The sequence below is a fragment of the Propionimicrobium lymphophilum DSM 4903 genome, assembly GCF_000423485.1.
GTDB lineage: Bacteria > Actinomycetota > Actinomycetes > Propionibacteriales > Propionibacteriaceae > Propionimicrobium > Propionimicrobium lymphophilum.
Genome location: NZ_AUIB01000006.1, coordinates 56,161 through 113,831, shown reverse-complemented (window position 1 = coordinate 113,831; position 57,671 = coordinate 56,161). Strand labels below are relative to the sequence as shown.

The 57,671-nt window shown below is 56.8% G+C and carries 53 protein-coding genes, 2 tRNA genes and 2 pseudogenes (2 of these 57 only partly in view); 24 read left to right on the top strand and 33 right to left on the bottom strand.

Annotated features, from left to right (window positions below; all coding sequences use genetic code 11):
- Positions 1-409 carry the beginning of a ribonuclease J gene (locus G556_RS0104630; protein ID WP_028821942.1) on the bottom strand. It extends 1,271 nt beyond the left edge of the window, so 409 of the gene's 1,680 nt are visible here — the first part of the coding sequence; it begins with the start codon at positions 407-409; the stop codon falls past the left edge of the window.
- Between the two features lie 79 nt (positions 410-488).
- Here G556_RS0104630 and G556_RS0104625 point away from each other — a divergent pair, with 79 nt between their 5' ends.
- Positions 489-1,010, top strand: a complete 522-nt coding sequence (locus tag G556_RS0104625; RefSeq protein WP_028821941.1) for a GNAT family N-acetyltransferase — start codon at positions 489-491, stop codon at positions 1,008-1,010.
- A gap of 90 nt (positions 1,011-1,100) precedes the next feature.
- Positions 1,101-2,522, top strand: a complete 1,422-nt coding sequence (gene glnA, locus G556_RS0104620) for a type I glutamate--ammonia ligase (RefSeq protein WP_028821940.1) — start codon at positions 1,101-1,103, stop codon at positions 2,520-2,522.
- 87 nt (positions 2,523-2,609) lie between these two features.
- Here glnA and G556_RS0104615 read toward each other — a convergent pair whose 3' ends face one another.
- Together G556_RS0104615 and G556_RS0104610 are read right to left on the bottom strand one after the other, a co-directional pair.
- Complete coding sequence (locus G556_RS0104615) at positions 2,610-3,350, bottom strand: decaprenylphospho-beta-D-erythro-pentofuranosid-2-ulose 2-reductase (RefSeq protein WP_028821939.1); 741 nt, start codon at positions 3,348-3,350, stop codon at positions 2,610-2,612.
- Positions 3,347-6,259 (bottom strand): bifunctional [glutamine synthetase] adenylyltransferase/[glutamine synthetase]-adenylyl-L-tyrosine phosphorylase, encoded by a 2,913-nt coding sequence (locus tag G556_RS0104610; RefSeq protein ID WP_028821938.1) that lies wholly within the window; start codon positions 6,257-6,259, stop codon positions 3,347-3,349. Before G556_RS0104610 ends, G556_RS0104615 begins: the two co-directional genes overlap by 4 nt.
- A 165-nt stretch (positions 6,260-6,424) precedes the next feature.
- Here G556_RS0104610 and G556_RS11695 point away from each other — a divergent pair, with 165 nt between their 5' ends.
- Positions 6,425-7,162 carry a sterol carrier family protein gene (locus tag G556_RS11695; protein WP_233418185.1) on the top strand — a complete coding sequence of 246 codons (738 nt, stop codon included), beginning with the start codon at positions 6,425-6,427 and terminating at the stop codon, positions 7,160-7,162.
- Here G556_RS11695 and G556_RS0104600 read toward each other — a convergent pair.
- Complete coding sequence (locus G556_RS0104600) at positions 7,159-8,493, bottom strand: glutamine synthetase family protein (RefSeq protein ID WP_028821936.1); 1,335 nt, start codon at positions 8,491-8,493, stop codon at positions 7,159-7,161. The genes G556_RS11695 and G556_RS0104600 overlap by 4 nt on opposite strands.
- A gap of 48 nt (positions 8,494-8,541) precedes the next feature.
- Between G556_RS0104600 and G556_RS0104595 the strand changes: the two genes are divergently transcribed.
- Both G556_RS0104595 and map read left to right on the top strand, forming a co-directional pair.
- Positions 8,542-9,387, top strand: coding sequence for a DUF2510 domain-containing protein (locus tag G556_RS0104595; RefSeq protein WP_028821935.1), 846 nt, complete (start codon positions 8,542-8,544; stop codon positions 9,385-9,387).
- 7 nt (positions 9,388-9,394) lie between these two features.
- Entirely contained in the window at positions 9,395-10,315 is a 921-nt protein-coding gene (gene map, locus G556_RS0104590) for a type I methionyl aminopeptidase (protein ID WP_028821934.1), read from the top strand.
- Positions 10,316-10,366: 51 nt separating this feature from the next.
- On the opposite strand, the gene G556_RS10255 is transcribed toward map, so the two are convergent.
- Entirely contained in the window at positions 10,367-10,762 is a 396-nt protein-coding gene (locus tag G556_RS10255; protein ID WP_162139754.1) for a hypothetical protein, read from the bottom strand.
- A gap of 266 nt (positions 10,763-11,028) precedes the next feature.
- On the opposite strand from G556_RS10255, the gene G556_RS0104580 reads away from it, so the two are divergent.
- Entirely contained in the window at positions 11,029-12,453 is a 1,425-nt protein-coding gene (locus G556_RS0104580; protein WP_233418189.1) for an amino acid permease, read from the top strand.
- On the opposite strand, the gene G556_RS0104575 is transcribed toward G556_RS0104580, so the two are convergent.
- The 10 genes and pseudogenes from G556_RS0104575 to G556_RS0104530 all read right to left on the bottom strand — a co-directional run bounded on the left by G556_RS0104575 (position 12,450) and on the right by G556_RS0104530 (position 22,311).
- Positions 12,450-12,779, bottom strand: coding sequence for a branched-chain amino acid transporter permease (locus G556_RS0104575; RefSeq protein ID WP_016455507.1), 330 nt, complete (start codon positions 12,777-12,779; stop codon positions 12,450-12,452). The two genes, G556_RS0104580 and G556_RS0104575, sit on opposite strands and share 4 nt — an antisense overlap.
- The gene (locus tag G556_RS0104570) at positions 12,776-13,444 is read right to left on the bottom strand and encodes an AzlC family ABC transporter permease (RefSeq protein WP_036915979.1); all 669 of its coding nucleotides are present in this window, start codon (positions 13,442-13,444) and stop codon (positions 12,776-12,778) included. Before G556_RS0104570 ends, G556_RS0104575 begins: the two co-directional genes overlap by 4 nt.
- 57 nt (positions 13,445-13,501) lie before the next feature.
- A complete protein-coding gene (locus tag G556_RS0104565; protein WP_024110497.1) occupies positions 13,502-13,825 on the bottom strand; it encodes a DUF3017 domain-containing protein in 324 nt (107 codons plus the stop codon).
- Positions 13,822-14,681, bottom strand: a pseudogene (locus G556_RS0104560) (bifunctional methylenetetrahydrofolate dehydrogenase/methenyltetrahydrofolate cyclohydrolase). The gene G556_RS0104565 and the pseudogene G556_RS0104560 overlap by 4 nt, the downstream one beginning before the upstream one ends.
- Before the next feature lie 17 nt (positions 14,682-14,698).
- Positions 14,699-16,255, bottom strand: a complete 1,557-nt coding sequence (purH, locus tag G556_RS0104555) for a bifunctional phosphoribosylaminoimidazolecarboxamide formyltransferase/IMP cyclohydrolase (protein ID WP_028821928.1) — start codon at positions 16,253-16,255, stop codon at positions 14,699-14,701.
- Positions 16,256-16,274: 19 nt separating this feature from the next.
- On the bottom strand, positions 16,275-16,859 hold the full coding sequence (gene purN, locus G556_RS0104550; RefSeq protein ID WP_016455502.1) for a phosphoribosylglycinamide formyltransferase: 585 nt from the start codon (positions 16,857-16,859) through the stop codon (positions 16,275-16,277).
- Positions 16,852-18,201, bottom strand: a complete 1,350-nt coding sequence (locus G556_RS0104545; RefSeq protein ID WP_028821927.1) for a cell division protein PerM — start codon at positions 18,199-18,201, stop codon at positions 16,852-16,854. The genes purN and G556_RS0104545 overlap by 8 nt, the downstream gene beginning before the upstream one ends.
- A gap of 14 nt (positions 18,202-18,215) precedes the next feature.
- Complete coding sequence (pcrA, locus tag G556_RS0104540; RefSeq protein WP_036916032.1) at positions 18,216-20,615, bottom strand: DNA helicase PcrA; 2,400 nt, start codon at positions 20,613-20,615, stop codon at positions 18,216-18,218.
- Between the two features lie 65 nt (positions 20,616-20,680).
- Positions 20,681-21,763: an anthranilate phosphoribosyltransferase gene (trpD, locus tag G556_RS0104535; RefSeq protein WP_028821925.1), complete on the bottom strand. Its 1,083-nt coding sequence runs from the start codon at positions 21,761-21,763 to the stop codon at positions 20,681-20,683.
- 59 nt (positions 21,764-21,822) lie between these two features.
- Complete coding sequence (locus tag G556_RS0104530; protein ID WP_028821924.1) at positions 21,823-22,311, bottom strand: transcriptional regulator; 489 nt, start codon at positions 22,309-22,311, stop codon at positions 21,823-21,825.
- A gap of 134 nt (positions 22,312-22,445) precedes the next feature.
- On the opposite strand from G556_RS0104530, the gene G556_RS0104525 reads away from it, so the two are divergent.
- Positions 22,446-23,909 (top strand): GuaB1 family IMP dehydrogenase-related protein, encoded by a 1,464-nt coding sequence (locus G556_RS0104525; RefSeq protein WP_028821923.1) that lies wholly within the window; start codon positions 22,446-22,448, stop codon positions 23,907-23,909.
- Between the two features lies 1 nt (position 23,910).
- Here G556_RS0104525 and G556_RS0104520 read toward each other — a convergent pair whose 3' ends face one another.
- Positions 23,911-24,261, bottom strand: a complete 351-nt coding sequence (locus G556_RS0104520; protein WP_016455496.1) for a HesB/IscA family protein — start codon at positions 24,259-24,261, stop codon at positions 23,911-23,913.
- 171 nt (positions 24,262-24,432) lie between these two features.
- On the opposite strand from G556_RS0104520, the gene G556_RS11045 reads away from it, so the two are divergent.
- From G556_RS11045 to G556_RS0104505, 3 genes are read left to right on the top strand one after another with little or no spacing between them, the layout of a single operon-like run.
- A complete protein-coding gene (locus G556_RS11045; RefSeq protein WP_051176676.1) occupies positions 24,433-24,987 on the top strand; it encodes a DUF3043 domain-containing protein in 555 nt (184 codons plus the stop codon).
- 52 nt (positions 24,988-25,039) lie between these two features.
- Positions 25,040-25,252: a hypothetical protein gene (locus G556_RS0104510; protein WP_024110499.1), complete on the top strand. Its 213-nt coding sequence runs from the start codon at positions 25,040-25,042 to the stop codon at positions 25,250-25,252.
- Positions 25,253-25,265: 13 nt separating this feature from the next.
- Positions 25,266-26,777: a leucyl aminopeptidase gene (locus G556_RS0104505; RefSeq protein WP_028821922.1), complete on the top strand. Its 1,512-nt coding sequence runs from the start codon at positions 25,266-25,268 to the stop codon at positions 26,775-26,777.
- On the opposite strand, the gene G556_RS0104500 is transcribed toward G556_RS0104505, so the two are convergent.
- Complete coding sequence (locus tag G556_RS0104500; RefSeq protein ID WP_036915975.1) at positions 26,774-27,112, bottom strand: hypothetical protein; 339 nt, start codon at positions 27,110-27,112, stop codon at positions 26,774-26,776. The genes G556_RS0104505 and G556_RS0104500 overlap by 4 nt on opposite strands.
- 94 nt (positions 27,113-27,206) lie before the next feature.
- On the opposite strand from G556_RS0104500, the gene sucB reads away from it, so the two are divergent.
- The 3 genes from sucB (at position 27,207) to G556_RS0104485 (ending at position 31,562) form a co-directional block, all read left to right on the top strand.
- Positions 27,207-28,874, top strand: coding sequence for a 2-oxoglutarate dehydrogenase, E2 component, dihydrolipoamide succinyltransferase (gene sucB, locus G556_RS0104495; protein WP_016455491.1), 1,668 nt, complete (start codon positions 27,207-27,209; stop codon positions 28,872-28,874).
- 126 nt (positions 28,875-29,000) lie between these two features.
- Positions 29,001-29,786, top strand: a complete 786-nt coding sequence (locus tag G556_RS0104490; RefSeq protein ID WP_169337625.1) for a DUF4191 domain-containing protein — start codon at positions 29,001-29,003, stop codon at positions 29,784-29,786.
- Positions 29,787-31,562: an ABC-F family ATP-binding cassette domain-containing protein gene (locus G556_RS0104485; protein WP_028821919.1), complete on the top strand. Its 1,776-nt coding sequence runs from the start codon at positions 29,787-29,789 to the stop codon at positions 31,560-31,562.
- Between the two features lie 60 nt (positions 31,563-31,622).
- Here the strand turns inward: G556_RS0104485 and G556_RS0104480 are convergent, their stop codons facing one another.
- Positions 31,623-32,192 (bottom strand): NADPH-dependent FMN reductase, encoded by a 570-nt coding sequence (locus G556_RS0104480; protein WP_233418183.1) that lies wholly within the window; start codon positions 32,190-32,192, stop codon positions 31,623-31,625.
- 210 nt (positions 32,193-32,402) lie between these two features.
- Between G556_RS0104480 and G556_RS0104470 the strand changes: the two genes are divergently transcribed.
- On the top strand, positions 32,403-32,747 hold the full coding sequence (locus tag G556_RS0104470; protein WP_028821917.1) for an ArsR/SmtB family transcription factor: 345 nt from the start codon (positions 32,403-32,405) through the stop codon (positions 32,745-32,747).
- Position 32,748: 1 nt separating this feature from the next.
- Positions 32,749-33,999, top strand: coding sequence for an MFS transporter (locus G556_RS0104465; protein WP_028821916.1), 1,251 nt, complete (start codon positions 32,749-32,751; stop codon positions 33,997-33,999).
- A gap of 175 nt (positions 34,000-34,174) precedes the next feature.
- Here the strand turns inward: G556_RS0104465 and G556_RS0104460 are convergent.
- Positions 34,175-34,250 (bottom strand) — tRNA-Arg (locus G556_RS0104460).
- Between the two features lie 91 nt (positions 34,251-34,341).
- Here G556_RS0104460 and G556_RS0104455 point away from each other — a divergent pair.
- The gene (locus tag G556_RS0104455) at positions 34,342-35,721 is read left to right on the top strand and encodes a UTP--glucose-1-phosphate uridylyltransferase (protein WP_028821915.1); all 1,380 of its coding nucleotides are present in this window, start codon (positions 34,342-34,344) and stop codon (positions 35,719-35,721) included.
- Positions 35,718-36,080 carry a hypothetical protein gene (locus G556_RS0104450; protein WP_028821914.1) on the top strand — a complete coding sequence of 121 codons (363 nt, stop codon included), beginning with the start codon at positions 35,718-35,720 and terminating at the stop codon, positions 36,078-36,080. The genes G556_RS0104455 and G556_RS0104450 overlap by 4 nt, the downstream gene beginning before the upstream one ends.
- Positions 36,081-36,101: 21 nt before the next feature.
- On the opposite strand, the gene mscL is transcribed toward G556_RS0104450, so the two are convergent.
- From mscL to G556_RS11040, 4 genes are all read right to left on the bottom strand, one after another.
- A complete protein-coding gene (gene mscL / locus G556_RS0104445) occupies positions 36,102-36,473 on the bottom strand; it encodes a large conductance mechanosensitive channel protein MscL (protein WP_028821913.1) in 372 nt (123 codons plus the stop codon).
- A gap of 72 nt (positions 36,474-36,545) precedes the next feature.
- The gene (locus G556_RS0104440) at positions 36,546-37,082 is read right to left on the bottom strand and encodes an SAF domain-containing protein (RefSeq protein ID WP_028821912.1); all 537 of its coding nucleotides are present in this window, start codon (positions 37,080-37,082) and stop codon (positions 36,546-36,548) included.
- A 132-nt stretch (positions 37,083-37,214) separates the two neighbouring features.
- Positions 37,215-37,469, bottom strand: a complete 255-nt coding sequence (locus tag G556_RS0104435) for an FmdB family zinc ribbon protein (protein ID WP_028821911.1) — start codon at positions 37,467-37,469, stop codon at positions 37,215-37,217.
- Positions 37,470-37,492: 23 nt separating this feature from the next.
- Entirely contained in the window at positions 37,493-38,089 is a 597-nt protein-coding gene (locus G556_RS11040; protein ID WP_162139752.1) for a 5-formyltetrahydrofolate cyclo-ligase, read from the bottom strand.
- Positions 38,090-38,106: 17 nt separating this feature from the next.
- Between G556_RS11040 and G556_RS0104425 the strand changes: the two genes are divergently transcribed.
- The 4 genes from G556_RS0104425 to G556_RS0104410 all read left to right on the top strand — a co-directional run bounded on the left by G556_RS0104425 (position 38,107) and on the right by G556_RS0104410 (position 40,805).
- On the top strand, positions 38,107-39,327 hold the full coding sequence (locus G556_RS0104425) for a MoeA family protein (protein WP_028821910.1): 1,221 nt from the start codon (positions 38,107-38,109) through the stop codon (positions 39,325-39,327).
- 76 nt (positions 39,328-39,403) lie between these two features.
- On the top strand, positions 39,404-40,150 hold the full coding sequence (locus G556_RS0104420) for a hypothetical protein (RefSeq protein ID WP_028821909.1): 747 nt from the start codon (positions 39,404-39,406) through the stop codon (positions 40,148-40,150).
- A 59-nt stretch (positions 40,151-40,209) separates the two neighbouring features.
- Positions 40,210-40,282 (top strand) — tRNA-Ala (locus G556_RS0104415).
- Between the two features lie 199 nt (positions 40,283-40,481).
- Complete coding sequence (locus G556_RS0104410; RefSeq protein WP_028821908.1) at positions 40,482-40,805, top strand: hypothetical protein; 324 nt, start codon at positions 40,482-40,484, stop codon at positions 40,803-40,805.
- Positions 40,806-40,928: 123 nt separating this feature from the next.
- On the opposite strand, the gene G556_RS11400 is transcribed toward G556_RS0104410, so the two are convergent.
- From G556_RS11400 to hsdR, 4 genes and pseudogenes are all read right to left on the bottom strand, one after another.
- A complete protein-coding gene (locus tag G556_RS11400) occupies positions 40,929-41,435 on the bottom strand; it encodes a restriction endonuclease subunit S domain-containing protein (RefSeq protein WP_155941742.1) in 507 nt (168 codons plus the stop codon).
- Between the two features lie 199 nt (positions 41,436-41,634).
- Entirely contained in the window at positions 41,635-42,429 is a 795-nt protein-coding gene (locus G556_RS0104405) for a restriction endonuclease subunit S (protein WP_028821907.1), read from the bottom strand.
- Entirely contained in the window at positions 42,426-43,904 is a 1,479-nt protein-coding gene (locus G556_RS0104400; protein WP_028821906.1) for a class I SAM-dependent DNA methyltransferase, read from the bottom strand. The genes G556_RS0104405 and G556_RS0104400 overlap by 4 nt, the downstream gene beginning before the upstream one ends.
- Before the next feature lie 25 nt (positions 43,905-43,929).
- A pseudogene (gene hsdR, locus G556_RS11855) lies at positions 43,930-45,954 on the bottom strand (EcoAI/FtnUII family type I restriction enzme subunit R).
- Positions 45,955-47,152: 1,198 nt separating this feature from the next.
- Between hsdR and G556_RS0104390 the strand changes: the two are divergent.
- Entirely contained in the window at positions 47,153-48,019 is an 867-nt protein-coding gene (locus G556_RS0104390; protein ID WP_028821905.1) for a hypothetical protein, read from the top strand.
- Positions 48,020-48,261: 242 nt separating this feature from the next.
- On the opposite strand, the gene G556_RS0104385 is transcribed toward G556_RS0104390, so the two are convergent.
- The gene (locus G556_RS0104385; protein WP_028821904.1) at positions 48,262-48,843 is read right to left on the bottom strand and encodes a cadmium resistance transporter; all 582 of its coding nucleotides are present in this window, start codon (positions 48,841-48,843) and stop codon (positions 48,262-48,264) included.
- 257 nt (positions 48,844-49,100) lie between these two features.
- Between G556_RS0104385 and G556_RS0104380 the strand changes: the two genes are divergently transcribed.
- Positions 49,101-50,486: a sn-glycerol-1-phosphate dehydrogenase gene (locus G556_RS0104380; RefSeq protein ID WP_028821903.1), complete on the top strand. Its 1,386-nt coding sequence runs from the start codon at positions 49,101-49,103 to the stop codon at positions 50,484-50,486.
- 93 nt (positions 50,487-50,579) lie between these two features.
- Here the strand turns inward: G556_RS0104380 and G556_RS0104375 are convergent, their stop codons facing one another.
- The 3 genes from G556_RS0104375 to G556_RS0104365 all read right to left on the bottom strand — a co-directional run bounded on the left by G556_RS0104375 (position 50,580) and on the right by G556_RS0104365 (position 53,996).
- A complete protein-coding gene (locus G556_RS0104375) occupies positions 50,580-52,103 on the bottom strand; it encodes a xylulokinase (protein ID WP_028821902.1) in 1,524 nt (507 codons plus the stop codon).
- Between the two features lie 68 nt (positions 52,104-52,171).
- A complete protein-coding gene (locus G556_RS0104370; protein WP_081675513.1) occupies positions 52,172-53,323 on the bottom strand; it encodes a CapA family protein in 1,152 nt (383 codons plus the stop codon).
- 61 nt (positions 53,324-53,384) lie between these two features.
- Positions 53,385-53,996 (bottom strand): hypothetical protein, encoded by a 612-nt coding sequence (locus G556_RS0104365; RefSeq protein WP_155941741.1) that lies wholly within the window; start codon positions 53,994-53,996, stop codon positions 53,385-53,387.
- Positions 53,997-54,115: 119 nt separating this feature from the next.
- On the opposite strand from G556_RS0104365, the gene pknB reads away from it, so the two are divergent.
- Positions 54,116-56,080 carry a Stk1 family PASTA domain-containing Ser/Thr kinase gene (gene pknB, locus G556_RS0104360; protein ID WP_028821899.1) on the top strand — a complete coding sequence of 655 codons (1,965 nt, stop codon included), beginning with the start codon at positions 54,116-54,118 and terminating at the stop codon, positions 56,078-56,080.
- Here pknB and G556_RS0104355 read toward each other — a convergent pair whose 3' ends face one another.
- Positions 56,081-57,484, bottom strand: a complete 1,404-nt coding sequence (locus tag G556_RS0104355) for a class II 3-deoxy-7-phosphoheptulonate synthase (protein WP_233418182.1) — start codon at positions 57,482-57,484, stop codon at positions 56,081-56,083. It lies immediately after the preceding gene.
- Between the two features lie 31 nt (positions 57,485-57,515).
- A protein-coding gene (locus tag G556_RS0104350; RefSeq protein ID WP_028821897.1) for a lysophospholipid acyltransferase family protein crosses the window boundary here: on the bottom strand, positions 57,516-57,671 show its end. It continues 627 nt past the right edge of the window; 156 of the gene's 783 nt are visible here — the last part of the coding sequence; its start codon lies beyond the right edge, outside the window; it ends in the stop codon at positions 57,516-57,518.

The window sequence follows — 57,671 nt, the reverse complement described above, 5'->3', positions numbered from 1 at the left end:
CGACATGCACGGTGTCGCCCTCACGGATGGTGTGCGGGCGGGCCCCTTTGATCCGGTGTTCACGCAGTTTGGAATCGACCAGAGCCAGCGTCAGCTTGGAGCCATAAAGGGGGATGTCAGGACGCCTGCGCAGCAAGTACGGCACGCCACCGATGTGATCCTCGTGGCCGTGAGTGAGGACGATCGCAACGATGTCCTCCATGCGTTCATTCAGATAGTCGATTCCCGGCAAGATCAAATCAACGCCTGGCTGCCGATCTTCGGGGAAGAGGACACCACAATCGACGATCAAAATTTTGCCGTTGATTTCGAAACAAGTGCAGTTGCGACCGACATCACCGAGGCCGCCCAACGGAATAATCCGAAGTTGATTATCTTCAAGCTTGGGAGGAAGTTTTAGAGCATTCATCAACACTCATTCTACGAACATTCAGAAAAGACGCATCTTAAATCGACACTTAGCTAGCTAGCCCACCTAGACTGGCGGGGTGAGAGACAATGAATCAGCTTTCCGCGTCCGTCTCGCGCTGCCCTCAGAGGCCGCGGCGATCGCCGATCTCCAACTCGCGCAAATGCGCTCCGATTCCCGGCTAGCTGCGGCATCTGCAAATTTGAACCTAGAAGAGATGCAGGAGGCCTGGCGAAAGGCGATCTCCACTCCCCCGCTTGCCACCTACAGGGTGCTGGTGGCTCTCGCAGGCGAAGTCGTAGCAGGTTTCGCGGCCATCGGCCCCGCCGACGATCCTGATTCCGAGGACTCCGACGCTGTTGTCACAGAATTTCGAGTCATCGAGGAAGACGGCCACGCAGACCGGCTGCTGCACGCCGTCGTCGACACCCTACGAATTGACGGCTTCGAACGTGCAACCTGGTGGATTCCGAGCACAGACGACGAGTTGCGCACCTGGCTGACGGAAACCGGCTGGGCACCCGATGGCGCACACGAAGAGGTTGGAGATCAAAAAGGCAACCACCTGCGTCTGATCAGGATGCACACCGCTCTCGACTAGCCAGGTCGCAACCAAAACTGCAACATTCATGTGGCGTTAGCCGGTATTAGGCGACTATCGTTACCCCTAGCAACCAGCAATGGAGGGTTTATGTTCAAAAATGCCGACGAACTACAGGCATATCTGAAGGAAGAGAACATCGAAAACGTCGATGTCCGTTTCTGTGATCTACCCGGAGTAATGCAGCACTTCACGGTGCCCGCCAGCGAGATCGACCAGAAAGTTTTCGAGCAGGGATTAGCCTTCGACGGTTCGTCGGTGGAGGGCTTCGCGACCATCGACAAGTCCGACATGACCCTGCTGCCCGACACGGATTCCGCCTACATCGATCCGTTCCGCAAGGTTAAGACGCTGGTCATGAACTTCTTCGTGCAGGATCCGCTGACCGCCGAACCGTTCAGCCGCGACCCACGAAACGTTGCCCGCAAGGCCCAGAACTACCTGAAGACCACCGGCATCGCAGACACCGCGTACCTTGCCCCTGAAGCCGAGTTCTACGTTTTCGACGACGTGCGCTACGAAAACAACGGGCACACCTCCTTCTACTCGGTCGATTCCGAGTCCGCAGGCTGGAACTCGGCACGCGTCGAGGAGCGCGGCAACCTGGGTTACAAGGTTCGCCAGAAGGGCGGCTACTTCCCCGTTGCACCCGCCGACCACTACGGTGACTTGCGCGACTACATGGTTCAACTCTGCCAGGCCGCGGGCCTGAAGATCGAGCGTTCACACCACGAGGTTGGCGCCGCCGGCCAGGCCGAGATCAACTGGCGCTTCGACGAGCTGCTGAAGAGCGCGGACAACATGATGCTTTTCAAGTATCTCTCCAAGAACGCCGGCAAGGAACTTGGCAAGACCGTAACCTTCATGCCCAAGCCTGTTTTCGGCGACAACGGTTCCGGCATGCACGTGCACAGCTCGCTGTGGGCCGACGGCAAGCCGCTGTTCTTCGACGAGACCAGCTACGGTCAGCTTTCCGACATTGCTCGCTGGTACATCGGCGGCCTGCTGAAACACGGCCCTGCGCTGTTGGCCTTCACCAACCCGAGCATCAACAGTTATCGCCGCCTGGTTCCGGGCTTCGAGGCACCGGTCAACCTGGTTTACTCGGCCTCCAACCGTTCGGCCTGCATCCGCATCCCGCTGACCGGCCCCGACCCGAGGGCAAAACGAGTCGAGTTCCGCTGCCCCGACCCGTCGGCGAACCCGTATTTGGCGTTCGCAGCGATTTTGCTCGCCGGCATCGACGGCATCCAGAACCGCATCGAGCCTGACGATCCGATCGACAAAGACCTCTACGAGCTGCCTCCGGAGGAGCACGAACAGGTCGCTCAGGTTCCCGCGTCGCTGGGCGAGGCGCTCGACGCACTCGACAAGGACCGCGATTTCCTGCTTGCCGGTGACGTCTTCACCGAAGACCTCATCGACATCTGGATCAAGATGAAGCGCAGGGAGATCTCTGACATGCAGCAGCGTCCGCACCCCTACGAGTTCGAGCTGTACTACCAGATCTAAATAATCTCGATCAGCTTTTATGCCTCCTGGCCCTCTGCCGGGGGGCATAAATTTTTATTGTCCGAATTGACGAGTGAATCGAGCGGTTTACAACCCGAACCGGCGGGCGATCGCGTCAGGAATCAGCTTGAACACTGTCATCACAGCGCCGAATATCCTTGGCACTCGAATCATACGCTTGTTCTTTTTCAGCGCGTCGACGACACGATCTGCGACGTGCTCGGGCGAGGAGGTGAGCGGCACCTGCTTGCGCCCAGAGACCATTCGGGTCGAGACGGCTCCAGGGCGCACGACTAGAACCTGAATGTCGTCACCAAGTGCGTCCCCGAGCTTTCGGTAGTACGCGTCCATGCCGGCCTTGGTTGCGCCGTACACGAAGTTGGAACGACGAACACGCTCCCCTGCTACCGAGCTGATCGCGACGATCTTTCCCCTGCTACCAGCAATTTTTTCTTGGGCCTTCATCGCCTCTGCGAGCAGCGCGCCAACGCTCAGCGCCGCGGTGAAATTCACCTGTGCGAGTTGGACCGTCTCCGAGTGGTCTCGCCAGGTTTCTTCGTCGCCCAGCACACCGAACGCGACGACGGCGAGATCGACTCGAGTCTTGAAAGCTTCCCAGATCACCTTGGGGTGCGAGGCAATATCGGTGGCATCGAAATCGATCGTCTCGACTTCGATCGAGCTCGCCTTGAGTTGCGCCACCGCCTGTTCGATGTGGCTAGATCCTGGGCGCGCAGCCAAGATCGCCGTGCTTGGCGAGCCCTTCGCCGCCCGTTTAGCTATCGCGACCCCGATCTGACTTGCTCCGCCGAGCACCAAAATCTTCACTTTCTACCCCAGAACTCTCGCTCGACGACCTTATCTGCGAGCCTAGCCGTGCGTTCCCACTTCCCGATGAGCGTGGACGACTCGCCTCGCCCGTAGCCCAGGAGCATGCCCATGGCTGCGATATCTCGGTAGTCGCCGGGAAGGAGATCCGAAGCCCTGCCCCGTACTAGCATCGCGCTATTTCGAAGTTCGGAAGCCAACGTCCAGGCCTCGGCGAGATGGTGTGCATCATCAGGATCTACCAGTCCGGCGTCTGTCGCGGCTTGCAGCGCAGGCAGCGTACCCGTCGCCCTGAGCTCTTCCACCTCGGCGGCCTTTTGCATCTGGATGAGTTGAACCGTCCACTCGACGTCGCTCAACCCACCTGGCCCAAGCTTCAAGTTTCGCTGGGCGTTTCGACCCGCACGCTCGGTCTCCATTCTTGCCTTCAGCTTGCGGATCGCCGTCACTTGCTTGTCGCTCAGCCCACCTTCCGGCCACCTGAGTGGGTTGATGAACTGCAGCAGTTCGTCGACCAAGGCCTCGTCGCCCGCGCCGTATCTGGCCCGGACCAACGCCTGCGCCTCCCAAGTGTCGCTCCACTTGTCGTAGTAGGCCTGATAGCTGCCCACAGTGCGCACCATCGCGCCTTTTCTACCCTCGGGACGAAGCCCAAGGTCGATCTCCAGCGACGGGTCGGGGCCGGGCGCATTAAGTATCTTGCGCGCGGTCGCGATTACCCTGCCGGCGGCAGAAATCTGTTCGCTGTCGGCATCGTTGCCGACCACCACCATGGCATCAACGTCTGAAGCGTAGCTCAGCTCCCCACCGCCCCAGCGTCCCATGGCGACAATGCCTATCGGTACGTCGACGTCCTCGACCCGCCTAGCAATGTCAAGGGCGGCCTCGATCGTGGCGTCAGCGAGATCGGACAACCCGCGACCGAGAGCCTCAAGGTCGATAATGCCCAAGACGTCACCGACCGCAAGCCTGAACAGCTCCCTCCTGCGCAGCGCACGAACGGCTGCGGCAGAATCCTCCGGCTTGCGATGCCGATTCGCCGCCATCAGCATCGACGAGACGAGATCCTCTCGCGCCCTCGGCACCAAGAGAGAATCGTCCGACAAGAATTGAACCATCGAGGCGTCCCTGCGCAGCAAATCACTGGCGTACCGGCTTGCCGAGAGAATCTTAGCGAGTCGTTCCGCCATGGAACCTTCGTCGCGCAGCGCTCGCAGATACCAGCTCGTCTTGCCCATGTCCTCGCTCAGTCTGCGGAACGACAAAATGCCAAGATCCGGGTTCGGGCCCTCGCTGAACCACTGCAGCATGGCTGGCAGCAGCTGCCGCTGGATCTCTGCGGCCCTGGTGAAGCCCTCCGTCAGCGCTTCGATATGGCCGAGCGCAGCCTTGGCGTCCGAGAAGCCGAGCGCCCACAGCCTGTCTTGCGCGGCCTTCGCCGAAAGCCGCAGAGAATCCGTGCTGAGCTTGCTCACCGCATCCAAAAGCGGCGAATAGAAAACCCTCTGCTGCAGGCGAAGGACGGTCCTAGTTGAAGACTTCCAATCCTCGAACAGCGCCTTGCCAGATTCAGAACCCACCTGCCTGGCCAACCGCCCCAGCGATTCCTCGTCGATGGGCATCAGGTGAGTTCTGCGAAGCCTGAATAGCTGCTCACGATGCTCTAAAACCCTGGCGAATTTGTAGGCGCGCTCGAGCATGGCACCGTCAACCCTGCCGATGTAGCCGTGTTCGACGAGCGCCCTTAACGCAGGCAGCGTGCCCCTCTGGCGAAGCCTTTCATCGGCCCGGCCGTGGACTAGCTGCAAAAGCTGGACGGTGAATTCGACATCTCGCAGCCCACCTGAACCGAGTTTAATTTCCCGCGAGCGATGGCGCTCGGGAATGTTATCTACCACTCGTTTGCGCATGGCCTGCATTTGGGTAATGAAGTTTTCTTGGCCGCCGGCCTGCCAAACCTTTTCGTAGACGATGTCGCAGAATTTCTGGGCCAGATCCATGTCGCCGGCTTGGGGACGAGCCTTCAGCATGGCCTGGAATTCCCAATTTTCCGCCCATTTTTCGTAGTAGGCCTGGCACGACTCCAGGGTGCGAACCAGCGGCCCCGACTTGCCCTCGGGACGAAGCGCAGCGTCCAACTGCCAGATCGATCCGGTGCTAGTGAACTCAGAGCAGACCCTCGACGCCGCCCCCGCCCATTTGCTGGCGATCTGCATCGCCTCGCTCACGGAGGCATCGCCGGCAGGTTCAGCGACGAAGATAACGTCTACGTCAGAAAGGTAATTGAGTTCCTGACCGCCGCACTTACCCATGGCGACGACACCCAGCCTGACCTTCTCCCAGTCGGGCACAAATTCCTTCGCCACCTCCAGGGCGCCCTCGACGACCGCGTCGGCAAGATCTGCCAGCTCTGCTGCCACGTCCTCGAGGATCTCCAGGGGCTCCTTCTCGATGAGGTCGCGCGCCGCGATGCGTAGCAGCTCCCACTTGTTGGCCAGCCTCAGCCTGTCGATTGGGGCGTGACTGCCATCGTCGGTGGCTACAGTTTTTGCGAGTCTCTCGGCGATCTTTTTGGACCTGACCGGTTCGACGAAAAATGCGTCTAGCTGGTCGGGGTGCGCGCGAAGATGAAGATTCAGCGCCTCACTTCCGCCCAACACGGCGATCAGCCGGGATCGTGCACCATCGTCCTGCCAGACCTCACGGAGCTTTTCTGGGGCAGTTTGGGCAAGGGCCGCGACACCCGCCAGAGCCAAATCGGGCACCGCGCCAAGCGCGATTTCGCCCGGGTCGAAGCTAACTTGCGGAAGCACGTCGACGACTTCGTCGAAAAAAAGTTTTATCGCAGCCGACACGTTTACGAAGCCGAGCCTGGCGAATTCGCCCGCGGCAGTATTCAACCGATCCATTAGCTTTCCCTTTAGTGCCTTGGTTTTTCAATTGTAGTTAGCGCGCAATGGCTAGTCAGACGAGATAGCATTAACGAATCGAAGCAGTTGAAATAATTCTCTAGACGTTAACCGAATTGTTACGAAACTGCGACATTACATTTTTATTTTTAGAGGGTGGCATTATTGGCAACGCGAGCAAAAGCAGCCTTGGAGCGGGTTGCCGATACCTTCTGCCTGCAACTCGCAGAAGTCGCCAATAGCGGCCGCTGCGAAGCCAAAGAAGCCGCCACTCTCCTATACATGGCAAACACCTGCCTGTTGTCGCTAAACAATCCGACCTCCGGCTATCCCGGAACGCTTAGCGATCACCTTTACCAAAGGGAGCTGCAATCCGATGCCACTCAGGAGAGCATCGAAGAATTGGCAGCAACCACCACACCGGTATTACTCCGTCAGCTCGCCCCGCTGAGCGGCGACCTACTCTCTACGGTAAACGATAGTTCGCTGCCGAACACCGTTAATACTCAGTACGGCATCGCTAGGCTGATGGACTATCTGCGCGCCAACATCATCGAACTTTGCGTGCTCATTTACGGCGCGGGCGAAACCCCGACCAGGCAGCTGCTTGGGGAGGCCATCCGGGCGCTACTGTCCGTGCTTGCAGAGCGCTACCCAGGACAATCCATTGAGGTTAGGGTCCCGCCATACTCGGCTGTCCAGGTCGGCGCGTTTGGCGACGGCCCAACCCACCGGCGCGGCACACCGCCCAACGTCGTAGAGACGGACGCGAAAACCTTCCTGGCGCTTGCCACCGGGCTGGACGATTGGGACCGTGTCTTCTCTTCCGGCAGGCTTTCCGTCTCCGGAGCGCACGCCGACGAGACGGAACGGATGCTGCCTATCTACCAGGTTCGCCCCTAGACCCTGCCCAGCATCGTGGCCAACTCGTGGCGGGTAACCTGCGAGCGATAGGCGTCGAACTCAGCCTTCTTGTTTCGCAGGAAGTAGTCGAAGACGTGCTCGCCGAGGGTGTCTGCAACCAGTTCGCTCTTTTCCATCAGGTCGATCGCCGACCCCAAACTGCGGGGCAGATTTTCGATGCCCATCGCCTGACGTTCGCGCTCGCTGAACGACCAGACGTCGTCCTCAGATTCATCAGGCAGCGGTAGCTCGCGCTCGATGCCGTCGAGGCCAGCGTTGAGCAACAGGGCGAACGCTAGATACGGGTTCGTCGCTGAGTCCAGGCAGCGATATTCGATTCGCGCCGAGCTAGCCTTCTGCGGCTTGAACAGCGGTACGCGCACCAAAGCGGAACGGTTGCTGCGTCCCCACGAGACGTAATTGGGCGCCTCCCCGCCCCAGTTCAACCGCTTGTACGAGTTCACCCACTGGTTGGTAACAGCGGTGATCTCGCGAGCGTGCGCCAGCAGTCCGGCGACGAAGTGCTTGCCGATCTTGCTTAGGCGAACCTCATCGGCCGCGTCGTAGAAGGCGTTGGTATCACCCTCGAAGAGGCTCATGTGGGTGTGCATTCCGGAGCCAGGCTGATCCGTGAATGGCTTCGGCATGAACGACGCGTGGATGCCCTGCTGGGCCGCAACCTCCTTCAGCACGACGCGGAACGTCATGATGTTGTCGCTCATGGTTAGGGCGTCTGCGTAGCGCAGGTCGATCTCGTGCTGGCCGGGCGCGCCCTCGTGGTGGCTGAACTCCACCGAGATGCCGAGCTGCTCAAGCATCTCGATGGCTACGCTGCGGAATTCAGTGCCCTCGTCCATGATCGTGTGGTCGAAGTAGCCGCCTGCATCAAGCGGGGTTGGCACCTCGCCGGGGATGACTGGTTCGCGGAAAAGGAAGAACTCGATCTCCGGGTGCAGGTAGAAGGTAAAGCCCATGTCCGCTGCCCGGTTCATGGCCCGCTTGAGCACGTTTCGGGGGTCGGAAAGCGCAGGCGAGCCGTCCGGCATCAAAATGTCGCAAAACATTCTCGCCGTCGGGGCGTTCTTGCGCCAGGGCAGTATCTGGAAGCTCGCTGTATCTGGGTGAGCGATCATGTCCGCCTCGAAAATTCGGGCGAAGCCCTCGATCGCAGAACCATCGAAACCGATGCCTTCGGCGAGCGCGCTCTCCAACTCTGCGGGCGAGATAGCCACGGATTTCAAGAATCCGAGCACGTCCGTGAACCACAGGCGGATGAATTGAACATCGTGCTCGGCGACCGAGCGCAGCACATATTCGGTTTGACGATCCATGATCTCTAGTTTGCCATTCGCGCTGAGCATCGACCATAGAATTGCAATATGCGAAATCAGCAGGTTCCCGCAGGCTGGTACCCCGACCCGGATGGGCGTGGCGAGCGTTATTGGGATGGAACGTCGTGGACTTCGATGTCCCGCAACTCAATCCGCCCGAACTGGAACTTGGTGATCGTCCTTATCGCTGTGCTTTGCGCGATCGGACTAGTGATCTGGCTTATCGGTTCCGGACCAACTAGGTCCAAGCCCTCCTCCCCCGTCGTGGAAGACACGAACAGCTCCAAGCCAACTATCTCCGGTTGGGACGAAAAATCTCCTCCCACCGAAGAATCTCCTTCGCCCGACCAAAGCATGATCGCCTGCCCCTATACGGCTGTCTCTCGAGACATCGACTACCCAAACGATTCCAGGCTGCACGGCGGAAACCTGAGCATCGAAAAGATCCCCGGCTGGGACAGCCACATGTTCCATTTGCCTTGGATTTCAGACCTGCAAAGCCAATACGACGCGGTTTCTAACGGGTGGATGTCGAACATGGCCGTTGGCGCAGTGAACACCGTCGACGGTTTCACGGATATGGCCACCACGGCTAGGCAGTCTGCAGAATGCATGTCCATCTCGGGTTACTATTACGGCGTCACCGGGGTCGAGACCATTAAGGACGAGGCCTACAACGTAGGTGCCTTCAACGGCTGGATTTACCAGATGAACGTTCGGATCAGCGAACCCAGGGAGCTGCCTGGGATCCCCGGTGACACGGTCACCGTCATTGTCATCGACACTGGCGATCCCGAGAGCATGGGCATCTTCATAAGCTGCATCACCATCGGCGACGGGCCCCGGGCGAAGCTGGTGGCCGATGCGCTGACCACATTGCGAGTGGATCGCTAGTAGTCTTGTGCTTGTGAGTTCTCCAGTAAAGCCTTATGCAGTTAGTCCGCTCCGTCACGTTCCTGGTTCGGTGCAAAAGCCGGACTATGTCGGAGTGATGGCCAGGGAAACCTACGACGGCCCTGACGTGATGGATGAAGAAACCATCGAGAAGATGAAGATTGCTGGCCGCATCGCTGCGGACGCAATCTTGGTTGCAGCAGCCGAAATCCAGCCCGGCGTGACCACCGATCATCTTGATAAGGTCGCCCACGAGTTCATGTGCGACAACGGCGCCTACCCGTCTTCTCTGCAGTATCAGGGTTTCCCCAAGAGCATCTGTTCGTCGGTTAACGAAGTGATCTGCCACGGCATCCCCGATGCTCGCCCGCTCGAGGACGGCGACCTGGTTAAGCTCGACGTCACCGCCTTTATCCATGGTGTGCACGGCGACAACTGCGCAACCTTCTTCTGTGGCGACGTCGACGAGGGGTCTCGCCTGCTGACCGAGCGCACCCAGAACGCGATGAACCGAGGCATCAAGGCGGTCGCTCCGGGCAGGCGCTTCAACGTTATCGGCAAAGTCATTCAGGCGTACGCTGACCGCTTTGGCTACGACTCTGTGCGCGAATACACCGGCCACGGTGTGCACACCGCATTCCACTCTGGCCTGATTGTGCTGCACTACGATGAACCGACATCCCTGCCGATCATCAAGCCAGGCATGACGTTCACCATTGAGCCGATGCTCACCCTAGGCAGCGCACGCACCGAGCAGTGGGATGACGGTTGGACCGTCGTCACCCAGGACAAGTCGCGTTGCGCTCAGTTCGAGCAGACGATGGTTGCCCGCGAAAATGGCGTCGAGATCTTGACCTTGCCGAGCACGGGTGAGCCAATCACCGGCGGCCGCGTCACCCAGAAGGAAAAGGACGCGATCGGGATTTAATTATTGAGTCGTTTTTGGCTCGTCTAAGAACCAAAAACGACTCAATAGCTACTACTTCATTTCCTCTACTTTTAATGTGCTGGCCACACGCTTAGTGCGGATCTTAATTTCTTTAATGACACCAATCGCGGTGCATTCGTCAGGCGCGTCTTTACGCGTTCCCTGCACGAATTTCACCTTCAGCAGGCCTTCACTCTCCGCACTGCCGGTGGCCACGTAATAGCAACGTTCGTCGCCAGTGGTCACCTTAAACGTGATTGTGTGGTCATCGGTAACGCTGTAGCTATCCCAGGGAATATTTTGTCTGGACTTAAAATCGCTGTACTCCGATTCCGAAGAACAGGCGCTGAGGGAACCAACTAAACACACCGCAACTACCAGGTTAATTAAGCTGCTGAAGCTAATACCTTTACGAGACCGCATGGGACGAATATTAACAAGCGCCAACTAGAAACAACCGTCCCGCACCACAGATACCTAATCAGCAGCCGAAATCTGAACTTTGCAGGTGGATATGAGGCAAGTTATTTCTCCTAGTCGAGCATCGCATAATAAGCTTCTAAACAGTCTGGCTCGAAAGGGAGTTAATCATGGCCGAAGCAGCTAGCACGTCGTTCGACGACACGAATAACGCCTTGCACGTTTCAAAAAGTGCCGACAAGTCCAAGGCGGGCGGCAAGCTGAAGAAGTCTCTTCACGCCAGACACCTAAACATGATTGCCATTGGCGGCGCAATCGGCACCGGCCTGTTCTTGGCATCCGGTGGCACCATCGCCGGGGCAGGCCCGGGCGGCGCGCTTCTGGCATATGGCGCAATCGGCGTCATGGTCTACTTCCTGATGCAGTCTCTGGGAGAGATGGCTACTTACTGCCCAGCTTCCGGAGCCTTCGAGGTATACGCCAGCCGTTATGTCTCCAAGTCCTTCGGCTTCGCGCAGGGCTGGAACTATTGGTACAACTGGGCGATCACCGTCGCCGCGGAATTGGTGGCGGCCGCGATCGTCATGCAGTACTGGGTGCCCGCAGACGTTGTTCCGCCGTGGATCTGGTCGGCCGGATTCTTGGCGTTCCTGTTCATTCTCAACGCGTTTACCGTTCGAGGATTCGGCGAGTCCGAGTTCTGGTTCGCCGCGATCAAAGTGATCGCGGTCATCACATTCCTGATTCTGGGCGTGCTTATGATCTTCGGAATTTTGGGCGGGCCCTCCCCTGGCTTCGGCAACTGGGCGATCGGCGAGGCGCCGTTCGTCAACGGTTTCTGGGGCATCATGGGCGTCTTCATGATCGCCGGTTTCTCGTTCCAGGGCACCGAGATGATCGGCATCGCAGCGGGCGAAACCGACGAGCCGGAAAAGAACGTCCCGAGGGCAACCAGAGCCGTGTTCTACCGCATCCTGCTGTTCTACATCGGCGCCATCGCCGTCATTGGTTTCCTGCTGCCCTACACCGAGCCGTCCCTGCTGCAGTCAGCGACCGCAGACACCTCAACCGCCGAGGGCCTGACGCAGGCGGTCACCACCTCGCCGTTCACTCTGGTATTCGAGCGTGCCGGTATCGCCGGAGCTTCCGCGGTGATGAACGCGATCATCCTCACTTCCATCCTGTCCGCTGGCAACTCCGGCGTGTACGTTTCGACGCGCATGCTCTACGCCCTCGCTAAGGAGCGCAAAGCTCCGAAGTTGTTCGCGAAAGTCACCAAGCACGGCGTTCCGCTGGCCGCACTGATCGCCACTTGCTTGGTTGGTGCCGCTTGCTTCGCCACGTCGAGGATCGGGTCCGGAACAGTCTACGTCTGGCTAGTTAACGCTTCTGGCCTGGCGGGCTTCATCACCTGGATGGGCATCGCCTGGTCGCACTACAAGTTCCGCAGGGCATTCCGAGCGCAAGGCCACGACCTCTCCGAGCTGCCGTTCAAGGCCCCCTGGTACCCGGCCGGCCCGCTGATCGCACTGGGCATGTGCGCGGTGGTGGTCGTTGGTCAGTCGTTAGACATCATCCGCAGCGACTTCTCGTTCCTGCAGTTCTTCAGCATCTACCTCGGACTCTTCTTGTTCCTTGGCATCTGGATCGGCCACAAGATCGTTACGCGGTCCCCGAAGGTCCACCCGCAAGACGCAGACCTTTCCAGGCACGCCTAAAACAGAAGCAAAGCGAGCCCGTACGCACCAACGCCACCAACGATAGAGATCAGCATCTGGTGGCGCCAAAGGTGCAGCGCTGCGGTGACGACGATGCCGATTACGGCCGGCACCAAGCCGTCGTCGACGATGCCAGAGAACGAATAGACGACGAGAATCACCATCACGCCAACCGGCATTAGCCGCCCCAGTGTGTTTAATGTCTCGTTGTCGGCGAGCCACGCGCGCACGACGAACGGGGTCAGCCTCAGTCCGAAAGTGCCGGCAAACATGATCGCGATGAGGATCCAGGTATGCGCGTTGATCTCGAGTTGTGCGGGAATCATTTCAGCCACCTTCCGCCTACCACCGAGATGACCGCATATGACGTCATCGCGCCTACCATCATGTAATCGGGTATTAAGAGTTGGGCGGCTACCCCGCATACCAGGGCGATCGAGAACAATAAGGCAGGCTGCCGGGCAGTTTCCAGGGCCTCGATCGAGAGCACAACGAATAGCGCGGTCAGGGCAAACCCCATCCAGGAAAGATCCCAGGGAAGCTTTGAGCCGACGACTGCGCCCAGAGTCGTTCCAAATACCCAGTACAAGTGGCAGAAAAGCTCAGTAAGAATTATTCGTTTGCCGCTGAAATCCTTCGCGCTTGGATGGCTAAGTAAAGCCCAGGCCTCGTCCGTCAGCGCATGCACAGCGTATGGCCTAGCCGCAGGATTAACCTGCCGAATCGGGACGGAAAGGCCATAGAAAATGTGCCGGAAACTGACGAAGAAAGTTGTCAAAGCGGTATTAAAGAAAGATGCTCCGCCGGTGATCAGCCCGACAGCAATGAACTCCATCGAACCCGAATAGATGATCATTGCGGTTATAGTCGCCAACCACAAAGGAAACCCTTGGCTGACCGCGAATAACCCGAACGCTATTCCCAGGGGCACGTAGCCCAAGCCAATCGGCAACGTTTCTCGCACGGCAAGCCGCAAATCAGTAGTCGCCATGCTGCACAATCATAAATACGTCCTAGCCATAGCTTCGGACGCTTCCAACGAGTGGGATCAAATGTATATGCCAGCCACCAACACCGCTAGTGCCATTAGCGATGCCCCGCCAAGCAGCAAAAATGCAACATCGAAACGCTTACCGCGCACGACTAGCAACCCCGCCCTCTCGGGTGCAGCCACCGCGCGATAAGCACTGGCACACACAAGCGCGAATCCCATGATGAAGGTCCCCTTGCGCCAGTACTTAAGAATGACCAGAACGACGCCGACGGAAAAGATCGCGATGATGAAGGCTAGGGCCCAGAAGGACGGATATTCGGGTTGTTTCTGATGCCCCTTTGCCTCGATCTTTTCGATCTGCTCGATTTCGTCGTTCATCTAGGATCCGCTCCTAGCCTTGCGCGATGTCGACGACGTTGCGCAGCAGCATGGCCCTAGTCATCGGGCCAACTCCACCCGGATTGGGCGTAACCCAAGATGCCTTCTCCCAAACGTCATCGGAGAGATCTCCGCGGATCTTCCCGTCGACTCGGCTAACACCTACGTCCACCAGCACCGCACCGGGTTTGATCATGTCTGCCGTGACGGTATCCGGCTTGCCTGCAGCAGTGATGATGATATCCGCCTGACGGGTGTGCGCCGCCAATTCCTTGGTGCCGGTGTGGCACTGGGTAACGGTGCAGTTTTCGCTGCGCCGGGTCAGCAATAATGACAACGGACGCCCTACGGTGATCCCTCTACCGACGATGCAAACTTCTGCCCCGTCGAGAACAATCTGATTGTGCCTCAGGAGTTCCACGATTCCGCGCGGAGTACATGGCAGCGGAGCTGGCTCGTTTAGGACAAGTTTGCCGAGGTTGACCGGGTGCAGACCGTCGACGTCTTTAGCCGGATCGACCAGGCCCAAAAAGCGATTCTGATCCAGCCCTTTAGGCAGCGGCAGCTGAACAATGTAGCCGGTGACATCGGGATTTTCGTTCAGTCCCTCGATCGCTTCTTCGAGCTGACTCGCGGTGGTGTCTGCGGGCAGATCGACCCGCACGGAACGGATGCCGACCTGCTCGCAGTCCCTGTGCTTCATGCGAACATAGCTCTGGCTGGCTGGATCGTCGCCGACGAGAACTGTTGCCAGGCCGGGACGAGCCCCTGCGACAGCGAGCTTTTCGACCCGCTGGGACAGCTCCACCTTAATATCGGCGGCTAGCGCCTTGCCATCTAGCTTGTTCGCACTCAATTCAGTCTCCTGATGAACTAGTGAAGGAAGTGACGGTTGCCGGTCATGTACATCGTGATTCCGGCAGCCTTAACAGCCTCGATGGTCTGGTCGTCGCGGATTGAACCGCCAGGCTGGACGATGGCTCGCACGCCCGCATCGAGCAGGATCTGCGGGCCGTCGGAGAACGGGAAGAAGGCGTCGGAAGCTGCGACCGAACCCTTGGCGCGATCGCCGGCCCTCTCCACGGCCAAACGGCAGGAATCGACTCGGTTCACCTGGCCCATTCCGACACCAACGGAGGCGCCGTCATCGGCAAGCAGGATGGCGTTCGACTTAACCGCACGAACAGATTTCCAAGCGAACTCGAGATCGCGGAGCATCGCCTCGTCTGCGGGTTCGCCACAAACAAGTTCCCAGTTGGCGGGATCGTCGCCGGGAGCGTCCAGGCGGTCTGGCTGCTGAAGCAACATACCACCAGAAATCTGCTTGGTGGTGAACTGCGGGTGCTGATAGGCAGGAGCGATCAGAATCCTGATGTTCTTCTTACCCTCGAGGATTTCGACAGCGCCCTCGTCATAGGAAGGCGCAATGATGACCTCGGTGAAGATTTCGCTGACCTGCTTGGCCATCTCGACGCTAACCGGGCGGTTCGTGGCGATAACGCCGCCGAAAGCCGAAACCGGGTCACAAGCGTGAGCTTTGCGGTGTGCCTCGGCGATATCCGCACCGATAGCAATTCCGCACGGGTTTGCATGCTTGATGATGGCTACGCAAGGCTCCTCGAAGTCGTATGCGGAGCGGTAGGCAGCATCGGCATCCTGATAGTTGTTGTAGCTCATCTCCTTGCCGTGCAGCTGCTCGGCCTGGGCGATGCCGGCAGGAACCGAATCGTCGCGGTAGATGGCTGCGGGCTGATGAGAGTTTTCGCCGTAGCGCAGCGCGTGCAGCTTGTTCCAGGCGCCCGGAACGAAGGTCGGGAAGCCATCCTCGTTGGCTTCGGCGATGTTTTCGGCCATCCAGCGCGAGACCGCTGCGTCGTATTCGGCCGTGTGGGCGAAGGCTTCGGCGGCAAGATTCTTGCGCTCGGTGAGGGTAAAGCCCCCAGCCTTCACGGCAGCAAGAGCAGACTCGTAACGAGCCGGTGACGTGATGACGGCAACCGACGGATGATTCTTCGCTGCGGCACGAACCATAGAAGGCCCACCGATGTCGATCTTTTCGATGCAGTCGTCGATGCTGGCGCCGCTCGCCACGGTTTCGGAGAACGGGTACAGGTTGACAACCACCAGATCGAACGGTTCGACACCAAGCTCTTGGAGCTGCTCGCGGTGCGAGTCCAGACGACGGTCCGCGAGGATGCCAGCGTGGATGCGCGGATGTAGCGTCTTGACCCTGCCGTCCAGGCATTCGGGGAAGCCGGTGATTTCTTCAACCGCTGTTACTTTCACGCCGGCGTCGCGAATTGTCTTGGCCGTGGAACCGGTGGAGACGATCTCGACTCCTGCATCGGCTAGGCCCTTTGCGAATTCGGTGATCCCGGTCTTGTCGAAAACCGAAACCAAAGCCCTCTTGACCGCGTTGCGATCGCTCATTTGTTGCTGCCTTCCTTTGCTAAAAATTCTTCGCGAAATCGTTCACTACTTCTTTGAGCAGTTGACGCTCAACAACCTTGATGCGCTCGTGAAGCTGCGCCTCATCGTCTTCTGGCAGCACCTCCACGGGGCGTTGCGCGATGATCTTTCCGGTGTCGACTCCGTCGTCGACCATAAAGACCGTTGCACCGCTGACCTTTACTCCGGCTGCGAGCGCGTCGCGGACACCGTGCATTCCGGGAAAACTTGGCAGAAGGGCAGGATGGGTGTTTATGCAGCGACCGCCGAAGGCATTCAGGAAGTTAGCGCCCAAGAGCTTCATGAAACCCGCGCTAACCACTAGATCGGGAGAGAACTCGGCAACCTTGGCGCTAAGTTTTCGATCCCATTCTTCGCGGTCTGCGCCCTTAGCTAGGGGCAACTCGAAAGTCTCCAGACCGGCATTTTTAGCCCGAGTGATTGCTCCACAGCCGGGCACGTCAGAACCGACCGCAACTATTTGCCCCGCCAGCTGCCCATCTTCTTGGGCATTAATTAAAGATTGCAGAAGCGTTCCCGTACCGGACGCCAAAACCACCATTCTCACTTGGCCAAGTCTAGCCATCCGAGCTCTCTTCGGGTAGCTCGGTGGGCTTTGCGACTTGGACTTTCGGCAGGATTCGACGAACCCCTAATAACGAAGCGGTGAGAGTCGAAGCGCACAGCGAGCCTAAACCGAGCAGTGCGGGAGCGAACGTCGCTAGCTCCGGAAGCCTCGGCCCGACGTCTACCAACCTGACGCCACCAAGGTCTCCGGAAGAAAGATAACCGAGCACAACTAGCGCCATGCCAGCGAAAATTCCCGCAACTGCTCCCCACACAGCGGCGCTGAAGAGACAATCTACCTGCTTCATCTGACGGCGAATAAAGACGTAGCCGCAAACGGCACCTGCCAAGACTGGCGCCACCAACCAAGCACTAAAGCCGGCCGGAGTGCCGCCGGGATCTGGAAAAGCACCGAGCAGCGGAAGCGCGGGAAGCAATCCAACCTCGGTTGCTGCTGGCGTGATCACCGAATCCGCGCCGAAGCTGAAGCCAGCCCCGCTCACCCAAGACATCACCCAGATTAGGGCATTCGGCAGCCAAGCCAACTGCGTCAGGGCCAGCAGAACCGAATCTAGACCACCAACGCCCAAGGATGCAGCGATAGTTGCGACCTTTTCGCGCCCGCCGATTAGCGCAGCGATTAATGCCAGACAAGAAAAGAACAACAATGTGAAGATGCCGGAAAGCACTGCCCACCCTAAATCCCTGATCGCCCTCGGAACGATTGACCAGTGTGCGGCGTGTTTCAGACTAAAGAAACTCAACAGCACTCCGACGATCGCCACCCGCAAAAGAGCACCCCACGACGCCTGACCGCTAAGCGCCAAGACGAGCAGCCCGATTGCAGCGTATGTCAGAGCAAACCCGCCGGTCAGCTTAGCCACGAAGCGCATCTTTTTATCGTCGTCGCTCAACTCATTCGAGCCCAGGGTGCGGGGAAAAACCAGCTGGCAAGCGACGTGGGAAAGGACGAAAAGCAAAATCGTGAGCAATAGCGGGAAAAGACTCATCTGCCCGGCTTCTAGGCCTATCGGCACCCCGCTGACGAGCAGCCAGATGTGCCCCGAGACCGCGAACGGGACCGATTCGGTGTATTCGGAGTAGGGCAACCACGCGATCACGGAAGAAATCAAGATGGCCATCAGGGACACCAATACGACGCTCGCTGCAGCCCCGGGCCCCGAGATATACCAGGGGATGTTCTTTGCAGATCCCCGAAAATCACTGACCCTCGCCAAGCCCACAACTTGGCTGGTCTTGGCCCGAAACTGTTCTTTGGCCTTCCTGGCTTTAAGCGAGGACTTACTGGAAATCTTCATTCCTGAATCATCGCCGCGCTTGCCGAAGCCGAATTTAGCCATGTCCAATCCCCCGCCTAGAGCTTTTCCATCGGAGCATAGCGAAGCGCGAGGCGCTTCTTGCCGAGAGACCCGAAGTCGACATCAACCGTGGCGTTCGAGCCAGAGCCGTTGACGGCTAGCACGTCGCCCATTCCGAAGCTGGTGTGTAACACCCTGTCGCCAACCCGCAACTGGTCCTCGACCTTCGGTTTGCCCCGGCCGGAACCAAACACCGAGGCCCCCTCATCGTGACTGGGCCTGGTCGGCTTGTTCTGCCATGCTGACACATCGTGGCCCGTGCGTCGCCAATCGATCAGCTCATCGGGGATCTCCTCGACGAAACGGCTAACCGGGTTGTAGCTGGGCGAGCCCCAAACCGAACGCACAGAAGCCCGAGTCAGGTACAGCCTCTTGCGAGCGCGCGTGATGCCCACATAGGCGAGCCGGCGCTCCTCGGATAGCTCTGACCTGTCCCCCATTGAACGACTGTGCGGGAAAACACCGTCTTCGAGCCCAGTCAAAAACACTGTGTCGAATTCAAGGCCCTTCGCGGTGTGCAGCGTCATCAACGTCACCACTCCGAGGCCGTCGCCCGCATCGGGGATCTGATCGGAATCGGCCACCAACGCCACCCGCTCAAGGAATGCTGCCAGAGATTGGTCCGGCTCCGCCATTCCGCCAGCCAGACCACCGGCCTCGAGGTGCTCATCCACCTCTTCTAAATCCACTGCCCCGGCCTGGGCAACAAACTCTTGGGCGACGGCGACGAGCTCGACGAGGTTCTCGACGCGCGTCTCGTCTTGCGGATCTTTCGAGGCCTTCAGTTCGTCCAAAAGGCCAGATTCTGTGAGGACGGCTTGGAGGACGTCGCTGGCTACCGAGCCGTCAGCATCCAGTTGACGCCAATGTGCCAGCAATTCGCTGAAAGCCTTTATCTGGTTTCTCGACCTGGTGGCGATGCCAGGAATTTCGTCGAGGTTGGCGATCGCCTCGCTCACGCTCGATTGGTTGTAAGCGGCGTAGTCTTGCAGAGCCTGCTGTGCGCGGTCGCCGATGCCTCGCTTCGGCGTGTTGATGACCCGAAGCAGCGAGACGTCGTCCGCGGGGTTCGAGATCGCCCGCAGATATGCGATGGCGTCGCGAACCTCTTTTCGTTCGTAGAAGCGCACTCCCCCGACCACCCGGTATGGCAGGCCGACCCTGATGAAAACTTCCTCAATCGGCCTCGACTGGGCGTTCGTACGATAGAAAACCGCCACGTCTGAATACTTGTGGCCATCTTCCACAAGCTGATCGATCTCTTGCGCAATATAGCGAGCCTCATCGTGCTCGGTGTCGGCAACGTAGCCGACGATTTTTTCGCCGTCGCCAGAGTCGGACCAAAGATTCTTTTCCGGACGCCCAGAGTTGTGCTTAATAACCGCGTTAGCCGCGGAAAGCACGGTCTGCGTGGAGCGGTAGTTCTGCTCGAGAAGAATTGTTTCCGCGCCCGGGAAGTCTTTCTCGAAGTCGAGAATATTGCGAATTGTGGCACCCCTGAACGCGTAAATGCTCTGGTCGGAGTCGCCCACTACCATGAGCTCACTAGGCACAATTACCGGCTCACCCTCGGGCGTCGGGAACTGTCCACAGAGCTGTTTGATCAGCATGTACTGTGCGTGGTTTGTGTCCTGATACTCGTCCACTAATACCTGACGGAAACGCCTGCGATACTTTTCGCGGATGTCCGGGAACTTTTCGAAAAGTTCGACCGTGAGCATGATCAAGTCGTCGAAATCTAGTGCGTTTGCCGCCTTCAGCCTCCGCGCGTACTCCTTGTATGCCTCGGCCATAATCTCGACGTTTCCGCTCGGGCCTTCGCCATTTTCTGCAGCAGCAGCCGGGCCGATCAACTCGTTCTTGCAATTGCTGACCCAGTTTTGCACTTGCTTTACCGGGAATTTTTTCGGATCGGTGCCCTGGTCTTTGAGCACCATGGTCATCAACCGCTTAGAATCGGTGCTGTCGTAAATCGAGAAATTCTTTTTGAAGCCCAGGGCATCGATTTCGCTGCGCAGGATTCGCACGCATGCAGAGTGGAACGTCGAAACCCACATCGACTTAGCCCTGTTTCCGACTAGATCTTGAACCCTTTCGCGCATCTCCGCGGCGGCCTTGTTGGTAAAGGTGATGGCCAAGATAGAGCCGGGATGGACACCACGGGCCCCGACCAGGTAAGCGATTCGCCTGGTCAGCACTCGGGTTTTGCCCGAGCCAGCGCCCGCGACAACTAGAACAGGCCCACCCTCGTGAAGGACTGCCTTGCGTTGTTGATCGTTGAGGCCATCCAAAAGCTCGTCGCTATCCACAGGGGCAGGACTAGACTGCGGCGCGGCCTGAGGCTGTTGCGGCGCCGGCTGATCGAATATTGAGAACGGTGACTGCTGATTCATCATTTCGCCCTCAAGCATAATGTCTGCCACCGACAAAAAATTATCGCCGGCACCGCCAGGTTAGAAACTTACTTAATGGGACCGATTTCCTGGGTCAGGCTGATCCATTTTTCCAAGAGCTTTTCACCGCTGCCATCGTCGATTGCTTTGGCTGCGCGATCCAGCTTGTCCTTCATCTGATCGACGATCGGGGCCTCCAGGTCGGGGCCATCCCAGGCGAGAAGGACTGCAGCTGCGTTCAGCAACACGATGTCGCGAATGGGGCCGGTCCTTCCGGCAAGCAGATCGCGCATTACCTGCGCGTTCATCTTCGGCTCTCCGCCGACGAGCTCTTGAGGCTCCGCAGCGCGAAGGCCCAGTTCGGCTGGGTCTAGCTGAGTAGTGACGATCTTGCCTTCGTCGAACAGCCAGACATCGGACGGCATCGTGGTGGTCAGCTCGTCCAGACCGTCTTCGCCGTGGAAGACCAAACCGCGATCGCCACGGCCAGCCAGCACTCCGGCTACCAGATCGGCGATGTACTTGTTTGCCATACCGATTGCTTGGCCATTCGGTCGAGCAGGGTTGGTTAGCGGCCCAAGGAAGTTGAAAGTGGTCTGCACGCCAAGTTCGCGACGCGTCGGGGCCGTGTGCCGCAAAGAAGAGTGGTACATGGGCGCAAACAGGAAGACGATGCCGCATTCGTCGAGCACGCGTTGCTGATTTTCAGGGGCTACCATCAACTCAAGACCGAGCGCCTCGAGGCAGTCTGCTGTGCCGCACATGGAGCTGGCAGCACGGTTACCGTGCTTGATGACCTTGGCGCCCGAGGCGGCCGCAACCACGGCGGCCATCGTGGAAATATTCACGGTGTTGGCACGGTCGCCGCCAGAGCCGACGATGTCAACCGCGTTGCGGGAAAGCTCGATGGGACGCGCTTTAGCAAGCATTCCGTCGGCGAGGCCTGCGACCTCCTCGACGATTTCACCCTTCGCGCGAAGAGCAACCATGAATCCGGCCATGATCGCTGGCGAAACATTGCCCGAAAGAATCTCAGACATAGCCCAAGCGGTGTTTTCCTGCGTCATGTCTTCGCCGTTGATGAGGCTAGTCAGCAGGTCTGGCCACGTCGGAGCCTTGTGAGAATTTGTTACTGTCTGAGAATTTTCCATATTTCACGAATACCACATTCGGGCTATGCGGCAAGTCCCAGTCCGAGCGGTGTCTGCGATTAGCTTTGTTCGACGTGTCGGCTGGAAACGCCAGGTTTGATGCGGTCGCTAGACAACGGCGTGCGGCGTCCACTGCGATGATCTCTTACCGCCTGGGCAACGACCTGCGGCAGGGTTAGCGGATCGAGCGGATATGGCGCGACCGCTTCCGCCTTGCTCCAAGCGGCCATCCACGAGTCGGCCTGCCTAGCAACCAGCAGCACCACAGGGGCCGGATCGGCCAACTCTTCGCGCATCTGACGCGAAATTCCCATGCCGCCCGGAACTGCCTCGCCGTCCAGAATTGCGACGTCGTAAGCGTCCTTATCCAATGATTTAAAAAGCGCCGGCTGAGTCGCGAACTCGAAATATTCGAGTTCGGGCAGGTCTGGAGCAATGCGACGACCCAAAACGGTGCGCACCTGCTCACGAACTGTTCTGTCTGACGAGTAGAGGACTACTCGCAACTTTTCGCCTGACATGTTCTGCTGCGTCTTCGAAGCGCTCATGCTTGAACTCTACCTCATGTTTTATTTTCTAGATTAAAACTGCGACTGCAGTACCATAACCCATCGGACTAAAGCCTTAGCACAAAAGTTCAGATTATTAGGTCAAATAGTTCAAGTTAATGACACAATGAGGTGTGCATTTCATTTCCTCTCCATTGGGGCATGAACTTACTTATAACGATGTGTTCATGATGCCGTCGCGCAGTTCGGTGCCCTCACGCATGGACGTCGACCTCACCTCAAACGATGGGCTTTCACTAGGCATCCCCTTGGTTATCTCTAACATGACCGCGATTTCCGGACGGAGGATGGCCGAAACAATCGCACGAAGAGGCGGCATAGCGGTTCTCCCCCAGGACATTCCCGTTGACGTTCTTGCCCGCACCATAAAAAAGGTGAAGAGCTCCCCGACCGTTTTTGAGACCGCGGTGACCGTCTCACCGAACGACACGATCGCCACTGCGCTCACGCTCATGCCGAAGCGGGCACACAACGCCGTTGTCGCCGTCGACCAAGACGGGCGCCCGCTCGGCATCATGACCAAGGCCGAGGCGCAGAACGTGGATCGTTTCTGCCAGGTTCATCAGGTGATGTTCCCGGTGCGGACGACCGTTTCGTCGCAGACGGGCCCGCAGGAAGTATTCGAGGCCCTCGAGGAAAATCACGAGCACCTGGCCATAGCCGTCGACGACGATGGGCGCCTGATCGGCGTGATGACCAAAAAAGGGGCGCTCCGATCTACTATCTACCGCCCGGCACTAGACGCTGATGGCCGGCTCAAGGTTGGCTGTGCCATCGGCATTTCCGGCGACGTCCAGCGCCGCGCGCTCGCGCTTTTGGAGGCTGGCGCAGACGTGATCGTCCTCGACACCGCCCACGGCCACCAGGACCGCATGATCGATGCGCTACCCAAGGCCCTCGAGGCTCGAGACGCTTTCGAGCTGGTCGCGGAGAAGCGAGTGCCGATCGTTGCAGGCAACGTCGTCACAAGAGGTGCAGTGATCGACCTGATAGAGGCCGGCGCAGACATCGTAAAGGTGGGCATCGGCCCGGGCGCTATGTGTACGACGAGAATGCAGACCGGCGTTGGACGTCCGCAGTTTTCTGCGGTTGTAGAGTGTGCGGCCGCAGCTAAAGACTTCGGGAAATCCATCTGGGCCGATGGTGGAATCCGATATCCCAGAGACGTTTCGTTAGCGCTCGCCGCGGGCGCCGGCTCCGTGATGATCGGCAGCTGGTTCGCCGGCACGCACGAGTCCACCGGAGAGATGCTGCAAGATTCCGAGGGCCGCTATTACAAGGAATCGTTCGGGATGGCCTCGAAACGTGCAGTTCGCAACAGGACCAGAGAAAAGACCGCATTCGAGAGGGCGCGTGCCGCGATTTTTGAGGAAGGCATCAGCTCGTCGAAGATGTATCTGGACGTCGAAAGGCCTGGCGTTGAGGACCTGGTCGACTTCATCACGTCCGGAGTTCGCAGCTCCTGCACCTATGCGGGGGCCTCGAACATGCGCGAATTGGCCGAGTACGCAGTGGTCGGCGCTCAGTCGCCCTCCGGTTACGATGAAGGGCGACCGCTAGACACCAGTTGGCGCTAGATCAGTGGAATGAGTCGCCGCAGGCGCAGGTGTTTTGCGCGTTCGGATTGTCGATGGTGAAGCCCTGAGCCTCGATGGTGTCGACGAAGTCGATGCTCGCGCCCATCAGGTATGGCTGGCTCATCTTGTCGACGACGAGGTTGATGCCCTCGTATTCGTCGACGATGTCGCCGTCCAGCTTGGTGTCGTCAAACTGCAGCTGATAGCGCAGTCCAGAGCAGCCGCCTGGCTGTACTGCGATTCGCAGGGCAATGCCGCTGGTGTCGCCATCCTCGGCAGCCAGCAAAGAGGCGGCCTTTTCGACTGCTGCCGGCTTCAGGATCACGCCGGTGTTGGTCTTGGGATTAGTCATTATCTAGCTCCAATCGGTTAACAAAAATATTCAACACCTAAAAATCTAGTTTGATTCCCCGACTCAAAACACATTCGAATGAAGCTGGTGCAACTACTGGCTAGGCTTGAATGAATTTCACGATAGGTAGACTTATTATTAAGCACTAACTTCTCGCTAGAATGGAGCCCCATGGGACTTTTCAGGCCTTATAAGCGCGATGGTCGCTCAGAGGAAGAAACTAAGGACAGCTCGCCTACTGTGGGCAAATCCGAGCCGACACCGACGCGCAAGCAGGCCGAGGCCGATCGCATGAATCGCCTTCACCCGCAGCCCAACAGCAAAGAATTCAAGCGTCGCAAGCGAGAGATCCAGGCACGCCAGCGCGAGCGTCGGTGGGCCGAGATCGAGAATCAGCCCGAGCGCGTCCTAGCCCGCAACTTCGTCGATTCCCGCTGGAGCCTCTGCGAATTCATCATGCCCGGCATGTTGATTGTGCTCGCGGTGAGCATGTTCGGAGTGCGCCTCTTCTGGCTGGTTCAAATCGCCACCTATGCCCTGTGGGCGATGGTGTTGGCCATGATCGTCGAGGTCGCTTGGTGCTGGAGCAAATTCAAGAAGGTGCTCTACTCGCGCTACCCCAATGCGGATAAGCGCGGCATGCTCGGCTACATATGGAGCCGCATGATGCAGCCTCGCCGTTGGCGACGCCCCGGCACCGCAATCAACCGCGGCGATCCGTACTGATCCCTAAGCTCATTCGACCCCGGCAGCCTTATCTAGGTGGAATACTTGAATCATGTTCACCTGGAAACCGCAAATGATGGACGGCCCGCTCTATGACGTCGAGGACCTCGCAGACACCGGGATTGATAAGGAATTTGATAGCCGCGCCGAGGCCGAGGAATGGGTAACCCAAAACTACGAACTCCTCGAGGAACTCGGCGTGGAGGCAGTGAGCCTTTATGAAGGCGAAGAACTGCTCTACAAAATGGCACTAGCTGCCGAATAATCTAGGAGGAAAATTGACTGACAGCAGTTTCAATGCTGAGAAGTTCAACCCCAATCGTCACGCCCTTCCACCGGTCTCGCTGACTGATAAATTCGAGGCCGACGACGTCGTCATCGGTGCCGTGGGCAGCAAACCGCAGCTCATCGGTCTGCCGGAATCTGTGGACGGGATCAAAGCGGAGGTAATCGCCGATTTCTTCGCTAAACAGGGCATCAGCTCCGGCGTGGGCAAGATCACTTCCCTGACGCTGCACAACCTTCGCCTGCTGGCCATCGGTCTCGGCGACGACGTCGACGTCTCCCCCGAACAGCTGCGCCGCGCCGCAGGCTCCGCAGTCCGCGCAATCGGTTCGGCCAGCTACGCCAACCCGCGCAAGGTGGCTATTTCGCTTGACGCGGTTTCCCCGGAGCAGATCCAGGCGGTTGCCGAAGGCGCCCTCCTGGCGGCCAACAAGTTCGCCAAGATCAGTGGCGAGCCCGTCAAACAGCAGATAGGCGAAATCCTGATCGTCACCACCAAGACCGACGCCAACAATGAGGCAATTGAGCGCGCGGAGAAGACCTCCAGCGCCGTTTGCGTGGCCCGCGATTGGACCAACCTCCCTCCGAACCTGATGGGCCCGCCGGAATTCGCCTCCCAGGTAAGCGGATACATGAAGGACGTCAAGGTAGACGTCGAGATCCTCGACGAGAAGGCTCTTGCTAAACAGGGCTTTGGCGGAATATTGGCCGTCGGCGGCGGTTCTGACCGTCCCCCGCGTCTAGTCCGCGCAAGCTACAACCCGCGGGGCGCCAAGAAACATCTGGTGTTGATCGGTAAAGGCATCACCTTCGATTCGGGCGGCTACAACCTGAAGCCGGCCGGCTCCATGATCACCATGAAGAACGACATGTCCGGTGCAGCCGACGTGATGGCAGCTATCCACGCCATTGCCGAGCTCGGGCTGAACGTTCAGGTGACCGCTTATGGCGCGATGGCCGAGTCGCTGGTTTCCGGGCGCGCCTACCGTCCTAGCGACGTCATGACCATGCACGACGGCACGACCGTCGAGAACGGCAACTCCGACGCGGAGGGCCGCATAGTTTTGGCGGACGCAATTTCCCGCGCGAACCAGGACAAGCCCGACCTGATCATCGACGTCGCCACCCTTACTGGCGCATGCGTCTCGGCTCTGGGCGACCGCGTTTCTGGCCTGTTCGCGAGCTCCGATGAGGTCGCCGACCAGGTGTTGGATGCCGCCGAGATTTCGGGCGAACAATTCTGGCAGCTGCCGATCACCGATCACCTCCGTGCCGAGATCAAGAAGTCCGAGGTTGCAGACCTGCTGTCCTCCGGTTCTCGCATCGGCGGCCTGATCTACTCCGCAGCGTTCCTTGAGCACTTCGTCGCCGATGGCGGCAACTGGGCTCACATGGACGTCGCCGGCCCGGCTTGGAGCGACTCTGCCTATAGCTACATTCCTAAGGAATCGACTGGCACCAGCGTTCGCACACTGATAGCTGTTGCCCAGCAGATGGCTAACTAATTAATCGGCGGGTGTTTGCGCCCTCTAGACTTGGCGTCGAAGTCACGCTTGCGCTGGGGATACGGCACAACACCCGCCTGATAAGCCGGTATCCCATTTTTCTTGGCGAAATCGAATGCCCAGCTTTCTGATTCGACTGATCTGCGCGTCGATTCGCCTTCTTTATCTATCAGCAGGATTGAGGCCTTGTTGAACCCCGCGGCGCACTCTACCCAAGCCTCCACCCCCTGCCTACTAGCGATGAAGTCCTCGAGGTGAGTCTTCGTGGCGTCGGGTATCGTCGCCTCGGCTCGGGCTATCTGTGCCCGGCGCCGGCCTCGTCTAAAAAATCTCATAAGTCCCACCTGGCTAATTATTGCCCGAACATTCCGACTTTGCTATTAGGCTAGGTTTCGAAAGATTAACGTGCTGCGAAGGAGCGTCCGTCAAATGTCGACCGAAGTAACCCTGCCCGCTCTGGGCGAAAGCGTCACCGAAGGAACCATTTCGCGCTGGCTTAAAGAAGTTGGCGAGCAGGTTTCGGCACAGGAACCGCTGCTCGAGGTGAGCACCGACAAGGTGGACACCGAAGTGCCGTCCCCGGCAAGCGGCACACTGTTAGAAATCAAGTACAACGAGGATGATGTCGCCGAGGTTGGCGCGGTCATCGCAATCATCGGTGACGCCAACGAGGCCCCCGCCGTCCCTGCACCGGCGGCTCCAGCCCCCGCGCAGGCAGTAGCTCCTGAGGCACAGGCCCAGCAGGCGCCAACAGGTCAGGCGAGCGGCACCGAGATCAAGCTTCCCGAGTTGGGCGAAGGCGTCAATCAAGCGGTCATCGCACGCTGGCTCAAGGAGGTCGGCGAGGAGGTCGAGGCAGGCGAGCCCGTCCTAGAGGTGAGCACCGACAAGGTTGACACCGAGATTCCCGCTCCCGCAGCAGGCACGCTACTTGAGGTTCGCGCGAACGAGGACGAGGAAGTCACCGTCGGCTCCGTTTTGGGCATCATCGGCGACGCTTCCGCTGCCCCGACTCCGCAGCCCACAGCGCCCGCTCCTCAGCAGGCAGCTCCCGCGGCACCACAGCCTCCGGCCCCGCAGCCACCTGCACCACGTCCGAGCGCTCCGTCTCCTGCGGCCCCGACTGCTTCGGCTCCCGCACCCGTCGCAGCGCCTCGCGCCGCTGGCAGCAAGGAAGTTTACGTAACGCCGCTGGTTCGCAAAATGGCTAGGGACTTGGGCGTCGACCTGAGCACCATCGAGGGCACCGGCGTTGGCGGCCGCATCCGCAAGCAGGACGTCCAGGCAGCCGCCGAGGCAGCAAAGGCCCCCGCACCTCAGGCCGCACCCGAAACCAAGCCCGCAGCAGGCACGCCGGCTGGTCACGACGAGGACAAGCGCGGCACCACCGAGAAGTTGCCGAGGATGCGTCAGATCATCGCACAGCGCATGAACGAGTCGCTCGAGACCGCTGCCCAGCTGACCGCCACCGTCGAGGTGGACCTGACCGGCATTGCGAACCTGCGCAAGAAAGTCAAGGACGATTTCCGCTCCCGAGAGGGGGTCGGCCTGACTTACCTGGCGTTCATCGCCAAGGCGACCGTCGAGACCCTGCAGAAGTTCCCGATCTTCAACGCATCGATGAGCCTGGAAGAAAAGACCATCACCTACCACGGCTCGGAGAACCTCGGCATCGCGGTTGCCTCCGAGAAGGGTCTGATGGTTCCGGTCATCAAGGAGGCTGGAGACCTGAATGTTGGCGGTCTGGCGAAAGCAATCGCCGACGTGGCCAAGCGCGTCCGCTCCAACTCCATCAAGCCGGATGAGCTTTCGGGTTCCACGTTCACCATCACCAACTACGGCGGCAACGGCTCGCTGTTCGACACACCGATCATCAACCAGCCGAACTCGGCGATCATGGGCACCGGCGCTCTAGTGAAGCGTCCGGTCGTCGTCACGGACGAGTTTGGCAACGACACGATCGCGGTTCGTCAGATGATGTACATCTCTTTGACCTATGATCACCGCCTGATCGACGGTGCGCTGGCCGGAGACTTCCTCTCTGCAATCAAGGCACGCCTGGAATCCGGTGATTTCGGCGCTGAATTCGGCGCTTAGTTAAACAACTAAAATTCTTGGGGCTCGACCATCGTCGGGCCCCAAGTTTTTGCGTAAACCGCGCAGGATGAACTTGGTTTTCGTTATATGTAGAATCGACACGTTAAGCAATCTAGTTACGGAGCGATAATGGCAAGCGAACGGTCAAAGGAATTAGCCGCCAAGCAGCGCGCGGAACGTAAGGCGCTGCGAGCGAAGAAACGCAATTCCGATAACCCTCGCGACTGGGGAACCATCAGGCAGCTGCACGAGGCGTGGAAGGCCACGTACGAGTTCGACAAGAAGCTGCCGCTCTTCGTGTTCGGCGCGTGGGCGCTGACGGCCGTCGTTGGTCTAGTTATCGGCCTGATCATCAGTACGGCTACAGGCAGCTCCTTCAGCTGGTTGTGGTTCCTGATCTTCGGCGTCCTGTTTGGCATGACCGTTGCGATGCTGGTGTTTACCAATCGCCTAAAGAAGGCCACGTACACCCGCTACGAGGGCCAGGCCGGTTCCGGCGAGGTTGCTCTTTCGATGCTGAACAAGAAGAAGTATCAGTACACCCCGGCCATCGCATTCAACCGCAACAAGGACGTCGTGCACCGCGTTGTCGGCCCATGCGGCCTGGTTCTGGTTGGCGATGGCCAGACCGGCGCCATCCGCAAGCTGCTTAAGACCGAGGCGAACCGTCACTCCGCAATCGCCTACAACGTCGACGTCAAGACAATCGTCATCGGCTACGGCGAGGGCCAGGTGCCGCTAAATGAGCTGGCAAAGCACATCCAGAGGATGCCCAAGAAGCTGGACAAGACCCAAGTTATCGATCTGAGCTCGCGTCTGAAGGCGCTGGATGCCAGCAAGCCTCGCATGCCAATACCCAAGGGCCCAATGCCCAACATGAAGGGCGCGCACCGGGCCATGCGTGGGCGCTAAATGGCGCACTTACTTGGGGCTCAGAATCTGAGCCTTTCCTACCCAACCAAGCAGGTTTTCGACTCGGTCACGCTAGGCATCTCTGACGGAGATCGAGTGGGTATCGTCGGCAGAAACGGCGATGGAAAGTCCAGTCTGCTCGGAATGCTCACAGGCCGAGTCGAGCCCGATTCGGGACAGGTGACATACCGCTCCGACTTGCGTGTGGGCGAGCTAACGCAGCGCGACGAACTCGATGGGAACATCAGCGTCGGCCGCTCGATCGTCGGTGACGTTGAGGAATACGTATGGGCTTCTGACCCAAGAATCAGGGACGTCATCACCGGCCTGGTTCCCGATCTCGACTGGGAAAAGCCCGTGGGCCAGCTCTCCGGTGGCCAGAGGCGAAGGGTCGCTCTGGCGAAGTTGCTGGTGGACGAATGGGAAGTCATCGCGCTTGACGAGCCGACAAACCACCTCGATATTGAGGGCGTCAACTGGCTGGCCGAGCACCTGAAGAATCGCTGGCCAAAGAACACCGGTGGGCTTCTGGTAATCACCCACGACAGATGGTTTTTGGACGAGGTAGCCACCACGACGTGGGAGGTTCACGATCAGATCGTCGAGCCTTTCGAGGGCGGTTACGCGGCATATGTTTTGCAGCGCGTCGAACGCGATCGAATCGCAGCGGCTACTGAGGCAAAACGCCAAAACATTATGCGCAAGGAACTCGCCTGGCTGCGCCGTGGCGCACCTGCGCGTACTAGCAAACCGAAGTTCCGCATTGAGGCCGCCAACGAACTAATCGCCAATGTACCGGAGCCCCGCAACAAGATTGAGCTTTCCAGATTGTCGATGGCTCGTCTGGGCAAGAGGGTCGTCGATCTTCTTGACGTGGACGTTTCTTACGGCGACCATCAGGTGCTTCATGGTGTCAACTGGAAGATCGCGCCTGGCGAGCGATCTGGAATCTTGGGGGCTAATGGCGCGGGCAAATCTACCCTTCTCGGGCTGATCTGCGGGACGATCGAGGCATCCAGCGGCAGCGTCAGGCGAGGCAAGACCGTCAAGTTTGGTGTGCTCGACCAACAGTTCTCGGCCCTAGCCGAAATCGGCACGGACAGGGTTCGTGAGGTGCTCAGCCGCACTCAAGCAACTTTCGACATCGGGGGCAAGGAACTCACCCCGGCTCAACTTTTGGAGCGGCTAGGGTTCTCGTCTGCACATCTCAGCGCATTCGTCAACGATCTTTCCGGCGGCCAGAAGCGCCGGCTTCAGTTGCTGATGGTGCTGCTTTCCGAACCGAACGTCCTGGTTCTCGACGAGCCAACCAACGACGTTGACACCGACATGCTTGCGGCCATGGAAGACGTGCTAGACACCTGGCCGGGCACCCTGCTGGTGGTAAGCCACGACCGATACCTGATCGAGCGCATCACAGATCAGCAGTACGCAATCCTGGGTGGCACGCTCCGCCACCTGCCCGGCGGCGTCGACGAATACCTCCGGTTAGCAAAGAAGCTCGATGACGGTGAGGTCCCCGCTCCCCTGGCTGCGGAGGAACCGACGAAACAGCTCGGGCCTTCCAGCGTTGATCTCCGCGCCCAGCGAAAAGAGATAGAGGCTGTGGAACGCAAGATCAAACGTCTGAGCGCATCGCAGGAGAAGCTGGAAGCTCAGATGGAAGATCATGACCCTAGCGACTACGTCTGGCTGACAGAACAGGGCGGGAAGCTGGTTGAGCTCCAGGAGCAAATATCTGAGCTCGAGGATAAATGGCTCGAACTAAACGTCTAAGGCTTTTATAGAATGTGGTGGCGGTTGCCTTTAATAGCAACCGCCACCACATTTTCTTAACTAGTTATTTTCAACGATTTCGACAAAATTATTGATATATCCCTTAACGAATTCGATAGTCTTTTCGTTATTAAATTTGCCCTCATCGTCAAGCAGCGTCGGCGACTGCCCCAGGAAAATTTCTGGCTGGCCGGGTAAGGTCATGTCGAAGTAGCTCAAGGCTAGACGCAGATTCTTCTGCGAGCTGTAGCCGCCCATTCGTCCAACAGAATGGCTGATTATGCCGGCCGGCAAGTTCTTCCAAGCCACATCAGAATTCGGTTTAGAGCCAACATCGACCGCATTTTTCAGGCAGGCAGGAATGCAGCGGTTATTCTCAGGAGTAACGAACAACACGCCGTCGCTGGCTTTGATTGTTTCGCGGAATTTGGTGTATTCGGCAGGCAGGCTCTTGTCTGTTACCTCTGGATCGTCGTAATCGAAATCGTATAGAGGCAGATCCCTGATTTCGACGATCTCAGCCTTATACCCTTCGGGGAAAAGGTCTATTACATTGTGTGCGATTTTCCGCGCAATTGATTCTCTGCGCAGACTGCCGACCAAAACAGAAATTTTTTTGACCATATTCATTCTTTCGTAACCTATCGCCCGATTCGGCTTTGGCAGGCGTTATGAAGGCTTCGAAGCATTTCGCGAAGCCGTTGCACGTCATTGCCCAAGCGCCTCGTCAGACTGTTTTACCTATTACTTAGAAGCTACCACTTTAAAAAAATTCGGTTCCATTACCCTCTTTTCCCCTTTTCCTTTGGTTTTGCTGAGAAGATATGCAAGTATCTGCATATGAACGCAGATAAGCAATCGTTCGATCTGAATAACGAATACATCGACTTGGCGGTGGAGGTCTTTTCGATGCTGGCGGATCCTACTCGCCTTCGAATAGTGATGATATTGAATGACTCAGAGCGTTCAGTAAACGAGATCGCCGGCATGCTAGGCAAGCAGCCCGCATCGGTCTCCCAGCATCTCGCCAAGCTGCGGATGGCGAGAATCGTTCAGACCCGCCAGGAGGGCCAGCGCGTCTTTTACCGGGTGGCTAACGAGCACGTATCTCAACTGGCCATCGACGCTCTCTACCAGGCAGAACACAGCGTCGAGGACATCCCTCGCCACCACAGGGCAGGCTAAAATGCTCAGCGTTTTCAGAAACGTGTCTTACGCCAAGCTATTCTCGGCTCAGTTCATAGCACTGGTCGGGACCGGCCTATTGACCGTTGCCCTCGGATTGCTCGCATACGACGTCGCGGGCTCGCAAGCGAGCATGGTTCTGGGCATAGCCATGACCATAAAGATGATCGCCTACGTTGGCATCTCGCCATTCATTTCAGCGCTGGTTGCCCCTTTACCCCAAAAAGCTGTTCTCATCTGTGCCGACCTGATTCGCGCGCTCGTCGCCTTCTGCTTGCCTTTTGTCGCGAATCCGCTAGAAATCTACATACTCATTTTCGTTCTTCAGGCGGCATCCGCGACGTTCACCCCGACTTTCCAATCCGTCATCCCCGAGATTTTGCCGGATGAGCGCGAATACACCAAAGCGCTCTCACTCTCGTCGCTGGCATACAACGTGGAATCTTTGATCAGCCCAGGGTTGGCAGCTGCGGCGCTTTTAGCCATGAGCTACAACCAACTATTTGTGGGCACCGCAATTGGCTTTTTCGGTTCTCTCGCGCTCGTAACTTCGACTGCTTTCCCGCAGCACCAACACGTGGAAGAGCCCCCTTTCTTAGACCGCGTGGCTGGCGGCGCCAAAAAGTTCTTGAGGGTTCCGGAGCTACGTTCGCTGATGGCGCTTAATGTTTGCGCTGCAGCGCCCATCGCTCTATCGATCATCACCACCACGAATTTGGTAAAGGTCGAGCTCGGCAGGGACGGCTCGGATGTGGCGATTCTTTTCGCCGCCTTCGGGGCAGGCTCCATGATGTCTGCTTTGCTGTTGCCCAAAATTCTAGATCGTGTATCCGACCGCTTGGTTCTAATCGTTGGTGCGTTCGCGATAGCTCTCACACTTGCAGCCACCGGATTCATCTTCACCTTCACCAGCAGCTGGATCGCGGCCTGTCTTTGCTGGTTAATTCTCGGCGCCACTTCCTCGCTAGTGATGACGCCTTCTGCGCGCATAATCAAAAGGAACTGCGACGAGCACACCTCCACGCAGCTGTTCACCGCTCAGTTCGCACTCTCGCACTCGTGTTATTTAGTCCTTTATCCGATGGCGGGATTCTTATGCGCCAGAATCCAGACGCCGCTGACCGCTATTGTATTCGCTGTTACGACGCTGGTCTTCGCAGTGCTAGCTACGTCGGCTTGGAGGAATCCAGCCAAAGAAAAATCCAAAGAAAATAGCAGAAGCCTGTGCCCCAGCAGCCAAAATAATGGCTAACCGAGGTACGCACTAGGTGCACTTTTCTGCCGCCGAACTATTTTTCACGGCAGAAAAATCTTTACCGGGTAAAAGTTTCATCCCCTTTGACAGCAGGTCGAAAAAACCAAGGCGGGCTATTGTCCTCCTGCTGGTGAAGCGTAAAACCGTTTCACCTAGTCAGAGGGCTATTTAATGGCGGCCCCGATAGGAATCGAACCTACGACACATGGTTTAGGAAACCACTGCTCTATCCCCTGAGCTACGGGGCCATCTCGGACTACAATAGCCGGTTTTTTGCTTTATACCCAAGACGACAGTGTCGCTTGGGCGTCAACGCGCTTTTTCTACTACCGTATCCACATGGCAGAAAATGGGCTCCAGGCCGCGATTGCGAAGATGCAGCAGGCCGAAATAGGTGCGTCGGCTATCGAAAGCTTCACTTTCTACTACCGGCAATTACAAGACGGCAAGATAGGCACGATCCGCGAAGAAGACATAGAACCGCTCACCGGCGTACCCGCCCTACGCGACATAGAGGTCGACAAAGCCTCGGCGAAAGATGCGCTGGCAAAAACCGTCATCATCAAGTTGAACGGCGGTCTCGGCACGTCCATGGGCTTGGACGGACCCAAGTCGTTGCTGCACGTGCGTGACGGACTCACCTTCCTGGACATTTCCGTTCGGCAGGTGCTCGCTGCGCGCAAACAATACGACGTCAGACTGCCGATTATTTTCATGCACTCTTTCGCCACCCGCAAACCTTGCCTGGACGCGCTCTCGGAGTATCCCGAGCTTACCGTCGATGGGCTCCCCATCGACTTCGAGCAGTCAAGCGAACCGAAGCTGGACGCGAGCGACCTGTCCCCCGTCTCGTGGCCCGCGGATCCGTCCCTCGAGTGGTGCCCTCCCGGCCACGGCGACATATATCCGTCCCTTCGCGACTCCGGAGTGCTGGATCAGCTGATCGAAGGCGGATACCGCTACGCCGCCGTCTCGAACGTCGACAATCTGGGCGCGCGTCCAGATGCCAGGCTCGCTGGCTGGTTCGCTAGCAGCGGAGCCGAGTTCGCTTGCGAGGTCTGCCGCCGCACCTCCAACGACCGCAAGGGAGGTCACCTGGCGGTAAGAAGATCCGACCAGCACATAATTTTGCGTGAATCGGCTCAGACCCGTGAAGAAGACTTCCAATACTTTTCCGACGAAAATCGCCACGCGATGTTCAACTCGAACAACCTGTGGCTGGATCTAGCGGCTCTGCGCGAGCGCTTAAATGATCGACACGGCGTCCTTGGGCTTCCTTTGATCAAAAACACTAAAACAGTTGACCCCACAGATCCGAGCAGCACCAAGGTGGTCCAGATCGAGACCGCGATGGGCGCAGCGATCGAGATCTTCAAGAAGTCTGCAGTTGTAGAAATCGACCGCGATCGCTTCGTGCCCGTGAAGAAAACGAACGAGCTGCTTATCCTGCGCTCCGACTGCTACAACTTGGACGACTCGTACCACCTGGTTGCCAATGCGAAGGCGCCGAAGGTCGATCTTGACCCTGATTACTATCAGTTGATCCAAGACTTCGACGCTAGGTTTCCTAAACCACTGCATCTTTCACGCGCTAGCGCCTTGAGCGTGAAAGGAGACGTCAGTTTCGGAGAAAACGTCGAGATAATCGGGGACGTAAAAATCGAGGCGCCCAAACCCACAAAGATTCCAGACAAAGAGGTAATCGAGGAGAACCGATGAGCCTCTATTCCGCTGCTTTTAGCGCGCTAAGTGGTGAAGATTGCGATCCTGGCGAGCAGGCAAATCTAAAAACTGCTGCCGCGGTTGCGAAGAAGATCGTAGAGAACGGTTGGAGCAGGGAGAAACTTTTAGCCCTTCGAGACGAGGCCCACGAGCAAGAACGACGCTGGCCATTCCCGGTATCGCCGAGAGCGAGGGGCGACGTCGGCCCGGCGCAGGCTCATGCTTTCATTCAACAGGTCTGCCTAGAGCTTGAGCTAAACGACAAGCAAAAACTTCGAGACGCAAGAATGCCGCTCAGCGCCCACGATGCTCAGTTGATAGCGCAACTGCCGCCTCACCACGGAAAAGTCGGGTGAGACGGCAGCGCAATAAAAAAATTACTTGCTTGCTTTCTCGCTTAGGATGTCGCGGATCTCGGTAAGCAGCTGGTTGTCCGTAGGCGGCAGTTCTTTCTCTTCCTTGCCCTTGGATACTCGACGATTTAACTCGTTCATCGGCTTTACGACCAGGAAAAACAAAACAGCCGAGACGATCAAAAACGAAGCAACTGCGGTCAAAAATTCCCCGAGCGGAAGTCCAAATGGCTGGAATGCGTCGAAATTTGGCTCTTTACCGAAAATAAGAGATATCAGGCTTAAGAAGATGTTGGTGAACGAGTCAACAACTTTGCTGAACGCAGCACCCATGATGAAAGCGACTGCCAGTTCGACGAGGTTGCCTCGCATAATGAATTCCTTGAATTCTTTCATTTCTCCCCTTTTCTTAGATACGACGACAATCAAGCTACCTGCCTATCAAGATAGTGACAAAGCCTTTGCAATCTAACCGAAGACAATGCCCAACTTGGACTGCGCGGACGCGGAAGCTAGTGCATTAGCCGTCTGTTCGTCGGCAGAAACCACGACTAGGGCACCCGTCTGCGCTCCGCCGAATTCTGCCGTCTCGACTTCGGGCAAAGCTGCGACCTTCACGTTGCTGGCGACGGTCTGACTGGTGCCGTCTGAGGAATTCGCCACGACCGAGATGACATCGCCCACTTTTAGTAGAGACACGACCTGGGTGTCGTCGACGCGGAACGGCACGAGTTTCTCTGATCCCGAGGATTGTTGCGAACCAAATATGACCGAATTTGTGAGCATGGTTCCAGAGCCCAGGTTTGCGGTCAGGGTGCGTCCAACCAGTTGGCTCGAATCGGAAATGACGTCCTCGGGAAGGTACTCGTCCGGGACGTCTCTGGCGGTGAAGTCTTGGGCGCTTAGCTTTGTTCCGGCACTAAGCGAAGAAGCGGCAACGAAGACCTGGGTGCTTTTTGCGGGGCGCGGAGCCAACGCATAAACGATGCAAAAGACACTTGCCACCGCACAAAGCGCCGCCACCTCTCTTCTGTACCAGAGAAAAAGGTGGCGAAGGCGCGCGACGGGTTGACTTTTCTTAGTGCTCACGTATTGAACTATTGACGCGAAACGCCAAAAAGTTCACCCGTTCAAAGATTATTTACTTGCCGCGGGCTTGGATTCCGTTTTCTTTTCCGCAGGCTTCGGGCTGTTACGCGGGCTGGCAGCCTTGGAAGAACTGTTATCGGTTGAGTAGAAACCGGACCCTTTGAAGATGATTCCCGATGGGCTAAAGATTTTGCGTAGCTCACCCTTACACTCGGGGCAGACCGTCAGGGCGTCATCGCTGAACTTCTGGAAAACTTCCAGATCGGTTCCACAATCCCTGCAACGATACTGATAGGTAGGCATCTTCACTTCCTGTTTGGCACTCTTTAAATACGACTGCTAACTGTAGACCATTCGCAGCCGCTTTCCGTAACTAGGACGTCAACGGAATTGTCGTGCGGCAGCGCTTCAACCTCGTCCACAATCTCATCAGCGTAGAGCAGACAGACCCGAAGACAGCTTTGGGGAAGACGGGACAACGCACGGTCGAACCAGCCGCCACCCGTGCCGAGGCGGTTGCCGTCCTTGTCAGCTGCCAGCGCCGAGACCACGATCACGTCCGGTGAGATTTCGTCTGCAAGCGGCTCCAGAGTCGGTTCTGGTATCCCCTGCCACCCAGGTCTTGTGAGTTCGTCGAATCGACCGGGGTCCAGCAGTACCCAATCCGGGGATTTGGTCTTCGGAAAAGTTCTCAAGACTGGCACGTATAAAGGCCTTGGCCAAGACCGAACAAAGCCTATGGTGTCCGGCTCGGGCGGAGTGGACAGGTATATCGCCACTTTTTGCGCATAGCCAATAATCTTTTCCAGGTTTTGGCGACGGGCTTCGTCGAATCTCTTTCGCGTCTCATCTGATATAGCTGAGCGCCTATCGCGATATAGTGCACGCGCCTCGGCGCGCTTGGCAGCACAAATCTTGCTCATTCGCCTATCGTAGTGCCATGGCATTTTTCCGACGCTCAAAGAAAATCGAGCAGAACACCTCTTCCGAGGAGGCACAGGAACTGCGTCCCAGCCTTCCGCAGCCTCCCGAGGCGAATGAGTTCGGGCGACGCAGCCTGGACGATCAGCGGCAGTACCTGCTCAGCCTGATCGAGCCCCTGCCCGCATTCGGGATGTATCTCCTCGACGCGTGGGGAATGCCAATTTGCGAAGACATTCACGCCAGCGCGGACCTGCCGCCGACGGACGTGGCCGACTCCAACGGATACGCCATTTCGTCGTCCTTCGCGCTTCCGGGCTCTAGGGTGCGCGGAGTGCCCGTCACCGTCGGCCAGGAAATGCCGTCCGGAACTGACGCCGTAGTGACGCATGCCGACGCCAACTGCATCGTGGACGTTACCAAGCAGGTCAACGCCGGCTTAAACGTTCGCGTCTCAGGGTCCGGGGTTCGTAAGGGCGAATTGCTGATCAAGAACGGAACCGTCTTGAATGCGCGATTAAGCGGGCTGCTAGCAGGCGCAGGCTTCGACCGCGTTCTGGCTAGGCCCAGGCCGCGCGTCGTTGTGCTGGATGTGGTGGATTCCGCCGCGACTTCGGTCAGCGAACGGGCGGTCAGCGAGGTCAACTCCCACCTGATCGCCGCAGCTTTGAAGGCCGATGGAGCGCAGGTCTGGCGAGTAGATATTCCGGCTGGCACCGACGAACAGCTGCGCGACATGGTCAGCGACCAGCTGATCCGCGCCGACTTGATTGTGTCAGCAGCCGGACTGGCTACTTCCCAGATGGTCCAGGTCGTCGACTCCATGGGTCTGGTCGACGTCGCCGATATCGCCGTGTCCCCCGGCGGCAAGGCGGCCTTCGGACTAATCGGCGAAGACGCTATCCCGATGTTCTTACTGCCAAGCAACCCGACCGATGCATACGTCACTTATCTAACCCTCGTTCGTGCGGTGGTAGCCAAGCTGATGGGGCTGGAAACTTTCGTTCCAGCATCCGAGGAATACCCTTCTGCCGAAAGGCTGGAATCGCCAGCCGGAATGACTCAGTTCCTGACCGCCAAAATCATCGACGGCAAAGCGGTTGCTCTCGCATCCGCCGAGAATGGACTACTTCTTGACATCGCGAGCTGCGACGGGTTGATCTGCCTGCCTGATCACGTCACGAGCGTCAACGAAGGCGATCCTGTGGGGTTCATTAGGCTCGCAGAGGAGCGAATTTAATAAATTCTCAGGCTGTTTGGCTGACACTCCGTAAGGGCTCCCAGAATTAGTAAATTTTTGCCCTAGATTCATCCGTATGATTACGGGGTTGATCTTCGCAGCGATTGCGATTTTGTGGGCTGCGTATCTGGTGCCGAGGGGAACTCGCCGCGATCGAGGTTGGGTGAAGTTAGACGACGACTCGATGTCGAATTTCAACGCATCGGTTCAACTAGTTCGAGACTGTTCATCCGGAGACTCCGAAAGCGAATACCAGGTTTCCACACCGCTGATTCGCAGGGCAGTGAAGTACGAGATTAGACGCGGCAAGCAGGTTGCTGCGAGGCGACGCAGGGTTGGCCTGATCGGCAACACGCTGATCTTCATCGCGACGATCGTGCTGCCGTTTTTCACTTCGTTTTCGCATTGGATCACGCTCGGTGGTGCCCTGGTTCTGATCGCATGGCTGACACTGTCTCGCTACTCTGTATGCGCAATGGACAGGGTTTCCAAGCGCATCCTAGCGCGCTGCGAGCTCATTGGTGACGAGCCCACCGTCGTCATCGAAGAGTCCGAATTGAATCGTGGCCGCGATTCCGGTGAGCGCTCCATTCGAATCCGCCTTGAGGAGACGCTGGATTCTCTGCTCGCGCCTATTCCCGTCACCCCGACGACGTACGTCAGCAAACCTCTGCTACCCCGTTCCGTACGCACAGTCGACCTGTCGGCACCCATGGTTGAGCAGAAGCCGGTCACTTCCGCACACCCGGACGTCAAGACCATCTTCGACGACGAAGAAACCGAAATTCTCGACAACGACCTGCCTCGCGCCGTTGGTGAATAACACTTAAGACGAAGGTTTTGAGCTAGCCCGCAAGCGGTGCTAATCTGAACATCTGTCGAGGGGCTATGGCGCAGTTGGTAGCGCGTCTCGTTCGCAATGAGAAGGCCGGGGGTTCGAATCCCCCTAGCTCCACCCGAGTAGGTCGCAGAAACAAAACATTTCGCCCCACTCAAATTAACGCAGGGGACTCGAGTCTGAGGGGCTCACCGCGTTAAGGAAATGCATTAAAGCTTTTTAAGCAGCAAACGTTAACAAAATTAGCAGGCTGACCATTAAAACCGACACACTAAACCTGGCTTTTTTAGGTAGCGCCGCAGGAGGAGATTCTTAGATGAGCTTTGAAAACGTCGAAGAAGACGATGACTTGTTTCCTGTTCAGGGGCCTAAAATTACCAGCCCGGGTCTGCATAAATGTTCGATAACAGAAGCAGCAAGAGCATACGCCGAAAACAGTGGCTGGTACTTCGACATGAATGATGTTTTATACGACCATAACAAGAAGAAACTTTGCGACTCTATCGAAGAACTCGCTGAAATTTTGCTTTCAAACGACTGCATTTCCATATCAAAAGATGGATACTTCCCGAACTGGACACCTTTGCCTTTCCCAGACTCTCGCGCCAAGGTCGTGCGGAGTACACTTAGGCAAAGATAAACTTCGCTTGCAGCTACAAGACACATGAAAATTTGAAACGTAGTCAAACTTAATCGGGAGTTGTGCGCTTTCGATGAGTTGATCAACCTCATGGATTTCTGTCGCATCGGGACTGGCCGACCACTAATTAGAGACAAAAGATCGCAAAGCCAAAAGACTTCTAGCTAGAGTCTCGAGCAAATCTACCAATTTGCGCCTTCGAGATTCTGGCGGCATCGGAATAGCTAAAGTAGCGGCTTTCTCTCCGCTCAGGCCTTCCTTCGTCGAACCACTCTGAAGACGCATAATGTCTTGATAGGTGGGGTGAGCAATTAAAATCTGGTGTAGATATTCTGATAGACGGCTATCTTCAAGACGCAAAATCAATATGTGCTGATTAATGTTAGCCGACTCAAAATCTTGCGGTACAACCGCAGAACGCCCAATTGAAGCTCCCGTAATATTAAGCAGTACATCAAGTGGACGTACGTGGCTATTCTTTTTACCTTCATGCAAAGCCGGTGAGATCCTCGCAACGCCTTCAAGTCGCAGGCCATCATTGTGAACATTCTGAGAGCGGAGAAAGATAACACCCTTATCTTGGTAGACCGCTTTGCCACCCTTGGGAGTACTGCCAGAAGCTATATGCACGCACAACGACCCTAAGGGTACCAACGGCCAGGGCGATCTACTCCACGCTGATTCAGAATCCACTGCTACTCGTCGCAACCGCTGCATCCGACGCGAAATAGAACCTCTACTGCGCTCAATGCTCCCGTCATCCCACGCATACTCACCAGATAATTCATGAGTGCCGGGTTGATTGATGATAAACGACGGCAAGATACTCTCAAACTCCATGACGAGCTTGCGGTCTAGATCTTCTCTCTCTCTCTCTCTCGAGTTCAGCAAGACGATCAATGAGCGGCATGGCCTGATCGAGTTTAGCTACTATTCGATCTTGTTCGGCACGTGGAGGTACCGGAACTGTGATTAGGCTCAGCACCTTATTGCTCAAATTCGCAATATTGGTTGTTTGAGTTGCATTGTTTGTAAATACCCCAGAAATAAAGAGCTGGCGTATAACATAATGGCCAAATCTAAGAGAAAACACGAGCGGCGAATATGCTCTAGCTACTGTTAAGAATCCACCGAAGGTTGCCCGTTCTTCTTCATTCCAAAATATTGATTTCCCCACTAGAGCTCTAGAATTAGCGGTAGATATGACTATGTCGCCCTGCCTGAGCAGAAGATCATCGCGTTTTAAATATTTTGAGCCCACAAAAACATCTGCCAGCTCCGAGTATTCCCGCTGAACCGACCCAGTAGTCAGGCAACGTTCTGACCCAGGAAGAAAAATCGAAGATTTCTCCGAGCTTGGGAACGTAATTCCACGTATCAGCCCGAATAGATCTGACAACCGTGCCCAAGACCAAGTGTTTGGTATACCAAATCGCTTCTCTGAATCAGCAATGACTGGCAGGGGCTTCTGTTTTTTGAGTTTGCCCGCCTTGACTAAGGCGTTACGTTCGGTAGCGATTTTTTCGAGTAATTCTGCTGCGGTGCCGTCTTCTTCGCGTTGATCGGTGAGCTGGCCGCTTACAGCAGCTTGGAGCACAGCTTGGCGGAGTTTTTCTGCGATCATGCTTTTGCCTCGGCCAGGATTTGTTCTATGAGTGCGATTTGCTCATCTATAGCCTTGTCTAGTTCGGCGCGGCGTTTTTTATAGCGGGTGATGGTTTCTTCAGGGGTGAGGATTTCTTCGGTTTCTTGTGGGTAGCCGCATTGGTCAAGGTTGTAGCCCAAATCGGCTAGTCCTTGTGCGCTGAAGGCACGTGCCTTGTAGGTTTCACCGTTGATGTCTTTGATTTCGGTGCGGTTGTTCCACCACTGCCAGCACTCGTCGAAATGAGCGAGTTGCATGGGCCGGGTTTTGCTGAATGCTTTGTAGCCTTCAGGTAGGTCTACCCGGTAGAACCAGGTTTTCTCAGTCGCCTTGGTATTATCGAAGAATAAAAGGTTCGTAGCAATCGAGGTGTATGGGGAAAACACCGATCCGGGTAGCCGGATGATGGTGTGGAGATTGAACTCGTTTAAGAGTTTCTTTTTGATCTCGGTTTTAGCCCGGTCACTGCCAAACAGGAGCCCGTCTGGAAGCACGACGGCGGCCCGCCCACCAGCTTTCAGCCGGTACATGATGAGCGCGATGAACAAGTCAGCGGTTTCTGAGGAACGCAGCGCGGCAGGAAAGTTCGTTTGAATAGTTTTCTGTTCGGTTCCCCCGTATGGCGGATTCATAAGGATCAGCGAGAACTTCTCGTGGTCTTTATATTCGCGCACATTCCTGGTCAGCGAATTACCGTGATAGAAATTCGGTGAGGACACATCATGCAAAAGCAGATTAGTAAGCCCCAGCAGATACGGCATTGGTTTCTTCTCAATACCAAACACAATCTCGTTGTAGCGCTGCCGATCCGCAACGGTTTTGATCTGGGTTTCTAGGTGTTTGAGGCTTGAAGTGAGGAACCCGCCTGTGCCTGCCGCGAAATCAGCGATAGTGTCATCCAGCGTGGGGTTGGTGGCTTTAACCATGAAATCGGTGACAGCCCGCGGGGTGTAGAACTCGCCACTGCTGCCTGCGCTTTGCAGGTCTTTGAGCAGGGTCTCATAAATCTCACCGAACGAGTGACTCTCGTTGTAGTCATCGAAGTTAATGGAATCAACCAGGTTGACCAGTTGGCGGATAAGCACCCCATCTTTCATGTACTGGTTAGCATCATCAAACACCGACCGAACAATCGCCTTACGGATAGGGGTTTTAGGCGTGATGGGCAGGGTTTTAAGCGTTGGGAATAGCTCGTTGTTGACAAAATCAAGTAGCTTGTCACTAGTCAACGCCTGCCCGTCTTTGTGGTCAACAGCCCACGCTCCCCACTGCAGATGAGCGGGGATAATTGAGGTGTAGTTATCTTCTAGCGCGGCCCAGTCTTGTTCTTTCGCGTCATAAACCTTCAAAAACAGCATCCAAGTGAGCTGCTCGATACGTTGCGCGTCACCATTAATACCCGCATCCCCGCGCATTATGTTACGCGAAGTAGAGATGAATGAATTAAGACCCATGTGTTTTCGTGTTCTCCCCGGCTAGTTAGGACGTTGCATACAACTGGTTGATGAGTTCTTGGACGGCCTGTTGATAGCTCGTTTTCCCACCAAACAAGCTAATGATTTTCGCAGGTGAGCCAAGATGAATAAACGGGTCATTAGCTAGCACCCGAATATCTTCAACCTGGCTGATTCCTATCGTGGCGTACTTGTCGAGCAGAGCCTGCAGTACTTTCACGCATTCGCCAGAATAGCGATGCAGGTAGCCTCTCTTTTGCACATTCTTCACTCGCTCGCCGCGAGTAAGCGGTGGCTTGTCGTAGGCCACATGCAAGATCAAATCAAAATCGTCCAACTCGGCCCCAATAGCGCCTGCCTCTTCCCGCAGTGCATCCAAAAACACCCCGCTATCTTTCAGTTCCTCAGCCAACGCTGCCTTACGGTCAGCCGATAACCAGCCGTGCAGAAAATCCTCCAACGTCGCATACTGGCCAAGCAGGCTTTTACGAGAAAAATCAGTAACCGACTCATTAACCAACTTGCCGGTTTGTGGATCAATGAACTGCACCCGCTCATTAAGCAACGCCACCTCCACACCGCATACCCGAACCTTGCGTCTCGGCCCAGGTGGCTGGACGGGCTTGCCACTACCGCCACAGGTAGTACCTACAGGGATGCTTACTGCCGGTGGCTCATCGCCACCATCTTGTGGTCCATCGGTATTTTCATCATCGTCTGGAATGATCGGCTCATCGCCGGGCTTTGCCGTGACGGTATTGATAACGGCAGGTTCCCCATCGAAATCAGGATCAGCGAACAGACGGGTAGAACCCCGGAAATCCATGATCGTGAAGAACTCTTTGCCATACTCAGGCGCAAGCCTGGTTCCCCGACCAATAATCTGCTTAAACTCGGTCATCGACTGAATATTCGATTCCAACACAATCAATTTGCAAGTTCGCACATCAACCCCGGTCGTCAACAACTTCGAGGTCGTCACAATCGTGGGATACTTCTCGCTTGGGTCAGCGAAATTATCCAACTGAGCCTTACCCTCAGCGTCATCACCGGTGATACGCATCACATAGCGATAATCTTCCACCACCTGCTCAAGACACTCATTCGCTAATGCCTGACGCATCCTCTCCGCATGGTCGATATCAACACAAAACACAATAGTTTTCGAGTCTTGACCGTTCTTCTTCAACCACGCCGCCACATACTTAGCGACCAGCCGAGTACGGTCATCAATCACCAAATCCCGGTCATAATCTTTAACGTTATATTCTCTATCCTCTACCAGCTGACCATCCACATCACGCTGACCCTCATAGGGCCGCCAGCCCTCAAGATCAATATCGATACCAACTCGAAGCACCTTATACGGGGCAAGGAACCCGTCCTCAATACCCTCACGAAGCGAATACGTATAAATCGGGTCACCAAAATACGTAATATTCGAGACCTCTTTAGTCTCCTTCGGGGTAGCCGTCATCCCAAGATGAATAGCGCCGGAAAAATAATCCAGCACCCTACGCCACCTAGACTCATCCCTAGCAGAACCCCGGTGACACTCATCAACCACCACCAAATCAAAAAACTCAGGCTTAAACTGACGGAAAGGCTCCTACCCCTCATCCCCGGCAAGCTGGTGATACAAACTCAAATACACTTCACGCGAAGAATCCAGGCTGCGGTGAGCAACCTTCACCACACGATTACCAAACGGAGCAAAATCACGCGAAATCGTCTGATCCAACAACACATTACGATCCGCTAAATACAACACCCGTTTCACAGCGCCCGCTTCCAGTAAGCGCCAAATAATCTGAAACGCCGTGAAAGTCTTCCCTGTGCCAGTAGCCATCACCAGCAGCAAGCGCTTATCGCCTTGCGCTACCCGCTCCACCGTCCGATCAACAGCAACCTGCTGATAATAACGCGGAGCTTTACCTGAGAAAGCATCAAAATAATACGGCTCACACACAACCTGCTGAGCATGCGAATCGAGCCGCTTAGCTCCCACATAACGGTGCCAAAGCTGAATTTCAGTCGGGAACTCATCCATTGTTATTTCCCGCTCTGCACCGGTGAGAAAGTCATGCTCCACAAACCCGTAACCGTTAGACGAATACGCAAACGGGGCGTCTAGCTTCACCGCATACCCCATCGCCTGCTGCAAACCAGCACCCACCGAGTGAGACGCATCCTTAGCCTCAACAACGGCTAAGGCCTTACCTATGGAAGTTTTCAAAACATAATCAGCTTTACCGCGCTTACCGCGACGAGTAGACCTGCCCTGCACAATAATCTGGCCGTCAGTGAACGCCTCCATAAACAACTGTTCACGAGCCCAACCCGCACCATCAACAATCGCAGGAGTAATAAGGCGCTGCTTCACATCTTCCTCAGTAAGACGCGCCATCACACACCTCCACGCTCAAGCGCCCAACGCGCACGCCGCACACCTCCATCTTATCTAACGCGATACTCTCCTAGGACGAGCACGCTCCATAAGCGCAAATGAAACAACCTTTACGCGTAACCCGAGCAAGCACACTCATCCCAGTTCCCAAAGCGGACACGCGCGAGCACAACAGACAGTCCACGGCCAGTTAATGACCCGTGGAGATCGCCGAGCAACACTGCAACGAAATCAAAAGCCGCCATAACCAGCAGAAACAGACACAACGTGCCCAGAGAGCCAACACGTACCCGTATCATCTTCAGCAACTAGATAACCAGATAGCAATGACCAGGTCATCTGACCTGGTCATTTTTTATTAAGTGCTTTTGCCCCATGAGGAATCGCGGAAACAGCAGCCCGCCCAACTTTTAAATCCATGATTCGGAATAGAGCCTGTGGATAACAGTTAAGTGGTTGTCTATGGTTAGTTACTTTCTTCAAGAAATCTCTTTAAATAAAACGGACAAGAATGTACGAATAAATACAGCCTTATGCTGTCGACGGTGAATACCTTGTTTCTTTTTATATTGATAAAAAATGTCCAATAAATAAGCGCTGAGCGGAAAAATTAAGATCCCTCTATTAGTCCTAAATAAGCGTTTGGAACAGGCGGGAAGTTTTAAGTATTCTGGCCAATCCCCATGATTGCAAATAACAATGGAACAGTAGACAACCTCACTATTGCCCGCCTGTGCATAACATTGCTCAGAAAAAGGAGATCCTGGATCGCCTCGATCCTCGAATCTCCATACGCAGAACCCCTTGGTGAACGCCGAAGAACATGATAACCATTTATTTTATGGGCGAAATAATGTTCCGCGAATATCGAGATTACATTGAGAATAGAGTCAGAGTAAACAATGCGATGATGGCGCTGCTAGCCGGTTCGAAACTAGCAGCGCACACGCTGTCTCTGACATCGGGCTCAAACTCGACTTTGGCTGAGGTTTTTCCTACAGTCGAACACATTAAGCGCTTCAATTTGAGAAGTGACTCAGCTCGCGACCTTCTTAATGATGCTGATCAATACATCGCCTCTGTCACGATTCCTTACGCGTTGGCGACGCACGAGGATTTTGTCATAAAAATGCTTCATCTCTTAGAGAGTGAAGGTGTAAGGCCGATAACACATGGCAGACAAGTCAAGGCTTGGAACATGCATGAAGTGCTTTTCGAGACTTGTGGCTATTTGAAACCGGTCGAGTGGTTAGAGACATTTCACGTGATCCGAGAGATACGAAATTCTATAATCCACTCTGGCGAACTTTCCGACAGCAGGCTCAATGAAGCTATATCTCGCATGGGCGATGATGCTCGCCATGGCTGGTCAAAACTTAACCGCAACGCTTTACCGGAAGCTACGATCGATAGCAAAGGCCGACTGGCCTTGACAGCAGAAAATGTTTTTACGTCACTTGCAGTAACTAAGCGGTTGGGCCGTGAGATTAATCGTGCACTGGCTAACCGGCTGGATACTACAGAATGGGCGCGATTAGCGATTAGTGACTTCCATAAGTCAACAACGAAAATACGAAATTCTTCTGGGTGGAGGAGATCTGCAATCGGTTTCGCGAGACAGTATTACAGTCTCGCAGGAATCACAGAGGGAGATATCGAGCAAGCAGCCAGAAAGTTAGGATTTTGGACCATCGCTGCCTGGAAATAAAAAATAGGGGGCTCTTTCCTATTGAGCTACGCCAAACTTAATGCATGGGCCAGGACTCGAACCTGAGTCTCCCCTATTCTGTGGAAATCCCTGGTCACGAACCAGCAGAGCCTACACTCCGATTTCCTGTCATTGAGCTTATCACAGCCCAGACAAGTAAAGTTAAATAGTTAGTCTTTGCGCTCTAAGATTCACACAGTTACTGCGGTCTAAGTTTGAAGATCTAATTTTGTGATTAGCCATCAGGCCAAGATCAAGATCATCAGGCCGAGAACTATCATCACGACTGGGAACAGGATGCTTTCCCACTTTTCTAGGTACTCGGCAATGGCCTTTCGCGATGTTATGTATTTGGCAAGGAAAACGACCACGGCGGCTAAAAGCAAAAAGACAACTACATAGACCGCTAGCTGCCAAGGCTGGGAGACCGAGAATACGGGCAGATAGACGGCGGCTTCGTCACCAGAATTCGCGAAGGTCACCGCCGCAACAGATAAAACACTGGTCAGCTTTCCTTGGATCAATTCGTCGTCATCTTCATCCTCGCCCCTGGACTTCCATGCTTGCCATGCAGCCTTCAAGCCGATGATCAGCGGGATCAGGCCTAGCCAACGAAGCGCCTCCACGGGAAGAACGAGATTAATGCCAGCCGCGAGAGCCAAAGTCAGAATTATTATCGCGCCGAAGCCCAGGTACTGCCCCGCCAAGATTCTGCGGGTCGTGCCGGGACGGCCGTGGCCACGGGCGAACCACATGCTCAGAATCACGAGGTGATCAATATTCGTAGTCGCAAACAGGACAACAGCCTGGAGCAAAGTTAGCAATTCATTCCCTTTCCTCGTATTTGCCTCAGCTCGAAAACCTAATCGTCACGAATCTCAACACTAGTCGAGCAGAGTCAACACATTATTATTAGAGTTCCCCGCGACTGAGAATTTTCTAGGGCCGGCTGTGCAAGCTCTATGAACTAACTGTGATCGCTAAACTTTCGCGCTAGAAAGTGCGAGGATTGTTACAAGACGATTCGCTAAAGAATCTATCCGAACAAAGACAGTTCGAACATAAAACAAATGGAGGAAAGATGGCAGATCTGATCCAAGAAGCTCTCAAGACATCCACCGACACCAAAGCAATCGCTTTCGGCCGTGGCGTCATCAAGGAGACCGGCAGGATCTTCAAGGAGCTTTTCGGCGACGCCAAAGGCATCATCATCGCAGACGGAAACACTTGGGAGGTTGCAGGCGAACAGGTCAAGGCATCTCTGGAAGAGGCGGGCGTCGAGCTCGTCGAGCCTTTCATCTTCCCCGGCACCCCGACACTGTACGCCGGCTACGAGAACGTTGAGCGCGTGCGCGACCACGTCAAGGACATGGATGTTCGCTGCGTCTCCATCGGTGGCGGCACGCTGAATGACCTAGTCAAGCTGGCAAACGGCGAGCTCGGCCGTCCTTACATGAACGTCTGCACCGCAGCCTCTATGGACGGCTACGCAGCGTTCGGCGCGTCGATCACCCGCGACGGCTTCAAGATCACCCGCAACTGCCCCGCTCCGGCAGGCCTGATCGGCGACCTGGACATCATGGCCCACGCCCCACACAGGCTGACCGCTACCGGCGTCGGCGACCTGATCGAAAAGGTCCCCGCAGGCGCCGACTGGATTATCTCCGACATTCTGGGCATCGAGGCAATCCACGAGCAGTCCTGGAACCTAGTCCAGCCCCCGCTGCGCGAGGCGCTCAGCGACCCAGAGGGCATCAAGGCTTCCGACCCTGATGCCCTGCACGGCCTGGCTCAGGAGCTCATCCTCTCCGGTCTGGCTATGCAGTCCATGCAGTCTTCGCGTCCGGCATCGGGTGCCGGCCACAACTTCTCCCACCAGTGGGAGATGGAGGGCCACGGCCTCGACTGGGAGCCCCCGCTATCGCACGGTCAGAAGGTTGGCATCGGCACCGTCGCTTCTTGCGCACTTTACGACGCTCTGGCAAGCATCGACATCGACGCGATCGACCCGCAGGAGGTCGCAGCCAAGCAGCTGAGCCCCGAAGATAACAAGAAGCGCGTCGAGGACTTGCAGCCCATCAAGGCCATCCGCGACGCAGCAGTCGATCAGTCCATGCAGAAGTATGTTCCGGCAGACAAGCTGCCCGAGCGTGTTCAGCTGATCAAGGACAACTGGTCGAGGATCCTCGAAGAGTCCAAGAAGCAGGTTATGCCGGCTAAGGAAATCGCCGACATCCTGAAGCGCTGTGGCGCTCCTTACCACCCGGCACAGCTGGACGTCGACATGGAAAAGATGAAGCTGACCTACTACCAGTCGCAGACCATTCGTGCCCGCTACAACATCACGGATGTGCTATACGACCTGGGCATCTACTCCGACGTAGTCGAGAGCCTGTTCGCACCGGGCGGCTACTGGGCAGAGGCAGAGGTTCCGACCGAGGGCTTCATCAACCCGGCAAAGCAGTAAGCAAAACAGCTAGGCCTAGACCTTAGCGAATAAAAGAGGGTGCCTGGATTAATTTTCCAGGCACCCTCTTATTGGTCGCGCAATCACCAGATACTAGCGCAACGGATACTTCTGCGAAAATTCATATTGCCTAACCATGACATCCTTCAATGCCGGATAGACCTGATCTTGAATCTCCGCCAACTCGCGATAAATCTCGTGAGTCTTCTGGTTGGGCTCAGAAGTGCCGCCGAGCGCGGCCATCGCCTTCGCAGCGTCCTGGACCGAATCGAAGGCGTCCGTGTTGGACATCGCGATCACCGCAGCTCCCATCGCCGAGACTTCCTCGGTTTCGCAGGCTGTGAGCGGCACACCGATGCAGTCTGTCATGATCTGGCGCCACAAAGTCGAGCGCTGCCCACCGCCCATAACGCGAACGGACTTGATCGGCACACCTGTCGACTCCTCCAGCTGACGCAGGTTCGAGGCCATGGTCAGCGAGATACCTTCAAGTATCGATCGGTAGATTTCGGCACGCCCGTAAGCTCCGGCCAAACCGACGATGGCGCCGTGAGCGATCGGATCCCAATACGGCGACTGAACCGCGTTCCAATACGGCATCGTCACCAAGCCACCGCATCCGGCCGGAACCTTCGACGCAGCCGCGTCTAACGCCGGATCTGGCCTGCCCCCGAGTGCGGGATCGCCCAATTCCTGACGGAACCAACCGGCAAGGTGAGCGCCCGAGTTCTGCACGATCTCCAGGACGTATTGACCCGGAATGCCAGCGACGTCGGTTCGATATACGTCGGCAGTCAGGTAGTTCGGAGAGTGAACTCCCGCCACCAAAGCGGTACCCATATTCAGATAGGCCTCGTCGGTTCCAATGGCGCCGGCCCCAAGTGCGGCGGCCTGGCCGTCACCGCAAGAGGCGACCAACTGAACAGGGTGCTTGATCCCCCAACCACTAAGGACGGTCTTCTTTATCGGCGCTATCACGGAGGCGGCGGGAACTAGATCAGCCAGCTGGCTACGCTGAATTCCGATCAGATCGATTAGTTCGTCGGAATACTCCAGCTTTGCCGAATCCAGCAACCCGAGCGAATCGGCGGTAGCCACCGAATCGACCCATTCGCCCGTCATTGCATATGTGAGATAGCCGTGAACGCCGACTATCTTGTGGGCCGCCTGCAGGCTCTCGGGCTCGTTCTCCTTCAGCCAAGCGATCTTGTAGATAGACGGCGTGGTGTCCGGCTGGAAACCGGAGATCTCGTGCACCCGCTCGCTGCCGTACTTGTGAACCTGATCCGCTGCGCGGCCGTCCAGCCACAGAATTCCTGGGCGAAGCGACTCGGCGTTTTTGTCGACAAGAGCGAAAGACTGCCGCTGAATCGTCGCGCAGACGAATTCGATGCGCTCGCGATCTTTCTGCGACAGCCCAGAAACTGCCTTGCCGATTGCCTCGTTGGTGCTCGCCCACCAGTCTTTGGGATCTTGCTCGTAAAAATCGACCTTGGGGGTCGACATCGGGAACTCGACCTTCGCCGAAGCCACGACGATGCCGCCCGAATCCACCACGATCGCTTTTGTGCTGGTCGTGGACGAGTCCACCGCAATTACGAGACTATTTGCGTTCATAGAGCCTCCTTGCTCAAATCAATGGAACGCTAATTGATTTTAGTGGCTCGCCTCGACGAACACGAAAGTTAGGCTCCCGTGTATTCCACCAGTTCTTCGGACATGGAAGTCACGATCGCGCGGGTCCTAGCCGCAGAAGCCTCCAGCTCTTCAGCGTTAGCTGCACCCTTCTTGACCTCATCGGGGATCAGTTTCACCTTGCCGTCAGAAGTGATAGCCAGCGGAGCCCACTCCATCTTGGTCGCCTCGAACTTTTCCCCAGGAAAACCCTGCAGTGTGATCTGTGCGAAATAGCCCTCGTAGACATCCGGCCAACCAGAGCGCAGCATCATTCCCGTGACGTTTCCAGTGCCGTAAACAACCCACTTGCCGTTTACCTTGGCGATCGGCTGGCTAACGTGAGCGTGCTGCCCGTAGATGAAATCGACGTCCGGGCTAGCGGAAACTGCCTGAACGAAGTCAATCTGCTGCTGGTTGGGCTGGTGGTTGTGTTCGTCACCGGCGTGCATGTGGACGACAACGACGTCAGCGCCTGCCACCTTCAGCTTGCGGGCATCGGCGATCGCCTTATCCGCGTCGAGGATATCCACAGACCAGTCCTTACCCTCGGCCTTGGGAATCCCGTTAAGGCCATAGGTCTGCGAAACGAAACCGACCTTCACGCCCTTGACGTCGACGATCTGAGGAGTGTTTGCCTCTTCCTCAGTTCGATAAGTGCCCATAGGCACCACTCCTACGCTCTCCAAAACGTCCTTGGTGCGCACTAAGCCGTCCCAGCCGGCGTCCATGGTGTGGTTGGAGGTGGTGGAGCACATGTCCCACCCTGTCTTGGCCACTGCCTTGGCTGCGTCCGGCGGGGTCTTAAACGAGGGGTAACCGCTGTACGGGCCTTCCGGTGCCGCATACGGCAGTTCGTTCTGGCAGATCGCCCAGTCTGCGGAAGAGACATAGTTAGTTGCAGATTCCAGGAAAGGGTAGAAATCCATGCCTTCTTCGCCCTTTGCCGCTGCGTTTTGGGCAGCGGGCTCGAAGTAGCTGTCGTGCCAAAGCAAATCCCCGGAAACGTTCAGCGTGATGCTCACTGGCTGAGGTGTGGGGGTCGGCGTCTCCATAACCGACTCCAAAGCGGAAGGCGTCTGTTCGGGCGCCCCCGAATTGGCCTGACAGCCCGCAAGAAGAAGTGCTGCTACCAGAGCGAATACGGCCTTTACTTTAGGCATGATCTCCCCTTTTTGATTTCAGGAAATGAGCCTACAGATTGCCTCTGGCAAAAACCTATTTTTAACCCTGCGCAAGCTGGGTAAAAAGTAACCTCTGCATTTCTGGCCCCCATGCGGCAGAGATCTTTTTCCAGATTCTCTCCGCTTGCTTGGCCTGCACAGCGGGCCCAAAAAGCGCCAACCGCTTTGCCCCAGATTCGATCAGCTCGTCGACGTCGTCGCCCTCGGTCATCGCGAACCATGGCTTAGAAGATGCGTCGGAGGCGGGCGCAAACTTTTGTGCGACGAGAGCTAGGGCTCCGGTGACGATCAGGAAGTCGACATCGTCGCTATCGATAGCCTCGGCTAGCCTTTCTTCGCTCGGACATGCTGCTCCCCTGAACGCGAATTCGTGCGGCTTCTCGACTGGAAATCTTTGGTGGGCCACGACGTCACACTTGAGATCAACGGCTAGGTCTTCGTCGCCAAAAGCACCGACTAACGCGTCATATCCAGAAAATGACTTTGCGGTCTTCACGGATTCGGCGTCCGGGGCGGTCAAAAGGACCACCGAAACGCCAGCAGAGGCCAACTCATCGCAAAGGGTGGCCAGCTTGCGTTGCTCCTGTGCAGGCACCAGCGCCATCAGCTTCGCAGTTTTTAACCTGCTTGAAAGACCCATCACAGCCGTCATGGCATAAATTCTAGCTTGGGTCGCGAAAACACCGAGCAAAAGCACATGGGGCATGTGGCATTATCGGTACCTTGACCTTATAAGCTAGTAGTTATTCTTCCCCTAACTTTGGAGCCTTCATGAGCACTGATCAGATGTCTGGCAACGTGCTTGATGGCCGCTACGAAATTTTGGCGCGGCTTGCCCGAGGCGGAATGGCCACCGTCTACCGCGCTTGGGACCGCCGCCTGGAGCGAATCGTCGCAGTTAAGGTGATGCACGAGGGCCTGGGCGACGACTCCGACTTCAAGGCCAGGTTCGACCGCGAAGCCAGGTCCGCAGCGGCTCTCACTTGCCCGAACGTCGTTTCCATCTACGACCAAGGCGTGGAGCAGGGACGCCCATACATCGTGATGGAGTTCATCGAGGGCTACACGCTTCGCAACCTAATCGCTAAAGAGGCGCTGTTCAGCCCGCTGAAAGCACTGAAACTTCTCGAACCCGTAGCCGCGGCACTCGCTGCGGCGCACGACAACGGGCTGGTGCACAGGGACGTGAAACCTGAGAACGTGCTGATCAGCGAGCGCGGCGATGTGAAAGTCGCCGACTTCGGCCTTGCACGAAGCGTCAGCACCCAGACCGCGACGGCCACACAAGGCATGCTGATTGGAACCGTCAGCTACCTGCCTCCTGAGCTAGTAATGAGAGGCCAGGCAGATTCGCGTTCTGACGTCTACTCTTTCGGCATCGTGCTTTTCGAGTTGCTCACCGGCACGAAGCCCTTCACCGGCGACAGCCCGATCACCGTGGCATACGCCCATGTGAACGGCGAGGTGCCGCGCCCGTCTCAGCGGCTCGTGGAGAAGAAACCGAATGCGGCCCGCCATCATCCGATCCCCGACTACATAGACGCGTTGGTGTTGGCCTGCACCAGGCGGGATCCGACGCTGCGGCCACGAGACGGTCATGCGCTGCTAACCAGAATCCGCCGAGCCAGGCGTGCTCTGGAACGAGGCATCCGACACGACCAGGCCCTCACCATGATCATGTTCCCGGGCGCAGACCATCGCGGGCAGCAGGAGATGACCTACGAGCCGCCGGTTACTCAAAGCGAGCCTGTTGCGGAATATTCATACGACGAACCTTCCGAGCCGGTGCAACCCGCGCCTGCTCCGGTGGCTGCCCCGGTTAAGGTACGCACCCAGCCACATAAAAAGACGACAGCACGCAGGCGAAGGTTTTCGCTAGCGCTACTCGTTCTTCTCGCGATTTTGGTTTCCGTCGGAACCTGGTGGTTAGCTGCCGGCCGATACATCGATACACCGGAACTGATCGGCCTAGACCGGGCGACGGCAAGCGCGACCGCGCAAGAGCTAGGATTGAGCGTCGAGTTCACGGAGAACTTCTCTGAGGACGTGCCTGCCGATCACGTCATATCAACGGATCCCGCACCAGGCGAGCGCGTCAAACGCCAAGGCACGATTCACGCGAGCATTTCTAAGGGCAAGGAACGCTACCCGATGCCCGATCTGATCGGGAAGACGGTGGACGAGGCTCGTAGCATCCTTTCTTCGAACAACCTGCGATTGGGTAAGGTCAGCGAGGTTTACCACGACACGGCGGCGGAAAAAACCATCGTCTCTACCAGCTTCGGTGCAGGCGAGCCGCTAAAGCGGGACACGACCGTCGACATCGAGGTTTCCAAGGGACGCAAACCCGTAGAGATACCGAACGTCACCTCGGACACGCTCGAAGAGGCAACTAAGAAACTGACCGACCTGGGTCTGCTTGTGGAGACCACGCGCGCCAACGACAAGGACGTGCCAAAGGATAAGGTCATCAGCCAAGAGCCGGTCGCGACCACTCAGGGCTTCGTCGGCGACACCGTGAAGCTAACCGTCAGCGACGGCCCCAAAGAGATCGAAATGATCGATGTCGAGGGCATGAGCGTCGATGAGGCCACCAAGAAGCTCGAGGAAGCGGGCCTGGCCGTCGACGAGGTCAAGTACCCGTTCGGTACCAGAAACCGCAAGGTTCTCTGGACCGACCCAAAGGTTGGTAAAAAAGTGGCTGAGGGCAGCAAGGTAGTTATCACCGCCCGCTAGCTACATGTTGCGCTCGGGAACGTTTTCCTCGTCCAGATTCCTGAACTCGTTTAGCCTGGTGGCCACCATGAAAGCCAGCTCTAGGCTCTGGTTACGGTTCAGCCGGGGGTCGCAGGCGGTCTCGTAACGGTTGACGAGATCATCTTCGTTCAGCTGGAAGGCGCCGCCGATGCATTCGGTGACGTCCTTTCCGGTCTGCTCGAGGTGCACGCCGCCCGGCCAGGTGCCCAACTGCTTGTGGACGTCGAAGAAACCGTTCAGCTCCTCAACCACGTCCTCGTAGCGTCGGGTCTTAAAGCCGTTTGCGGTTTCGATCGTGTTGCCATGCATCGGGTCGCAGATCCAGGCCACCTTACGTCCGGAGGCCTCGACGCCCTCGATGATCGCGGGTAGTTTGTCGCGCACCTGCGCAGCGCCCATGCGGGTGATGAAACTGATCCGGCCGGGAACCCGATCCGGGTCTAGTCGATCGGCTATCTCAAGAGCGTCCTGCACGGTGGCCGTCGGCCCGAGCTTGATGCCCAGCGGGTTGTAGACGTGCCGCAGCAGCTCCACCTGGGCGCCATTTGGCTGACGGTTGCGTTCGCCGATCCAAACCATGTGACCGCTGGTTACGTAAGGCCTGCCGGTGCGAGAGTCGATTCGGGTCAGGGCGTGCTCGTAGTCCAGCAACAAAGCCTCGTGTGCCGAATAGAAATCCACCTTGGACATCGTGGAATCCTCGACGCCACAAGCGCGCATGAAGCGCACGGCGTGGTCGATCTCAAGCGCCATCTGCTCGTACTTCTTCTCGACGTGGCTGTCCTTGACGAAGCTCGAATTCCAGGCGTGGATCTGACGAAGATCAGCAAAACCGCCAGAGACGAACGCGCGAACCAGGTTAAGAGTGGCGGCGGAAGCGTTGTAGGAATCGATCAGGCGCTCCGGGTCGTGCCTACGCGACTCGGGCGTGAACTCGAAGCCGTTGACCGCGTCTCCTCTGTAGGCGGGCAGCGTGACGCCGTCGCGGGTCTCGGTGTTCTTGGAGCGCGGTTTGGCGTACTGGCCTGCGATGCGACCAATCTTGACGACCGGCACCTGCGCCGCATAAGTCATGACGACGCTCATCGACAGCAAAACGCGAAGCTTCGCCATGATGTTGTCTGCGGTAACGCCGTCGAAAGTCTCAGCACAATCGCCACCCATCAGAATGAACGATTTACCAACAGCTGCCTGCGCGATACGTTCGCGCAGCGAATCGGATTCAGCCACGAAAACCAGCGGCGGCAGGCTGCGTAGCTGGGCTACGACCTGGGCTGCTTTGGCTGGATCTTCATAGGTCGGCTGCTGGATCTGGGGCAGCTCGTGAAGTTCTTCTAGGGTCGGGATATTGCGCACACCATTAAGAATAAGCGACAGCGTCAAGCCAGACTATTTTTGCCCGGCAGCCGGACCCCTAACGCCCCTTGTTTTCCTCTGCCGCGAGCCTTTTCACGTACTCCTTGGCGGCTTTCGCGGCCTCAAGCAGCTCGGCGCGCTCGGCTTCTTCGACGCGCTCTGCCTCTTCCTTGGCCTTTTCCTGCTCGCGCTGGTAATCCTCCCATTGGCTTTG

Coding starts and splice junctions, on each gene's coding strand:
- glnA (WP_028821940.1), top strand. CDS start 1,101: ATGTTCAAAAATGCCGACGAACTACAGGCATATCTGAAGGAAGAGAAC.
- G556_RS0104610 (WP_028821938.1), bottom strand. CDS start 6,259: ATGGATCGGTTGAATACTGCCGCGGGCGAATTCGCCAGGCTCGGCTTC.
- G556_RS0104600 (WP_028821936.1), bottom strand. CDS start 8,493: ATGGATCGTCAAACCGAATATGTGCTGCGCTCGGTCGCCGAGCACGAT.
- G556_RS0104595 (WP_028821935.1), top strand. CDS start 8,542: ATGCGAAATCAGCAGGTTCCCGCAGGCTGGTACCCCGACCCGGATGGG.
- G556_RS0104580 (WP_233418189.1), top strand. CDS start 11,029: ATGATTGCCATTGGCGGCGCAATCGGCACCGGCCTGTTCTTGGCATCC.
- G556_RS0104575 (WP_016455507.1), bottom strand. CDS start 12,779: ATGATTCCCGCACAACTCGAGATCAACGCGCATACCTGGATCCTCATC.
- G556_RS0104570 (WP_036915979.1), bottom strand. CDS start 13,444: ATGGCGACTACTGATTTGCGGCTTGCCGTGCGAGAAACGTTGCCGATT.
- G556_RS0104565 (WP_024110497.1), bottom strand. CDS start 13,825: ATGAACGACGAAATCGAGCAGATCGAAAAGATCGAGGCAAAGGGGCAT.
- purH (WP_028821928.1), bottom strand. CDS start 16,255: ATGAGCGATCGCAACGCGGTCAAGAGGGCTTTGGTTTCGGTTTTCGAC.
- purN (WP_016455502.1), bottom strand. CDS start 16,859: ATGGCTAGACTTGGCCAAGTGAGAATGGTGGTTTTGGCGTCCGGTACG.
- G556_RS0104545 (WP_028821927.1), bottom strand. CDS start 18,201: ATGGCTAAATTCGGCTTCGGCAAGCGCGGCGATGATTCAGGAATGAAG.
- pcrA (WP_036916032.1), bottom strand. CDS start 20,615: ATGATGAATCAGCAGTCACCGTTCTCAATATTCGATCAGCCGGCGCCG.
- trpD (WP_028821925.1), bottom strand. CDS start 21,763: ATGGAAAATTCTCAGACAGTAACAAATTCTCACAAGGCTCCGACGTGG.
- G556_RS0104530 (WP_028821924.1), bottom strand. CDS start 22,311: ATGAGCGCTTCGAAGACGCAGCAGAACATGTCAGGCGAAAAGTTGCGA.
- G556_RS0104520 (WP_016455496.1), bottom strand. CDS start 24,261: ATGACTAATCCCAAGACCAACACCGGCGTGATCCTGAAGCCGGCAGCA.
- G556_RS11045 (WP_051176676.1), top strand. CDS start 24,433: ATGGGACTTTTCAGGCCTTATAAGCGCGATGGTCGCTCAGAGGAAGAA.
- G556_RS0104510 (WP_024110499.1), top strand. CDS start 25,040: ATGTTCACCTGGAAACCGCAAATGATGGACGGCCCGCTCTATGACGTC.
- G556_RS0104500 (WP_036915975.1), bottom strand. CDS start 27,112: ATGAGATTTTTTAGACGAGGCCGGCGCCGGGCACAGATAGCCCGAGCC.
- sucB (WP_016455491.1), top strand. CDS start 27,207: ATGTCGACCGAAGTAACCCTGCCCGCTCTGGGCGAAAGCGTCACCGAA.
- G556_RS0104485 (WP_028821919.1), top strand. CDS start 29,787: ATGGCGCACTTACTTGGGGCTCAGAATCTGAGCCTTTCCTACCCAACC.
- G556_RS0104480 (WP_233418183.1), bottom strand. CDS start 32,192: ATGAATATGGTCAAAAAAATTTCTGTTTTGGTCGGCAGTCTGCGCAGA.
- G556_RS0104470 (WP_028821917.1), top strand. CDS start 32,403: ATGAACGCAGATAAGCAATCGTTCGATCTGAATAACGAATACATCGAC.
- G556_RS0104465 (WP_028821916.1), top strand. CDS start 32,749: ATGCTCAGCGTTTTCAGAAACGTGTCTTACGCCAAGCTATTCTCGGCT.
- G556_RS0104455 (WP_028821915.1), top strand. CDS start 34,342: ATGGCAGAAAATGGGCTCCAGGCCGCGATTGCGAAGATGCAGCAGGCC.
- G556_RS0104450 (WP_028821914.1), top strand. CDS start 35,718: ATGAGCCTCTATTCCGCTGCTTTTAGCGCGCTAAGTGGTGAAGATTGC.
- mscL (WP_028821913.1), bottom strand. CDS start 36,473: ATGAAAGAATTCAAGGAATTCATTATGCGAGGCAACCTCGTCGAACTG.
- G556_RS0104435 (WP_028821911.1), bottom strand. CDS start 37,469: ATGCCTACCTATCAGTATCGTTGCAGGGATTGTGGAACCGATCTGGAA.
- G556_RS11040 (WP_162139752.1), bottom strand. CDS start 38,089: ATGAGCAAGATTTGTGCTGCCAAGCGCGCCGAGGCGCGTGCACTATAT.
- G556_RS0104425 (WP_028821910.1), top strand. CDS start 38,107: ATGGCATTTTTCCGACGCTCAAAGAAAATCGAGCAGAACACCTCTTCC.
- G556_RS0104420 (WP_028821909.1), top strand. CDS start 39,404: ATGATTACGGGGTTGATCTTCGCAGCGATTGCGATTTTGTGGGCTGCG.
- G556_RS0104410 (WP_028821908.1), top strand. CDS start 40,482: ATGAGCTTTGAAAACGTCGAAGAAGACGATGACTTGTTTCCTGTTCAG.
- G556_RS0104405 (WP_028821907.1), bottom strand. CDS start 42,429: ATGATCGCAGAAAAACTCCGCCAAGCTGTGCTCCAAGCTGCTGTAAGC.
- G556_RS0104400 (WP_028821906.1), bottom strand. CDS start 43,904: ATGGGTCTTAATTCATTCATCTCTACTTCGCGTAACATAATGCGCGGG.
- G556_RS0104390 (WP_028821905.1), top strand. CDS start 47,153: ATGGGCGAAATAATGTTCCGCGAATATCGAGATTACATTGAGAATAGA.
- G556_RS0104380 (WP_028821903.1), top strand. CDS start 49,101: ATGGCAGATCTGATCCAAGAAGCTCTCAAGACATCCACCGACACCAAA.
- G556_RS0104375 (WP_028821902.1), bottom strand. CDS start 52,103: ATGAACGCAAATAGTCTCGTAATTGCGGTGGACTCGTCCACGACCAGC.
- G556_RS0104370 (WP_081675513.1), bottom strand. CDS start 53,323: ATGCCTAAAGTAAAGGCCGTATTCGCTCTGGTAGCAGCACTTCTTCTT.
- G556_RS0104365 (WP_155941741.1), bottom strand. CDS start 53,996: ATGACGGCTGTGATGGGTCTTTCAAGCAGGTTAAAAACTGCGAAGCTG.
- pknB (WP_028821899.1), top strand. CDS start 54,116: ATGAGCACTGATCAGATGTCTGGCAACGTGCTTGATGGCCGCTACGAA.